Source organism: Streptomyces sp. NRRL F-4489, from assembly GCF_001509485.1.
Taxonomy (GTDB): domain Bacteria; phylum Actinomycetota; class Actinomycetes; order Streptomycetales; family Streptomycetaceae; genus Streptomyces.
Genome location: NZ_LLZI01000024.1, coordinates 1 through 54,993, shown reverse-complemented (window position 1 = coordinate 54,993; position 54,993 = coordinate 1). Strand labels below are relative to the sequence as shown.

General features: G+C 73.7%; 52 protein-coding genes and 1 riboswitch (1 of these 53 only partly in view). Of the genes, 29 read left to right on the top strand and 23 right to left on the bottom strand.

What is annotated here, in order from left to right:
• Positions 1-308: the 5' portion of a fluoride efflux transporter FluC gene (locus tag ADL22_RS04120; RefSeq protein ID WP_066973925.1), read on the bottom strand. 130 nt of this gene lie to the left of the window's left edge; the window shows 308 of its 438 coding nt (coding positions 1-308); it begins with the start codon at positions 306-308; its stop codon lies off the left edge, out of view.
• A gap of 209 nt (positions 309-517) precedes the next feature.
• Here ADL22_RS04120 and ADL22_RS04115 point away from each other — a divergent pair, with 209 nt between their 5' ends.
• Positions 518-1,258, top strand: coding sequence for a FadR/GntR family transcriptional regulator (locus ADL22_RS04115; protein ID WP_066973923.1), 741 nt, complete (start codon positions 518-520; stop codon positions 1,256-1,258).
• Positions 1,255-2,526 carry a CynX/NimT family MFS transporter gene (locus ADL22_RS04110; protein WP_066973921.1) on the top strand — a complete coding sequence of 424 codons (1,272 nt, stop codon included), beginning with the start codon at positions 1,255-1,257 and terminating at the stop codon, positions 2,524-2,526. Before ADL22_RS04115 ends, ADL22_RS04110 begins: the two co-directional genes overlap by 4 nt.
• A gap of 64 nt (positions 2,527-2,590) precedes the next feature.
• Here ADL22_RS04110 and ADL22_RS04105 read toward each other — a convergent pair whose 3' ends face one another.
• Positions 2,591-3,676, bottom strand: a complete 1,086-nt coding sequence (locus tag ADL22_RS04105) for a magnesium and cobalt transport protein CorA (RefSeq protein WP_066973919.1) — start codon at positions 3,674-3,676, stop codon at positions 2,591-2,593.
• 145 nt (positions 3,677-3,821) lie between these two features.
• On the opposite strand from ADL22_RS04105, the gene ADL22_RS04100 reads away from it, so the two are divergent.
• The 4 genes from ADL22_RS04100 (at position 3,822) to ADL22_RS04085 (ending at position 8,911) form a co-directional block, all read left to right on the top strand.
• Positions 3,822-4,832 (top strand): helix-turn-helix transcriptional regulator, encoded by a 1,011-nt coding sequence (locus tag ADL22_RS04100; RefSeq protein WP_066973917.1) that lies wholly within the window; start codon positions 3,822-3,824, stop codon positions 4,830-4,832.
• 89 nt (positions 4,833-4,921) lie between these two features.
• Complete coding sequence (locus ADL22_RS04095) at positions 4,922-7,207, top strand: heavy metal translocating P-type ATPase (protein WP_066973914.1); 2,286 nt, start codon at positions 4,922-4,924, stop codon at positions 7,205-7,207.
• Positions 7,208-7,358: 151 nt separating this feature from the next.
• Complete coding sequence (locus ADL22_RS04090) at positions 7,359-8,297, top strand: beta-ketoacyl-ACP synthase III (protein WP_066973912.1); 939 nt, start codon at positions 7,359-7,361, stop codon at positions 8,295-8,297.
• Between the two features lie 203 nt (positions 8,298-8,500).
• On the top strand, positions 8,501-8,911 hold the full coding sequence (locus tag ADL22_RS04085; RefSeq protein WP_066973909.1) for a VOC family protein: 411 nt from the start codon (positions 8,501-8,503) through the stop codon (positions 8,909-8,911).
• A gap of 90 nt (positions 8,912-9,001) precedes the next feature.
• Here ADL22_RS04085 and ADL22_RS04080 read toward each other — a convergent pair whose 3' ends face one another.
• The 3 genes from ADL22_RS04080 to ADL22_RS04070 form a co-directional block, all read right to left on the bottom strand.
• A complete protein-coding gene (locus ADL22_RS04080) occupies positions 9,002-9,235 on the bottom strand; it encodes a hypothetical protein (protein ID WP_066973907.1) in 234 nt (77 codons plus the stop codon).
• A gap of 175 nt (positions 9,236-9,410) precedes the next feature.
• Positions 9,411-10,328: a glutaminase gene (locus tag ADL22_RS04075; RefSeq protein ID WP_066973905.1), complete on the bottom strand. Its 918-nt coding sequence runs from the start codon at positions 10,326-10,328 to the stop codon at positions 9,411-9,413.
• A 10-nt stretch (positions 10,329-10,338) separates the two neighbouring features.
• Positions 10,339-11,121, bottom strand: coding sequence for a helix-turn-helix domain-containing protein (locus ADL22_RS04070; RefSeq protein ID WP_066973903.1), 783 nt, complete (start codon positions 11,119-11,121; stop codon positions 10,339-10,341).
• Positions 11,122-11,363: 242 nt separating this feature from the next.
• Between ADL22_RS04070 and ADL22_RS04065 the strand changes: the two genes are divergently transcribed.
• Both ADL22_RS04065 and ADL22_RS04060 read left to right on the top strand, forming a co-directional pair.
• Positions 11,364-11,597: a hypothetical protein gene (locus ADL22_RS04065; RefSeq protein ID WP_066973901.1), complete on the top strand. Its 234-nt coding sequence runs from the start codon at positions 11,364-11,366 to the stop codon at positions 11,595-11,597.
• Positions 11,598-11,663: 66 nt separating this feature from the next.
• On the top strand, positions 11,664-12,581 hold the full coding sequence (locus ADL22_RS04060) for a 1-aminocyclopropane-1-carboxylate deaminase/D-cysteine desulfhydrase (RefSeq protein WP_420711533.1): 918 nt from the start codon (positions 11,664-11,666) through the stop codon (positions 12,579-12,581).
• A gap of 19 nt (positions 12,582-12,600) precedes the next feature.
• Here ADL22_RS04060 and ADL22_RS04055 read toward each other — a convergent pair whose 3' ends face one another.
• Entirely contained in the window at positions 12,601-14,193 is a 1,593-nt protein-coding gene (locus ADL22_RS04055; protein WP_420711534.1) for a Na+/H+ antiporter, read from the bottom strand.
• Between the two features lie 179 nt (positions 14,194-14,372).
• Between ADL22_RS04055 and ADL22_RS04050 the strand changes: the two genes are divergently transcribed.
• From ADL22_RS04050 to ADL22_RS04035, 4 genes are all read left to right on the top strand, one after another.
• A complete protein-coding gene (locus ADL22_RS04050) occupies positions 14,373-14,633 on the top strand; it encodes a UBP-type zinc finger domain-containing protein (RefSeq protein WP_066973897.1) in 261 nt (86 codons plus the stop codon).
• A 57-nt stretch (positions 14,634-14,690) separates the two neighbouring features.
• Positions 14,691-15,179 (top strand): GNAT family N-acetyltransferase, encoded by a 489-nt coding sequence (locus ADL22_RS04045; protein WP_066973896.1) that lies wholly within the window; start codon positions 14,691-14,693, stop codon positions 15,177-15,179.
• A 303-nt stretch (positions 15,180-15,482) separates the two neighbouring features.
• The gene (locus ADL22_RS04040; protein ID WP_066973894.1) at positions 15,483-15,896 is read left to right on the top strand and encodes an anti-sigma regulatory factor; all 414 of its coding nucleotides are present in this window, start codon (positions 15,483-15,485) and stop codon (positions 15,894-15,896) included.
• A 43-nt stretch (positions 15,897-15,939) separates the two neighbouring features.
• Positions 15,940-16,899 (top strand): RNA polymerase sigma factor SigF, encoded by a 960-nt coding sequence (locus ADL22_RS04035; RefSeq protein ID WP_066973892.1) that lies wholly within the window; start codon positions 15,940-15,942, stop codon positions 16,897-16,899.
• A gap of 462 nt (positions 16,900-17,361) precedes the next feature.
• On the opposite strand, the gene ADL22_RS04030 is transcribed toward ADL22_RS04035, so the two are convergent.
• Positions 17,362-17,823 carry a hypothetical protein gene (locus ADL22_RS04030; RefSeq protein WP_066973890.1) on the bottom strand — a complete coding sequence of 154 codons (462 nt, stop codon included), beginning with the start codon at positions 17,821-17,823 and terminating at the stop codon, positions 17,362-17,364.
• A 95-nt stretch (positions 17,824-17,918) separates the two neighbouring features.
• Here ADL22_RS04030 and ADL22_RS04025 point away from each other — a divergent pair, with 95 nt between their 5' ends.
• Both ADL22_RS04025 and ADL22_RS04020 read left to right on the top strand, forming a co-directional pair.
• Positions 17,919-18,902: a diacylglycerol/lipid kinase family protein gene (locus ADL22_RS04025; RefSeq protein WP_066973888.1), complete on the top strand. Its 984-nt coding sequence runs from the start codon at positions 17,919-17,921 to the stop codon at positions 18,900-18,902.
• Between the two features lie 320 nt (positions 18,903-19,222).
• Positions 19,223-19,480 (top strand): WhiB family transcriptional regulator, encoded by a 258-nt coding sequence (locus ADL22_RS04020; protein WP_003983230.1) that lies wholly within the window; start codon positions 19,223-19,225, stop codon positions 19,478-19,480.
• Between the two features lie 188 nt (positions 19,481-19,668).
• Here ADL22_RS04020 and ADL22_RS04015 read toward each other — a convergent pair whose 3' ends face one another.
• Complete coding sequence (locus ADL22_RS04015) at positions 19,669-21,141, bottom strand: sensor histidine kinase (protein ID WP_066973886.1); 1,473 nt, start codon at positions 21,139-21,141, stop codon at positions 19,669-19,671.
• Positions 21,142-21,506: 365 nt separating this feature from the next.
• The gene (locus ADL22_RS04010; RefSeq protein ID WP_066973885.1) at positions 21,507-22,160 is read right to left on the bottom strand and encodes a TetR/AcrR family transcriptional regulator; all 654 of its coding nucleotides are present in this window, start codon (positions 22,158-22,160) and stop codon (positions 21,507-21,509) included.
• A 140-nt stretch (positions 22,161-22,300) separates the two neighbouring features.
• Here ADL22_RS04010 and ADL22_RS04005 point away from each other — a divergent pair, with 140 nt between their 5' ends.
• Together ADL22_RS04005 and nagB are read left to right on the top strand one after the other, a co-directional pair.
• Positions 22,301-23,074: an SDR family oxidoreductase gene (locus ADL22_RS04005; protein WP_066973882.1), complete on the top strand. Its 774-nt coding sequence runs from the start codon at positions 22,301-22,303 to the stop codon at positions 23,072-23,074.
• Positions 23,075-23,330: 256 nt separating this feature from the next.
• Positions 23,331-24,113: a glucosamine-6-phosphate deaminase gene (gene nagB / locus ADL22_RS04000; RefSeq protein WP_066973881.1), complete on the top strand. Its 783-nt coding sequence runs from the start codon at positions 23,331-23,333 to the stop codon at positions 24,111-24,113.
• A 159-nt stretch (positions 24,114-24,272) separates the two neighbouring features.
• On the opposite strand, the gene ADL22_RS03995 is transcribed toward nagB, so the two are convergent.
• The 4 genes from ADL22_RS03995 to ADL22_RS03980 all read right to left on the bottom strand — a co-directional run bounded on the left by ADL22_RS03995 (position 24,273) and on the right by ADL22_RS03980 (position 29,026).
• Positions 24,273-25,799: a glycoside hydrolase family 3 protein gene (locus tag ADL22_RS03995; protein WP_066973879.1), complete on the bottom strand. Its 1,527-nt coding sequence runs from the start codon at positions 25,797-25,799 to the stop codon at positions 24,273-24,275.
• Between the two features lie 3 nt (positions 25,800-25,802).
• Positions 25,803-26,633, bottom strand: coding sequence for a carbohydrate ABC transporter permease (locus tag ADL22_RS03990; protein WP_066973877.1), 831 nt, complete (start codon positions 26,631-26,633; stop codon positions 25,803-25,805).
• Positions 26,630-27,604, bottom strand: coding sequence for a carbohydrate ABC transporter permease (locus ADL22_RS03985; protein ID WP_066973875.1), 975 nt, complete (start codon positions 27,602-27,604; stop codon positions 26,630-26,632). Before ADL22_RS03985 ends, ADL22_RS03990 begins: the two co-directional genes overlap by 4 nt.
• Before the next feature lie 156 nt (positions 27,605-27,760).
• On the bottom strand, positions 27,761-29,026 hold the full coding sequence (locus ADL22_RS03980) for an extracellular solute-binding protein (RefSeq protein WP_066973873.1): 1,266 nt from the start codon (positions 29,024-29,026) through the stop codon (positions 27,761-27,763).
• A gap of 241 nt (positions 29,027-29,267) precedes the next feature.
• Between ADL22_RS03980 and ADL22_RS03975 the strand changes: the two genes are divergently transcribed.
• The 6 genes from ADL22_RS03975 to ADL22_RS03950 all read left to right on the top strand — a co-directional run bounded on the left by ADL22_RS03975 (position 29,268) and on the right by ADL22_RS03950 (position 38,191).
• On the top strand, positions 29,268-30,029 hold the full coding sequence (locus ADL22_RS03975) for a GntR family transcriptional regulator (protein WP_066973871.1): 762 nt from the start codon (positions 29,268-29,270) through the stop codon (positions 30,027-30,029).
• A 194-nt stretch (positions 30,030-30,223) separates the two neighbouring features.
• Positions 30,224-30,481, top strand: coding sequence for a DUF3311 domain-containing protein (locus ADL22_RS03970; protein ID WP_066973869.1), 258 nt, complete (start codon positions 30,224-30,226; stop codon positions 30,479-30,481).
• Entirely contained in the window at positions 30,481-32,145 is a 1,665-nt protein-coding gene (gene mctP / locus ADL22_RS03965) for a monocarboxylate uptake permease MctP (RefSeq protein WP_066973867.1), read from the top strand. The genes ADL22_RS03970 and mctP overlap by 1 nt, the downstream gene beginning before the upstream one ends.
• Before the next feature lie 263 nt (positions 32,146-32,408).
• Positions 32,409-32,572, top strand: a riboswitch (cobalamin riboswitch).
• A 157-nt stretch (positions 32,573-32,729) separates the two neighbouring features.
• Positions 32,730-35,144, top strand: coding sequence for a ribonucleoside-diphosphate reductase subunit alpha (locus ADL22_RS03960; protein WP_066973865.1), 2,415 nt, complete (start codon positions 32,730-32,732; stop codon positions 35,142-35,144).
• Positions 35,144-36,163: a ribonucleotide-diphosphate reductase subunit beta gene (locus ADL22_RS03955; RefSeq protein WP_066973863.1), complete on the top strand. Its 1,020-nt coding sequence runs from the start codon at positions 35,144-35,146 to the stop codon at positions 36,161-36,163. The genes ADL22_RS03960 and ADL22_RS03955 overlap by 1 nt, the downstream gene beginning before the upstream one ends.
• Positions 36,164-36,307: 144 nt before the next feature.
• The gene (locus tag ADL22_RS03950; protein WP_066973861.1) at positions 36,308-38,191 is read left to right on the top strand and encodes a transglycosylase domain-containing protein; all 1,884 of its coding nucleotides are present in this window, start codon (positions 36,308-36,310) and stop codon (positions 38,189-38,191) included.
• Between the two features lie 24 nt (positions 38,192-38,215).
• Here the strand turns inward: ADL22_RS03950 and def are convergent, their stop codons facing one another.
• The 8 genes from def to ADL22_RS03910 form a co-directional block, all read right to left on the bottom strand.
• On the bottom strand, positions 38,216-38,845 hold the full coding sequence (gene def / locus ADL22_RS03945) for a peptide deformylase (RefSeq protein WP_066973859.1): 630 nt from the start codon (positions 38,843-38,845) through the stop codon (positions 38,216-38,218).
• A 69-nt stretch (positions 38,846-38,914) separates the two neighbouring features.
• Positions 38,915-39,913 carry a tetratricopeptide repeat protein gene (locus tag ADL22_RS03940; RefSeq protein ID WP_066973857.1) on the bottom strand — a complete coding sequence of 333 codons (999 nt, stop codon included), beginning with the start codon at positions 39,911-39,913 and terminating at the stop codon, positions 38,915-38,917.
• Between the two features lie 376 nt (positions 39,914-40,289).
• Entirely contained in the window at positions 40,290-41,528 is a 1,239-nt protein-coding gene (locus ADL22_RS03935; RefSeq protein WP_066973855.1) for an HD-GYP domain-containing protein, read from the bottom strand.
• Positions 41,525-43,063: an HD-GYP domain-containing protein gene (locus ADL22_RS03930; protein WP_066973852.1), complete on the bottom strand. Its 1,539-nt coding sequence runs from the start codon at positions 43,061-43,063 to the stop codon at positions 41,525-41,527. Before ADL22_RS03930 ends, ADL22_RS03935 begins: the two co-directional genes overlap by 4 nt.
• Before the next feature lie 246 nt (positions 43,064-43,309).
• Positions 43,310-43,708: a mycothiol system anti-sigma-R factor gene (rsrA, locus tag ADL22_RS03925; RefSeq protein ID WP_066973851.1), complete on the bottom strand. Its 399-nt coding sequence runs from the start codon at positions 43,706-43,708 to the stop codon at positions 43,310-43,312.
• The gene (locus tag ADL22_RS03920) at positions 43,705-44,406 is read right to left on the bottom strand and encodes a sigma-70 family RNA polymerase sigma factor (protein WP_066973849.1); all 702 of its coding nucleotides are present in this window, start codon (positions 44,404-44,406) and stop codon (positions 43,705-43,707) included. The genes rsrA and ADL22_RS03920 overlap by 4 nt, the downstream gene beginning before the upstream one ends.
• Before the next feature lie 374 nt (positions 44,407-44,780).
• Complete coding sequence (locus ADL22_RS03915) at positions 44,781-45,428, bottom strand: alpha/beta family hydrolase (protein WP_066973847.1); 648 nt, start codon at positions 45,426-45,428, stop codon at positions 44,781-44,783.
• 78 nt (positions 45,429-45,506) lie between these two features.
• A complete protein-coding gene (locus tag ADL22_RS03910; RefSeq protein ID WP_066973845.1) occupies positions 45,507-46,337 on the bottom strand; it encodes an SOS response-associated peptidase in 831 nt (276 codons plus the stop codon).
• A gap of 35 nt (positions 46,338-46,372) precedes the next feature.
• Here ADL22_RS03910 and ADL22_RS03905 point away from each other — a divergent pair, with 35 nt between their 5' ends.
• From ADL22_RS03905 to ADL22_RS03890, 4 genes are all read left to right on the top strand, one after another.
• Positions 46,373-47,086, top strand: a complete 714-nt coding sequence (locus tag ADL22_RS03905) for a M50 family metallopeptidase (RefSeq protein WP_066973843.1) — start codon at positions 46,373-46,375, stop codon at positions 47,084-47,086.
• A gap of 236 nt (positions 47,087-47,322) precedes the next feature.
• On the top strand, positions 47,323-48,675 hold the full coding sequence (aroA, locus tag ADL22_RS03900; protein WP_066973841.1) for a 3-phosphoshikimate 1-carboxyvinyltransferase: 1,353 nt from the start codon (positions 47,323-47,325) through the stop codon (positions 48,673-48,675).
• Positions 48,676-48,690: 15 nt separating this feature from the next.
• Positions 48,691-49,698: a ribosome small subunit-dependent GTPase A gene (rsgA, locus tag ADL22_RS03895; RefSeq protein WP_066973839.1), complete on the top strand. Its 1,008-nt coding sequence runs from the start codon at positions 48,691-48,693 to the stop codon at positions 49,696-49,698.
• Positions 49,699-49,834: 136 nt separating this feature from the next.
• Positions 49,835-50,158: a DMT family transporter gene (locus ADL22_RS03890; RefSeq protein ID WP_066973837.1), complete on the top strand. Its 324-nt coding sequence runs from the start codon at positions 49,835-49,837 to the stop codon at positions 50,156-50,158.
• Here ADL22_RS03890 and ADL22_RS03885 read toward each other — a convergent pair.
• Positions 50,112-50,828, bottom strand: coding sequence for a TetR/AcrR family transcriptional regulator (locus tag ADL22_RS03885; protein ID WP_066973834.1), 717 nt, complete (start codon positions 50,826-50,828; stop codon positions 50,112-50,114). The genes ADL22_RS03890 and ADL22_RS03885 overlap by 47 nt on opposite strands.
• Positions 50,829-51,014: 186 nt before the next feature.
• Here ADL22_RS03885 and hisN point away from each other — a divergent pair, with 186 nt between their 5' ends.
• On the top strand, positions 51,015-51,818 hold the full coding sequence (gene hisN / locus ADL22_RS03880) for a histidinol-phosphatase (RefSeq protein ID WP_066973832.1): 804 nt from the start codon (positions 51,015-51,017) through the stop codon (positions 51,816-51,818).
• Positions 51,819-52,055: 237 nt separating this feature from the next.
• Positions 52,056-52,463, top strand: a complete 408-nt coding sequence (locus ADL22_RS03875; RefSeq protein ID WP_066973830.1) for a cyclic nucleotide-binding/CBS domain-containing protein — start codon at positions 52,056-52,058, stop codon at positions 52,461-52,463.
• Between the two features lie 173 nt (positions 52,464-52,636).
• Here ADL22_RS03875 and ADL22_RS03870 read toward each other — a convergent pair whose 3' ends face one another.
• Positions 52,637-54,100: a catalase gene (locus ADL22_RS03870; protein ID WP_066973828.1), complete on the bottom strand. Its 1,464-nt coding sequence runs from the start codon at positions 54,098-54,100 to the stop codon at positions 52,637-52,639.
• A gap of 160 nt (positions 54,101-54,260) precedes the next feature.
• Between ADL22_RS03870 and ADL22_RS03865 the strand changes: the two genes are divergently transcribed.
• Positions 54,261-54,680 (top strand): Fur family transcriptional regulator, encoded by a 420-nt coding sequence (locus tag ADL22_RS03865; RefSeq protein ID WP_066973826.1) that lies wholly within the window; start codon positions 54,261-54,263, stop codon positions 54,678-54,680.
• Positions 54,681-54,993: the final 313 nt, after the last annotated feature.

The following is a 54,993-nucleotide window of genomic DNA, read 5'->3' as shown; positions in this document are numbered from 1 at the left end:
AGGTGGGTGAGGTCCACGGTGTACGTGGAGAAGGTGGTGAAGCCGCCGAGGATGCCGGTGCCCAGGAACGGGCGGAGCAGCCGGTGGGCCGTCCACGCCTCGGTGATCAGCACCATCAGCACGCCCATCAGGGCGCAGCCGGCCGCGTTGACCAGCAGCGTGGTCCAGGGGAAAGCGCCGGGGGCGGTGGGCCAGAGCAGGCCGGCGCCGTAGCGGGCCGCGGCGCCGATCCCGCCGCCGGCGGCCACCGCGCCGATCACCGGCCACTCGCCCTGCCAGGGCAGCGGCCGGCGGGCTCGCTCGTCCATGGGTCCGCGGTCCCCCTGTCGGTCAGCTGATGTCGGCGGGTCCGGCCGTACGGGACGGGGGCCGCGCCGCCCTCAGGCTAAGCCTGGCCGCTTGACACCGCTAAACATGGGATGTTCCCATCACCGGTGGAATGGTGTCCGTATCCGATCGGTCGGCGGACATCGGGGGGACGGTTTCCACGGGACACGTACGAGAGGACGGCGCGCCGATGCCGCTGCGCAGCACCGCCCGCACCAGCCTGGTCGAGCTGGTCATCGAGCAGATGGAGCGGCTGATCGCCGACGGCGAGTGGCCGGTCGGCGAGAAGATCCCGGCCGAGCCGGTGCTCGTCGAGCAGCTCGACGTCGGCCGGAACACCGTCCGGGAGGCGGTCCGCGCCCTGGTGCACACCGGGATGCTGGAGCCGCGGCAGGGCGACGGGACGTACGTCCGGGCCCGCAGCGGCTTCGGCGCCGCGGTCCAGCGGCGGCTGCGCCGGGCCGCCAACCTGGAGACGTACGAGGTCCGCGCCTGCCTGGAGCGCGATGCCGCGCGGTACGCGGCGCTGCGCCGGACGGACGAGGACGTGGCGGCGCTGCGGGAGGCGCTGGCGGCGCGCGGGCGGGCCTGGGAGTCCGGCGACACCGCCCGGTTCGTGGAGGCGGACATGCGCTTCCACCGGGCGGTCGCCGAGGCGGCCCACAACAGCCTGTTGGCCGAGCTGTACGAGCAGGTCAGCGGGGCGCTGCGGGAGGCGCTGGACGCCGTGGTCGGCGCGCCGGCGCTGCCGGACGCGGTCCGCCACCAGTTCGACGCGCACACCGCGATCGTGGACGCCATCGAGGCGCGCGACCCGGAGGCCGCCGAGCGGGCGTCGCTGGCGCACCTGGAGGAGGCCGCGGCCGTCCTGCGCGAACCGACCCGCCAGAGCACACCGCACGAGAGCGCACAGGAGGAACACCGGCGATGACCAACGGACCGGCAACGGGCATACCGGAGGCACCGGCGCGGCCGGCGGACGGCGCCCGACAGGCACCCGCGCCCGCACCCGCCCCCGCCACCGGCCGCCGCGCCCTCTGGCTCGGCCTCGGCGTGATCCTGCTGGCGCTGAACCTCCGCCCGGCCCTGGTCGCGGTCTCCCCGCTGGCCGGCACCATCCAGGCCGACAGCGGGATGTCGGCGGCCGCGACCAGCCTGCTGACCGCGCTGCCGCTGCTCTGCTTCGGGCTGCTGGCGCCGGTCGCGCCGCGGCTGGGCCGGCGGTTCGGGATGGAGCGGTCACTGCTCGGCACGATGGTGCTGATCTGCGCGGGCACCGCGCTGCGGCTGCTGGACTCGGTGGTGGCGCTGTTCGCCGGGACGGTGGTGATCGGCGCCGGGATCGCGGTGGCCAACGTCCTGCTGCCCGGCCTGATCAAGCGGGACTTCCCGGCGCGGGCGGGCCTGATGACCGGCCTCTACTCGATGTCGCTGTTCGGCGGCGCGGCGCTGGCGGCCGGGATCACCGTCCCGGTGCGGCAGGCCGCCGGGCTCTCCTGGCAGGCCACACTGGCCTGCTGGGGCGCGCTCGCGCTGCTGGCGCTGGTGGTCTGGCTGCCGCAGCTGCGGGCCCGTACGCGGGTCCCGGCGGGGGCCGCGCGGGAGGCCGCGCACCCGGTCCGCGGACTGTGGCGCTCGCCGCTGGCCTGGCAGGTCACCGGCTACATGGGCCTGCAGTCGCTGAGCTACTACGCGGCCGCCGCCTGGCTGCCGACGATGCTGGAGAACGCCGGGATGCGCGCGGGCGACGCCGGCTGGATGCTGTCGTACTCCTCGCTGCTGGGCATCGCGGGGTCGTTCCTGGCGCCGGTGATCGTCGGCCGCCGGCTGCGGGCCGGGACGCTGGCCGCGCTGGGCGCGGCGCTGTGCGCGGCGGGCTTCGCCGGGATGTGGGCGGCGCCGGTGGGCGGCGCGTACGTGTGGATGACGCTGCTGGGCCTGGGGCAGGGCGCGGCGATCAGCCTGGCGCTGCTGTTCATCGTCCAGCGCGCCCCGGACACCCGGCACACCGCGCAGCTGTCGAGCATGGCGCAGTGCTTCGGCTACATCCTGGCGGCGACCGGTCCGGCGGTGCTGGGCGCGGTGCACGACGCCTCGGGCTCCTGGACGGTGCCGCTGGCGGTGCTGCTGGTGCTGCTGGTGCCGCAGGTGGCGGTGGGCTTCGGGGCGGCCCGGCCGCGCCACGTCGCGGGGCGGTGAGCGGCCGGGGCGTGGCCCCTGGGTCCCGGGCCGGCGCCCCGGACCGGCGTCCCCCGGGGTGGCGTCAGAGCCAGCCGTTCCGTTTGAAGCCGCGGTGCATCAGCCAGCAGATGGCCACCGTCACGGCCATCACCAGCGGATAGCCGAACGGCCAGCTCTTCTCCGGCATGTACTCGAAGTTCATGCCGTAGACGCCGGTGACCATGGTGGGGACGGCGAGGATGGCGGCCCAGGCGGACATCCGGCGCATCGCCTCGTTCTGCGCGTTGGCGACCTGGGCGAGGTGGGCCTGGAGTATCGAGTTCAGGAGTTCGTCGAAGCCGTTGATCTGCTCCCGGACCCGGTCGAGGTGGTCCGCGACGTCCCGGAAGTAGGTCTTGATCCGGGGGTCGATGTACTGGAGCGAGCGGGTCGCCAGCTCCTGGAGGGGGCGGTCCAGCGGGGTCACCGCCCGCTTGAGCTCCAGGAGCTCGCGCTTGAGCTGGTAGATCCGGCCGGCGCCGCCGCTGCCGCGGAGCGAGAAGACCTCGCTCTCGACGTCGTCGATATCGGTCTGGAAGGCGGCGGCGACGTCGAGGTAGTCGTCCACGACGAGGTCGGCGATGGCGTGCAGCACGGCGGACGGGCCGAGCGCGAGCTGGTCCGGGTCGCGCTCCAGCTGCTCGCGCAGCGGGCCCAGCGAGCCGTGGCCGCCGTGCCGGACCGTGATCACGAAGTCGGCGCCGGTGAAGACCATGATCTCGCCGGTGTCGACCACCTCGCTGGTGTCGGTGAGCTGGTCGTGCTCGACGTAGCGGACGGTCTTGAAGACGGTGAACAGCGAGTCGTCGTAGTGCTCCAGCTTGGGGCGCTGGTGGGCGTGGACGGCGTCCTCGACGGCGAGCGGGTGCAGTCCGAACAGCTCGACGATGCCGGCGAACTCGACCTCGGACGGCTCGTGCAGGCCGATCCAGACGAAGCCGTCGCCGGTCTCCCGGACCTGCCGGATCGCCTCCTCGGCCGGCTGGTGGCCGTCCTGGCGCACCCCGGAGACGTAGACCGCGCAGTTCACCACGGCGGTGCCGAGCGGCGAGCGGGCCGGGTGGCTGAGATCGACCCCGCCCTGGCGCGGCTGCGGCAGCCGGACGGCTTTGCGGAGGTTGCTGATCATCGACACCCGGCCAGTATCGCGTGCGGGGGCGCGCGGCGGGTACGGCCCTTGCCGCGATTTTGCGCACTCCGCACCGGGCCGCGGGGCGCGTCCCCGGGGCATTGAGGACAGCCGCTGTCCGCCGTCCCCCGCCATCATCATCCGCATGAGTGAGACATCGGCACGTCTGCTGAATCTGCTGTCGCTGCTGCAGACCCCGCGCGAGTGGCCGGGCCGGGAGCTGGCCGAGCGGCTGGGCGTGACCGCCCGGACCATCCGCCGCGATATCGAGCGCCTGCGCGACCTGGGCTATCCGGTGCGCGCCACGATGGGCGCGGACGGCGGCTACCGGCTGGCCGCGGGCACCGCGCTGCCGCCGCTGCTGCTGGACGACGAGGAGGCGGTGGCCATCGCGGTGGGGCTGCGCTCGACCGCCGGGCAGACCGTCGCGGGCGTCGAGGAGGCGTCGGTCCGGGCGCTGGCCAAACTGGAGCAGGTGCTGCCGGCCCGGTTGCGGCGCCGGGTGGCCACCCTGGGCACGGCCACCGTCCCGATGCCGTCCGGGGGCGGCCCGACCGTCGATCCGGAGCATCTGACCGTGCTGGCCGCGGCGATCGCCAATCACGAGCGGGTCCGCTTCGGCTACCGCCCGGTCGCCGGCGAGCAGGGCCGGCGCCTGGTGGAGCCGCACCGGCTGGTCGCCGCGGGCCGCCGCTGGTACCTCGTGGCGTACGACAACGACCGCGACGACTGGCGGACCTTCCGGGTGGACCGGATGGCCGAACCGCTGGCCACCGGGGTGCGGACGCCGCCCCGGGAGCTGCCGGCCGCGGACGCCGCGGCGTACGTCCGGGAGCGGCTGCGCGGGCCGGCGGCCCTCCACCGGGCGGAGGTGACGGTGCACGGGCCGGCCGAGGAGGTGGCCGCGCGGCTGGGCGGGCCGGTGGGCGAGGTGGTGCCGCTGGACGCGGAGCGGTGCCGGTGGCACAGCGCACCCGATTCGCTGGAGTGGCTGGCGATGCGGCTGGTGCTGCTGGGCCGGGAGTTCACCGTGCACGGCCCGGACGAGCTGGCCGGGTATCTGCGGGAGCTGGGCGGGCGGGCGGTGCGGGGGGCCGGTGCGGCGGACCCGGCGCGCGCGGCGGGCCCGACCTGCGGGAATACCCCAGGGGGGTAGGGTGTTGCCGCGGGGGGCACACGGTGGACGGGACACGTACGTGCCGCCCCGCTGCCCCGCGGCCCCCGGGAAGAGGAGGAAGCAGCCCCATGACCACCGCGATCGACGGTCCCGTCGTCGAGCTGGAGATCGGCGGGATGACCTGCGCCTCGTGCGCGGCCCGGGTCGAGAAGAAGCTCAACCGCATGGACGGCGTCACCGCCACCGTGAACTACGCCACCGAGAAGGCCCAGGTGGTGCTCGCGGAGGGCAGCGGCGTGGCCACCGCCGACCTGATCGCCACGGTGGAGCGGACGGGCTACACCGCCACCGTACCGGCCCCGCCCGCCCCGGAGCCGTCCGCCGGGGAGGCCGGCGGCCCGGGGGCCGAGGGGGGCGGAGACGGGGACACCGGCCGGCTCGCCGCGCTCCGGCAGCGGCTGCTGGTCTCCCTGGCGCTCACCGTCCCGGTGGTCCTGCTGGCGATGGTCCCCGCGCTCCAGTTCACGTACTGGCAGTGGCTCTCGCTCACCCTGGCCGCCCCGGTGGTGGTTTACGGGGCGTGGCCCTTCCACCGGGCCGCGTGGACGAACCTCCGGCACGGCGCGGCCACGATGGACACCCTGGTCTCGATGGGCACCCTCGCCGCCTTCGGGTGGTCGCTGTGGGCGCTCTTCCTGGGGACGGCCGGGATGCCCGGTATGACCCACCCGTTCACGCTGACCGTGGCCCGTACGGACGGCGCCGGGAACATCTACCTGGAGGCCGCGGCCGGGGTCACCACGTTCGTCCTGGCCGGGCGGTACGCCGAGGCGCGCGCCAAGCGGAAGGCCGGCGCGGCCCTGCGCGCCCTGCTCGAACTGGGCGCCCGGGACGTCGCGGTGCTGCGCGGCGGGCGCGAGGTGCGGGTCCCGGCCGATCAGCTGCGGGTCGGCGACCGCTTCGTGGCCCGCCCCGGCGAGAAGATCGCCACCGACGGCCGGGTGGTGGAGGGCTCCTCCGCGGTGGACGCCTCGATGCTGACCGGGGAGTCGGTGCCGGTGGAGGTCGCCCCCGGGGACACGGTGACCGGCGCCACGGTCAACGCGGGCGGCCGGCTGGTCGTGGAGGCCACCCGGGTGGGCGCGGACACCCAGCTGGCCCGGATGGCGAAGCTGGTGGCGGACGCCCAGAACGGCAAGGCCGCCGCCCAGCGGCTCGCGGACAAGATCTCCGCGGTGTTCGTCCCGGTGGTCATCGTCCTGGCGCTGGCCACCCTGGGCGGCTGGCTGGCCACCGGCAACGGGGCGGTGGCCGCGTTCACCGCCGCGGTCGCCGTACTGATCATCGCCTGCCCGTGCGCGCTGGGCCTGGCCACCCCGACCGCCCTGATGGTCGGCACCGGACGCGGCGCCCAGCTCGGCATCCTCCTCAAGGGCCCGGAGGTGCTGGAGACGACCCGTACGGTCGACACCGTCGTCCTGGACAAGACCGGCACCGTCACCACCGGGGTGATGACCCTGACCGGCGTCCACCTGGCCGGCGGGGTGGCCCGGGAGCAGGCGCTGCGGCTGGCCGGCGCGCTGGAGCACGCCGCCGAGCACCCCATCGCCCGGGCCGTCGCCACCGCCGCCCAGGAGGAGGCGCCCGGCGGCACCCTGCCGGTCCCGGAGGACTTCGCGGCCGTCCCCGGGCTCGGGGTGCGCGGCACCGTGGACGGACACGCCGTCCTGGTGGGCCGCGAGCAGCTGCTCGCCGAGCGGGGGCAGCGGCTGCCGGACGGGCTGGCCGCCGCCAAGGAGGCCGCCGAGCGGGCCGGGCACACCGCGGTCGCGGTCGGCTGGGACGGGGCCGCCCGCGCCGTGCTGGTGGTCGCCGACGCGGTACGGCCCACCAGCGCCGAGGCGGTCCGCCGGCTGCGCGCGCTGGGGCTGCGCCCGGTGCTGCTGACCGGCGACCACGAGGCGGTCGCCCGGACCGTCGCCGCGGCGGCCGGGATCGACGAGGTGATCGCCGGCGTGCTGCCCGAGGAGAAGGCGGCGGTGATCGCCCGCCTCCAGGCCGAGGGCCGCACGGTCGCCATGGTCGGCGACGGCGTCAACGACGCGGCCGCCCTGGCCACCGCCGACCTCGGTCTGGCCATGGGCACCGGCACCGACGCCGCCATCGAGGCCGGCGACCTGACCCTGGTGCGGGGCGATCTGCGCGCCGCGGCGGACGCCATCCGGCTGGCCCGCGCCACCCTGGGCACGATCCGGGCCAATCTCTTCTGGGCGTTCGGCTACAACGTCGCGGCGCTGCCGCTGGCCGCCGCTGGCCTGCTCAACCCCATGATCGCCGGGGCCGCGATGGCCTGCTCGTCGGTCTTCGTGGTCGGCAACAGCCTCCGCCTGCGGCGCTTCCGGGCGCTGTCCTGAGCCCGGCCCGCCCCAAGGGCACCGGGGCGGCCCTGGGGGGAAGCCTCCAGTTCTCGCGCCCGAACATTGGCGGATCGCGCAGCCGTACGGGGCCGCGCACCGGCGACACTGTCCGGGTACCGCCCGCTCCACGTACCGCTGGGGGAACTCCATGACCGGGTCGCGCATCCTGGCCCTCGGCCATTACCAGCCCTCCCGGGTGCTCACCAACGACGACCTCGCCCGGCTCGTCGACACCGACGACGCCTGGATCCGCAGCCGCGTCGGCATCCGCACCCGCCATGTCGCGGCACCGGACGAGACGGTGGACGCGATGGCCGCGGCGGCCGCCGAGAAGGCGCTGGCCGCGGCCGGCCTGGCCGCCGGCGACATCGACCTGGTGCTGGTCGCCACCTGCACCGCCACCGGCCGCAGTCCGAACACCGCGGCCCGGGTCGCCGCCCGGCTGGGCATGGGCTCCCCCGCCACGATGGACCTCAACGTGGTCTGCGCGGGCTTCACGCACGCCCTGGCCACCGCCGACCACGCCATCCAAGCCGGGTCGGCGACCCGCGCGCTGGTCATCGGGGCGGAGAAGTTCACCGACGTGGTGGACTGGAGCGACCGCTCCACCTGCGTCCTGGTGGGCGACGGCGCCGCGGCCGCGGTGGTGGCCGCCTCGCCCGAGCCGGGCATCAGCCCGGTCCTGTGGGGCTCGGTGCCCGAGATGGGCCACGCGGTCCGCATCGAGGGCGAGCCGGCCCGCTTCGCCCAGGAGGGCCAGACGGTCTACCGCTGGGCCACCACCCAGCTGCCGGCCATCGCCCGCCAGGTCTGCGACCGGGCCGGGATCCGCCCCGAGGACCTGGCCGGCGTCGTCCTGCACCAGGCCAACCTGCGGATCATCGAGCCGGTCGCGGAGCGCCTCGGCGCGGTCAACGCGGTGATCGCCCGCGATGTCGTCGACTCCGGCAACACCTCCGCCGCCTCGGTCCCGCTGGCCTTCGCCAAGCTGGTCGAACGCCGCGACATCCCGGCCGGCGCCCCGGTGCTGCTCTTCGCCTTCGGGGGGAATCTGTCCTACGCGGGACAGGTGGTCCGCAGCCCGTGACCGGGGCGTAGCGGCCCTCGCGGGGGGCCTACGGGCCCTGCGTGGGCCGTACGCGGCCCGGGGGGGGCGGCGCCAGGCTGCCGCGTCCCGCCCGTCGGCTCGGCGGGCGGCGCCCGGCTGCCGCGCCCCGCCCACTGCCCCACCCCGCCCGGTGTCCGTTCCGTTCAAGACCGGCCCGGCCGGGCGCCCCTACGCTCCCGGCCATGAGCACTCCCCCCGTACCCGTACCCCGCCTGGACGCGATCGGGCTGGTCACCGCCGACCTGGCGGCCTCCCTGGCCTTCTACCGCCGGCTCGGCCTGGCCGTGCCGGACGGCGCCGAGGCCGCACCGCACGCCGAGGCGCCGCTCCCCGGCGGCCTGCGCCTGATGTGGGACACCCACGAGACCGCCCGCGCCCTGGACCCCGACTGGACGCCGCCGCCCCCTGGCGGCCACACCGGGCTGGCCTTCCGCTGCCCGGACCCGGCGGCCGTGGACGCCCTGTACGAGGCCCTGACCGCCGCCGGCCACAAGGGGGCGCGACCGCCCTGGGACGCCGACTGGGGCCAGCGCTACGCGGTCGTCCAGGACCCCGACGGCCAAGGGGTGGACCTCTTCGCCCCGCTCCCGTAGGACGGCCGGCGGCCCGGTGGCCCCGGTAGGACGAGGGCCGCCGGTCCGCCGGCTCCGGGCGCGCGCCCGGTCACCTCGGTGTGCGCCCGCTCAGTCCGTGTCCTGCGGGTGCTCCTCCAGATACATCACGCCGCAGGTCCGGCAGAACGGCTGCGCCTTGGCCGTGCCCCACTGACCGGCCGATTGGGTGGCGGCGGCCGGGGCGAGCGTCACACCGCACATCGCGGTGGTCGCCCCCACCCGGGTCATGTGCCACTTCTTGACCGGCGTGTCCTCGTGCGGCAGCACGCCTTCCTCGTACTCAGCGCGCATCTCGTGCTCCATGGCGGGTGCACCTCCTACCGCCACCATGCGCCGGCGCCCCCGGTGCCACAACGCCGGCCCGTTACCGCCGGCCCGGCGCCCGTCCGGGTGAACGGGCGCGCGGACGGCCGGGCGGGCGGTCGACGGGCCGGCGGGCGGACGGCCGGGCAGAGGGACCGGCGGGCCCGCGTCCGGCCTAGAAGACCGACCACCCGGTGAGCGTGGTGAACTGGTCCAGCGCCGCCATCCCCGCCACGGAGTTCCCGCGCGCGTCCAGCCCCGGGCTCCACACGCACAGCGTGCACCGGCCCGGTACCACGGCCACGATGCCGCCGCCCACCCCGCTCTTCGCCGGCAGCCCCACCCGGTAGGCGAACTCGCCCGCCGCGTCGTACGTCCCGCAGGTCAGCATCACCGCGTTGATCCGCTTGGCCTCGCGGGCCTCCAGCAGCCGGCTGCCGTCGGCGCGCAGCCCGTGCCGGGCCAGGAAGCCGCCCGCCACGGCCAGGTCCCGGCAGGACATCTCGATCGAGCACTGCCAGAAGTAGTGCTCGATGACGGACGGCACCGGGTTCTCCAGATTGCCGAACGACGCCATGAAGTGGGCCAGCGCCGCGTTCCGGTCCCCGTGGTCGGCCTCGGAACCGGCCACCACCTGGTCGAAGGCCAGGTCCGGGTTGCCGCTCTCGGTCTGCAGGAACTCCAGCAGCGCGGTGCTGGCGTCGCCGGTCATGGTCAGCAGCCGGTCGGTCACCACCAGCGCGCCGGCGTTGATGAAAGGATTCCGCGGAATGCCGTTCTCCCACTCCAGCTGCACCAGGGAGTTGAACGGCGACCCCGAGGGCTCCCGCCCCACCCGCCGCCAGATGTCCTCGTCCCCGTGGGACCCGGCCATCACCAGCGCCAGGGAGAACGCCTTCGAGATCGACTGGACGGAGAACGGAACCTCCCAGTCGCCGGTCCCGTACACCTCGCCGTTGATGTCCGCGACGGCGATGCCGAAGCGGTCCGGGGAGACCCGTTCCAGCGCCGGAATGTAATCGGCGACGTGCCCGCGCCCCACGAACGGCCTCGCATAGGCCGCTACCTCCTCAAGAACGGCCTGGTAGTCCATGGCGCACACGCTAACCCGCGCCGAGCAGCACCCCCATCGGAGCCCCCGCGAGCGACTTCACCTCGCGCGCCAGGTGGGCCTGGTCGGCGTATCCGGCGCGGGCCGCGACCTCGGCGTACGGGACGCCGGCCCGGGCCAGTTCCAGCGCCCGCACCAGCCGCAGCACCCGGGCCAGGGTCTTCGGCCCGTACCCGAACACCGCCAGGCTGTGCCGGCGCAGCTGCCGTTCGCCCATCCCAACCAGCCGGGCCACCTCCGCCACCGGGCGGCCGCGCCGGAGGCCGGCCACGATGGCCCCGGTGCGGCCGGACCGCCCCGGGAGCGCGCCCGGTCCGCCGGTCCCGGTGGCCCACGCCCCGCTCTCCCGCAGCCGGTCCCGCGCGGCCTCCTCCAGCACCGCGCCCGGGTCGCCGGCCGCCGCCCGCCCGGCCAGTTCGCGGGCCCGCCGGGCGCCCCACAGGTCCTCCAACGGCACCCGCCGGTCGCGCAGTTCGCCGGCCCGCACCCCGAAGACCGCCGGGCCCTGCCCCGGCGCGAACCGCAGCCCCGCCCAGCGCGTCCCGGCCGGCACCGCCGGGCCCGGCCGCTGCGGCCCGGTGTCCGGCCCGGCCACCAGCAGGCGCCCCTCGCTCCAGATCAGGTCGGTGCAGCCGTCGGGCAGCACCGGCCCCGCGCCGGGCACCGTGGCGGTGGTCCACAGCACCGCCCCCGGCACCCGCGACGCCCGCTCGCGATACGGCCCGGCGCCCGCCCGGCCCTCCTCCGCCCCCTGTGCGCCAACCGGCTCACCCATGTCGCGCCCCTCCCGCGCATCCCGGACCCTGGCACGGGAACCCCGCGCCCGTCCCCGCCGTTGATCCCTACGAACGGCAATCCCGCCCGCACGACGATCCCTTACGACCGACGACCCTCACGACCGACGATCCCGTACGCATCACAGCACGCGACCGACACCACGCGACCGGCCCGCCGCACACCGCGGTACCGGCACCGACACCCACCGGGTCCACCGACCCGTACGCCAGGGAGGCAGCCATGTCAGGGTTTCTCGACCGCGCCAAGGAGCAGGCCAAGCAGGGCCTGGCCCAGGGCAAGCAGAAGGTCGACGAGCTCCAGCAGCAGCGGGCCGGCAACGACCTGCTGCGCAAGCTCGGCGCCGCCTACTACGCCGAGCGCCGCGGCAGCGGCACGCCCGAGGCCACCCAGAGCGCGCTGACCGCCCTGGAAGCCCATATCACCGCGCACGGCGACGGCTTCCTGCACAGCTGACGCCCCGCCACCGCACCCCCGTCCCCACCCCGCCGCCCCGCTCCCCTCCCCTGCCCTGACGCTCCCGTGACGCTCCCCGTGACCGGCCCCGGCCCGCAGGCCCTCCGCCCCCGCCTCCCCTCGCCCCTCCAGCCCGTGGACGACGAGCCGTTCGCCCGCCGCGGCGTCCGCCTCGTCCTCAAGCGCGACGACCTCATCCACCCGGACCTGCCGGGCAACAAATGGCGCAAGCTCGCGCCGAATCTCGCGGCCGCGGCCGAGGCCGGCGACCGCACGCTGCTCACCTTCGGCGGCGCGTACTCCAACCACCTGCGCGCCACGGCCGCCGCCGGCCGGCTCCTGGGCCTCGCCACCATCGGCGTGGTCCGCGGCGAGGAGCTGGCCGGCGCCCCGCTCAACTGGTCCCTGGCCCGCTGCGCCGCCGACGGTATGCGGCTGCACTTCACCGACCGCGCCACCTACCGCCGCAAGGACGACCCGGAGGTGCTGGCCGCCCTCCGCGACCGCTTCGGCGCCTTCCGCCTCATACCGGAGGGCGGCAGCAACGCCCTCGCCGCCCAGGGCTGCGCGGAGCTGGGCCGGGAGCTGCGCGGGCGGGCCGGCACGGTCGCGGTGGCCTGCGGCACCGGCGGCACCCTGGCCGGGCTCGCAGCCGGCCTCGGCCCCGGGCAGCGCGCCCTGGGCGTCCCGGTCCTCAAGGGCGGCCGCCCGCACTTCCTCCACGACACGGTCGCCGGACTCCAGCGCGCGGCGTTCGGCGGCGTCCGCGGCGACTGGAGCCTGGCCGAGGACTTCCACTTCGGCGGCTACGCCCGCCGCACGCCCGAGCTCGACGCGTTCGCCGACGCCTTCGAGCAGCGGCACGGCCTGCCCGTCGAGCGGGTCTACGTCGCCAAGCTGCTGTTCGCGCTGACCGCGCTGGCCGAGCGGGGCGCCTTCCCGGAGGGCAGCACGGTCGCCGCCGTCATCACGGGCACTCCGTAACGGTGGCGGCTACGGGGCGCTACGGCGCGCCCTCCCGGTAGGCCGCGGCCTCCTCCAGGTCCAGCCGCCGCAGCAGCGTCCGCATCATCTCGTCATCGATCCGGCGGGCGTCCCGCAGTTCGACGAAGACCCGCCGCTCCGCCTCGATCATCTCCCGGGCCAGCCGGCGGTAGGTGTCGTCGGCGGTCTCCCCGGTCACCTCGTTCACCGCGCCCAGCCGCTCCCACACCGCGTTGCGGCGGCGCTCCAGGACCGTGCGCAGCCGGTCGGCGAGGGGCCCCGGCAGGGCGTTCCGCTCGTCCTGGAGCAGCGCGTCGAGCCGGGCCTCGGCGGCCCGCGACGCCTCGCTCTGCGCCTGCGCCTCGGCCAGCGTCTCGGCCTCCGCGTCCCGGCCGGGCAGCCGCAGCGCCCGGATCAGCGGCGGCAGCGTCAGCCCCTGGACGACGAGGGTGCCGATGACGGTGGTGAAGGTCAGGAACAGCACCAGGTCGCGGGCCGGGAAGGGCCCGCCGCCGGGCAGATGCGCCGGAACCGAGAACGCGATGGCCAGCGACACCACGCCGCGCATCCCGGCCCAGCCGACGATGACCGGCGCCCGCCAGGTGGTGTCCGGTTCCCGGGCGCGGATCCGGGCGGAGAGCAGCCGCGGCAGGTAGGTGGCGGGGAAGACCCACACGTACCGGGCCAGCACCACCGCGGCGAACACCAGGGCCGCGTACGCCAGCGCCCGCCCGGTACCGACGTCCTCCAGCCCGCGCAGCACCACCGGCAGTTGCAGCCCGATCAGCGCGAAGACGGCCGACTCCAGCACGAAGGAGACCATCTTCCACACCGCCTCCTCCTGGAGCCGGGTCTCGAAGTCCACCTGCCAGGAGCGGTGCCCCAGGTAGAGCCCGACGACCACGACGGCGAGCACCCCGGAGGCCCCGACCTGCTCGGCGGCGGCGTACGCGGTGAACGGGATGAGCAGCGAGAGGGTGTTCTCCAGGAGCGGCGACTGGCGCAGCCGGCGGCGCAGCCAGTGCAGCGGCACCATCAGGACGACGCCGATCCCGACGCCCCCGAGGGACGCCAGCGCGAACTCCGCGAGGCCGCTGCCCCAGCTCGCCGCCGTCCCCAGCGCGGCGCCCAGCGCCACCTTGTAGGCGGTGATCGCGGTGGCGTCGTTCACCAGCGATTCGCCCTGGAGGATCGTGGTGATGCGGTGCGGCAGCCCCAGCCGGCGGGCGATCGCGGTGGCCGCGACGGCGTCCGGCGGGGCGACCACGGCGCCCAGGACGAGCGCGGGGGCCAGCGGCAGGTCCGGGATGGCCAGATAGGCCGCGTAGCCGACGGCCAGCGTCGCGAAGAGCACGTAGCCGACCGAGAGCAGCGCCACCGGCCGGAGGTTGGCCCGCAGGTCCAGGTAGGAGCTGTCCAGCGCGGCGGTGTGCAGCAGCGGGGGCAGCAGCAGCGGCAGCACGATGTGCGGATCGAGCGGGTAGGCCGGGACGCCCGGGAGGTAGGCGGCGCCCAGGCCCACCGCGACCAGCAGCAGCGGCGCCGGCACCGGCGTCCGCCGCGCCAGCCCGGCCACCCCGGCACTGCCCGCCACCAGCAGCAACAGCGGCATCACATCCACGCCCGCACCGTCCCCACACCACTCCCCCGCCGGCCGTCCCGGCGATCTAACCTGGCCATCATGAGCGAGTACGGCCAACGGATCACGCACGGGCGGGCCACGCCCCTTACGCGCACCCCCGTTACAGGCGCGCCTCTTACGGGCGCCGCCGACCGGAGCGGGGCACCGGTATGACCACCTGCGCGCACGCCCCCGGTCTGCCGGACCCCGAGCCGGCGCCCCTGAGCGAGACCTGCCTGGAGTGCCAGGCCGCCGGCAGCCACCCGGTGCAGCTGCGGCTGTGCCTGGAGTGCGGCTACGTCGGCTGCTGCGACTCCTCGCCGTACCGCCACGCCACCGCCCACTACCACCGCACCGGCCACCCGGTGATGCGGTCCTTCGAGCCCGGCGCCTCCTGGCGATGGTGCTTCGTCGACGAGACCCTGCTGTGAGCCGTCCCCGCGGCACCGCCGTCCGGCCGCTTGACGCCCCCGTCTAGCCTGAGCGGCATGATCCGCGAAGCGACCCCCGACGACGTCCCCGAGATCCTCGCCATGATCGGCGAACTGGCCGCCTACGAACGCGTCCCCGAAGCCGCCCAGGCCACCGAGCCGCAGCTGAAGGAGGCGCTCTTCGGCCCCCAGCCGGCCGCCTTCGCGCTGATCGCCGAGGACGCCGGCGCACCCGTCGGCTTCGCCCTGTGGTTCCGGAACTTCTCCACCTGGACGGGCACGCACGGTGTCTATCTGGAGGACCTCTACGTCCGCCCCGAGGCGCGCGGCGGCGGTCACGGCAAGGCGCTGCTGGCGGCCCTGGCCCGGATCTGCGCGGAGCGGGGATATCAGCGTTTCGAGTGGTCCGTCCTGGACTGGAACGAACCGGCCATCGGTTTTTACCGGTCCATCGGCGCCCGGCCCATGGACGAATGGACGGTCTTCCGGCTCACTGGAGATGCGCTGCACTCGCTGGCGGAGACCGCGCCCGCCAACGGAGCGTGACCGGACGCGATTTGGCGGCGCAGACCCCTACCACCGTCCGTGCCCGAGGTTTTACACTCAGTAACAGACGCGTCGCCGGCGGGCCGGCCGTCGCCGTCCGGACGGCTGCCCTGCTCCTTCCGGGCGACACCGGCCCGCGGATCGCGGTAGCGTCACAGCCGAACCACGACCCGCGCCGGATCGTTCTCCTTGCACCTGGCGGGAGAGCCGCCCGGCACGGATACCCGAAGTACGCGAAGTACGCGAACGCAAGAGCTTCAACGCATTCCAGCTCTACCAGCTTGTGCCACCTTGGAGGTGAGGGTGTCCCAGATCGCAGGCGAGCCCGGGACTCAGGACTTCGTGGAAGTCCGTCTGCCCGCTGCGGGTGCCTACCTGTCCGTGCTGCGAACGGCCACGGCCGGTCTCGCAGCCCGCTTGGACTTCACCCTCGACGAGATCGAGGATCTGCGCATCGCGGTCGACGAGGCGTGCGCGATCCTGCTGCAGCAGGCCGTCCCCGGCTCCGTGCTCAGCTGCGTCTTCAAGCTCATCGACGACGCGCTGCTGGTGACGGTGTCGGCCCCGACGACCGACGGCCGCGCCCCGGAGCGCGACACCTTCGCCTGGACGGTGCTCTCCGCGCTGGCCGGCAAGGTCGATTCGGACGTCGCCGAGGACCGTACGGTCACCATCAGTCTGTACAAGGAGCGCGGCGCCGGTCCCGGACCGTCATGACCGAACAGGGGGCCCCGTGAAAGATCTCGAAGGCGGCGCGAGGATGGCGGCGGGCGCGGTCATCCCCGGGCAGCATGTCCGGCCGCACCCGGTGGGAGCGGACGACCACGGCGGCAGGTTGGACGCGGAGCAGGTGGAGCGGGCGGACCACATGGACCAGAGCGAGCGGCAGGACGAGCGCGCGGACGGGCGTCCGCCGGCTTCCGGCGACCGGCCCCAGGACGGGCCGGCCGCCGGGCCGGCGGCGGTGCCGGACCGCGGCGGCGCCCGGGCGATGTTCTACGAGCTGCGCAAGCTCCCGGACGGCTCCCCGGAGCGCGCCGAGCTGCGCAACACCCTCGTACGGATGCATCTGCCGCTGGTCGAGCACCTGGCCCGGCGGTTCCGCAACCGCGGTGAGCCGCTCGACGACCTCACCCAGGTCGCCACGATCGGCCTGATCAAGTCGGTGGACCGCTTCGACCCGGAGCGCGGGGTGGAGTTCTCCACGTACGCCACGCCCACCGTCGTCGGCGAGATCAAGCGGCACTTCCGGGACAAGGGCTGGGCGGTCCGCGTCCCGCGCCGCCTCCAGGAGCTGCGGCTGTCGCTGACCACCGCGACCGCCGAGCTGTCCCAGCGGCACGGCCGGGCGCCCACGGTGCACGAGCTGGCCGAGCACCTGAGCATCTCGGAGGAGGAGGTGCTGGAGGGCCTGGAGTCCGCGAACGCCTACAGCACCCTCTCCCTCGACGTCCCGGACACCGACGACGAGTCCCCGGCGGTCGCCGACACGCTCGGCGCGGAGGACGAGGCGCTGGAGGGCGTGGAGTACCGCGAATCCCTCAAGCCGCTGCTGGAGGACCTCCCGCCGCGCGAGAAGAAGATCCTGCTGCTGCGCTTCTTCGGCAACATGACCCAGTCCCAGATCGCCCAGGAGGTCGGCATCTCCCAGATGCACGTCTCCCGCCTCCTGGCCCGCACCCTGGCCCAACTCCGCGACAAACTCCTCGTCGAGGAGTGACCCCCGGACGCCCGGCGACCCCCCGCCCGGCGCTCCACCCCAGCGCGCCGCCCGTCCCAGCGGCGCGCTCTGCGGCACGCGTCCCGGCCCTGCGGCACGCTGGACGACCGGCCGCGCCCTGCCGCGTCGTCCCCGTAGCTCGCTGCCCGTCCCAGCGGGGCGCTGCCGCGTCTGTCCCCGCGCCGCCCCGGGCGCGTTGCTCGCCCCCGTAGCGCGCTGCCCGTTCCCTCGGCGTACTGCCCGTCTCTACGGTGCCCGGCGCGCCGCTCGTCCCCCCAGCGCCCCGGCGTGCACCGGTGCGCCCCGGGAGCCCCGCTCGCCGTGGAAATACCCCCTCCCCCGGCCCCGTTGTGGCCCCGCAGGGGGCGTTGCGGTCCCCTACGGGATCCGTTCGCCCCACCCCTACGGGCCCGCCGGCCCCTCACACGCCGCCCGCGCCCGGCGCGCCGCGGCCGCCCAGGCTTACGGCGCCTCGCGCGGCCCGATGCCCAGGGCCGTGGTCGCCGTCGGGTTGACCAGGAGGACGAGGACGACCACCGCCGCCACCGCCAGCGCGGCACCGGCGGCGATCAGCGCGCCGCCGCCCTTGACCAGCGTCCAGGCGACCGGCAGCGCCACGATCTGGGTGATCAGCGACGGCCCCCGGCTCCACCGGCGGCGGCGCCACAGGCCCCGCGCGGCGACCAGCGGCAGCACCGCCAGCGCCAGGATGGTCACCCCGCCCATCTCCGCCTGCTGCGGACTGTCGGGCGACCCGACCAGCCCGTTGAGCAGCATGTACGCGCCAAGGGCGGCCAGCGCCAGGCCCTCGACGGCGGTGAGTGCCGCGGCGGAGCTCAGCCGGGCGGGGCGCGGGCCGGCCGGCTCGGCCACCGCGGAGGCGCCGCCGGCTCGCTTCGGGGACTGCTTCTGCTGACTGGTCACCCCAGCAGGGTAGCGCCGGGCCCCGCCCGTCCCGGGGCCGCCCGCACCGTGGACAGGAGCGAGGGCGGTACCGGCAGGTAGGTACGCTGCTGCATATGCGCGCACTTCTCGTGGTCAATCCCGCAGCAACCACCACGAGTGCCCGTACCCGCGACGTCCTCACCCACGCGCTGGCCAGCGACCTCAAGCTGGAGGTCGCCGAGACGCGGTACCGCGGGCACGCCCGCGACCTGGCCCGGGAGGCCGCCGAGGGCGGGCAGACCGACCTGGTGGTGGCGCTCGGCGGCGACGGCACGGTCAACGAGGTCGTCAACGGCCTGCTGTCCACCGGCCCCGACCCGGAGTCCCACCCCCGGCTCGCCGTCGTCCCCGGCGGCTCCACCAACGTCTTCGCGCGCGCCCTGGGCCTGCCCAACGACGTGGTGGAGGCCACCGGCGCCCTGCTGGACGCGCTGCGCGACCGCAGCGAGCGCACGGTCGGACTGGGCCTGGCCTCCGGCACGCCGGGCAGCCCGGACGAGGGGGTGCCGCCCCGGTGGTTCACCTTCTGCGCCGGTTTCGGCTTCGACGCGGGCGTGGTCGGCCGGGTCGAGCAGCAGCGCGAGCGCGGCAAGCGCTCCACCCACGCCCTGTACGTGCGACAGGTCGTACGGCAGTTCCTGGGCGAGGCCAACCGCCGCCGGGGCACCATCACCCTCGAACGGCCGGGCGAGGAGCCGGGCACGACGGAGGTCACCGAGAACCTCGCCATGTCGATAATCTGCAACACCGCCCCGTGGTCCTATCTGGGCAACCGTCCGATCTACCCGTCCCCGGACGCGTCCTTCGACACCGCCCTGGATCTCTTCGCGCTGGACAAGTTCTCGGTGTCGGCGGTGACCCGCTACGGCTCCCAGCTCCTGGCGTCCACCCCGGAGCGCGGCCCACGGGGCAAGCACGCCCTCTCCCTCCACGACCTCACCGACTTCACCTTGCATTCACAGGTTCCGCTGCCGTTTCAGATGGACGGTGACCACCTGGGACTGCGGACGAGTGTGACGTTCACAGGCGTACGCCGTGCACTGCGTGTGATTGTGTGAGCAGTAGGGCCTAAAGTCCTTTCACTCGAACGTTTAGGCTGGCTTCCACCCCCTGGAATGACGGCTGTGAGCTAGGCGACACCAAGGAATCAAAAAAAAGTTTCCGGAAGGGGTTGTATCCGCCGCCGAGGTTTGCGAGTCTCTTCATGGCGATCGGGACGGCCGCTTTACCGGCCCCCTTGAGAGCCCGAATCCTCCTCCTCATCCCACAGGACCGCACCAGTCCTTGACTGGCTTTCGGCCCTTCCCTTGTGGAGGGATTCGTGAAAGCGTTCACATTCACAAGCAACGTTCCCGTCACACGAGGAGATGGAGCAGCCATGGACTGGCGTCACCGCGCCGTTTGCCGCGAAGAAGACCCCGAGCTCTTCTTCCCCATCGGCAACACCGGTCCCGCGCTGCTGCAGATCGAGGAAGCCAAGGCCGTCTGCCGCCGCTGCCCCGTCATGGAGCAGTGCCTGCAGTGGGCGCTCGAGTCCGGCCAGGACTCCGGCGTCTGGGGTGGTCTGAGCGAGGACGAGCGCCGCGCGATGAAGCGCCGTGCGGCTCGCAACCGGGCGCGCAACGCCAGCGCCTGAGCCAGCCTCCCCGTGGCCCCCGAGCCGCAGCGCGCAGTACCTTCGATGCCCGCCCGGAGCTGAGACCCGGTCGTGACCGCATCGCAATAGCTTTGAGCCCCGGACCGTCACCGGTCCGGGGCTTGTTGCTGTCCCGGGGCGGGCCCGGGCCGCGGACTGTCCGGGAGGGCGGGCCGCCGGCCGGGCGGTCAGTGCTTCTTCTCGGCGCGGACGGGGATGTCGAGCAGCACCTGGGTGCCGCCCTCGGGCCGGCGGACCATGTCGAACGCGCCGCCCAACTCCCCCTCCACCAGGGTCCGGACGATCTGGAGCCCGAGGTTCCCGGTGCGCTGCGGGTCGAATCCCTCGGGCAGGCCGCGGCCGTTGTCCTGGACGGTGACCAGCAGCCGGGGCTCGGTGCGGCTGCCGCCGCGGACCGCGCCGACCTCGACGGTGCCGTGCTGCGCCTCGTCGAAGGCGTGCTCCAGGGCGTTCTGGAGGACCTCGGTGAGCACCATCGACAACGGGGTGGCCACCTCCGCGTCCAGGATGCCGAAGCGGCCGGTGCGGCGGGTGGCGACCTTCCCCGGGGCGATCTCGGCGACCATGGCGAGCACCCGGTCGGCGATCTCGTCGAACTCCACCCGCTCGTCCAGGGTCTGGGAGAGCGTCTCGTGCACGATGGCGATCGAACCGACCCGGCGGACCGCCTCGTTGAGCGCCTCGCGGCCCTGTTCGGATTCCATCCGGCGGGACTGGAGGCGGAGCAGGGCGGCGACGGTCTGGAGATTGTTCTTCACCCGGTGGTGGATTTCCCGGATGGTGGCGTCCTTGGTGATCAGTTCGCGTTCGCGGCGGCGGAGTTCGGTGACATCGCGCAGCAGGACCAGCGATCCGATATGCGTTCCCTTGGGCTTGAGCGGAATGGCCCGCAATTGGATCACTCCGTCGTTGCCCTCGACCTCGAATTCCCTCGGCGCCCAGCCGCTGGCCAGTTTGACCAGGGCCTCGTCCACCGGGCCGCGGGCCGGGGCGAGTTCGGCGGTGGCCCGGCCGAGGTGGTGGCCCACCAGGTCGGCGGCGAGGCCGAGGCGGTGGTAGGCGGAGAGCGCGTTGGGGCTGGCGTATTGGACCACGCCGTCGGCGTCGAGCCGGATCAGGCCGTCGCCGGCGCGCGGCGAGGCGTCCATGTCGACCTGCTGGCCGGGGAACGGAAACGTTCCAGCAGCGATCATCTGGGCGAGGTCGGAGGCGCTCTGGAGGTAGGTGAGCTCCAGCCGGCTGGGGGTGCGCACGGTCAGCAGATTGGTGTTGCGGGCGATCACGCCGAGCACCCGGCCCTCGCGGCGGACCGGGATGGACTCGACCCGGACCGGGACCTCCTCGCGCCACTCGGGGTCGCCCTCGCGCACGATGCGGCCCTCGTCCAGGGCGGAGTCCAGCATCGGGCGGCGGCCCCGGGGAACGAGGTGGCCGACCATGTCGTCCTGGTAGGAGGTCGGGCCGGTGTTCGGGCGCATCTGGGCGACCGACACGTACCGGGTGCCGTCGAGGGTGGGGACCCACAGGACGAGGTCGGCGAAGGAGAGGTCGGAGAGCAGCTGCCACTCCGAGACCAGCAGGTGCAGCCACTCCAGGTCGGAATCGCTCAGAGCGGTGTGCTGGCGTACGAGATCGTTCATCGAGGGCACACCTGGGAGCCTACCGGCGTACGGTATGTGTTGTGCCTGCGCGGCCATGGACAGGGAAGAATGGTCTAGTCCAGAATGTGCGGTGCGGCACACCCGGGGGCCAGGCCCCCGGCGCCAGAACTTCCGCTCTCCCCGCACAGGAGGGCGGATCGAGGCCCGCGGCGCTCTCTGCCCTGACTGCGCCCGGGCCTTACAGATCGACCGGTCCCGGGACGGGGCCGTGCCCCCGACCGCACAGGGGGCACCTCCCGCCCATTGGTACGGGACCGGCCGATGTCAGCTCCGGGCTGCGGTGCCGGACAGGTTGAGGGTCCTGTCCCGGCGCCGCGGCCCGCGGGTGTTTCCGGGGCCGTTCGCTACGCGCTGCTCCGGGCTGCTGCTTCCTTCCGTGGATGGGCTTCCTTGCTCGGCCAGGCGTTCATGGCCAGGTCGGCGACCGCCTCCAGGGTCTCGCGGTCGGCGCCGTCCCGTGCGGACTGCGACATTCCGGCGAGGATCGCGCTGACGTACTCGGCCAGGGCGCGGGCGTCGGTGCCGGCGGGGAGGTCGCCGGCGGCGAGGTCGGCCCGTATGGCGCGCTCGATCTCCTGGACGTTCTTCCGGCGCTTGTGGCGGAGCGACGCCGCGACCTCGGCGGAGGCGGGCGCGGTGTTGAGCGCGGCGCTGATCACCATGCAGCCGCGCGGGCGGTCGGGGACGGTGTACTCGGCGGCGGCCTCGCGCAGGGCGCGCTCGACGCCGCGGCGGGCGGTCGGCTCCTCGGCCAGGGCGCGGGTGATGAAGCCGCCGTAGAGCCGGCCGTAGACCGCGACCGCCTCCTCGAACAGGGCCTTCTTGTCGCCGAAGGCGGCGTAGAGGCTGGGGGCGCTGATGCCCATCTCGCGGGTGAGGTCGGAGATGGACGTGGACTCGTAGCCGTGCTCCCAGAAGGAACGGATCGCCTTCTCCAGGGCCGTGTCGCGGTCGAAGGACCGGGGCCGGCCGCGCTGCTTGCTCTCCTTCGCCACCATGGAGTGAATTCTATAGCGGTCGGTAAGAAATGCGTGCTACGGTTTTTGTGTAGCGAGCGATACAGAAAGTTCGCCGAGGTCAGGCGCGCGTACGGCGCAGTCGTACGCGGCGCGCACGAGATGAAGGGGAGGGGCCCGCGATGGGGGCACTCAGCGGTAGGACGGCACTGGTGACGGGCGGCGGCCGGGGGATCGGCCGGGCGATCTCGGAGCGGCTGGGACGGGACGGCGCGCGGGTCGGCGTGCACTACTCCGGCGGCGAGGCGGCGGCGAAGGAGACCGCCGCGGCGATCGAGGCGGCGGGCGGCGAGGCGTTCCTCGTGCGGGCCACGCTGGGCGAGCCCGGGGACGCCGAGGCACTGTGGTCGGCGTTCGACGCCCACGCCGACGGCCTGGACATCCTGGTGAACAACGCCGGGATCAACAAGACACTGGACGGCACCCTACGGCCGTTCACCGAGACGACCCGCGCCGACATCGAGCATCTCTTCGCGGTCAACAGCACCGCGCCGTTCCTCATCATCCAGCAGGGGCTGTCCCGGCTGCGGGACGGCGGGCGGATCATCAACGTCTCCACCGGGCTGACCCAGACGGCGGCCAGGTCCGAGCTGCTCGCCTACGCGATGTCCAAGGGCGCGGTGGACGTCCTGACCCGCGGCCTGGCCCTGGAGCTCGGCCCGCGCGGCATCACGGTCAACGCCGTCCTGCCCGGCGCTGTCGACACCGATATGAACGCCGCCTGGCTGCGCGGTGAGGGCAATGCCGCGGCCCGCGCGGAGACCGGCGCGCGTTCCCCGCTGGGGCGGGTCGCGGAGCCGTCGGACATCGGCGATGTGGTGGCCTTCCTCGCCTCGCGGGACAGCCGGTGGGTGACGGGCCAGTGGATAGACGCCACGGGCGGCGCCCAGCTCTGACGGGCGGCGCCGGCCGGGTCCCGATGGGGCCGCTCCCCCGGCCGCGTCCCGCCGCGGCCGCCCTCCGGCTCGGCGCCCCAGCCCCCGTCTGCGGCCGCTTCCCGGTCCGGCGGCCGCCGCCGGGTGGCTACCGGGGCGCCGGGGAGAGGTGGGGAAAACGTGCCGTTTTGTTCAAGGACGCCACGGGGTCGAGGAGGCCCGGCTCTGCTAGATTGGTCTATACCACATGAGACCACTCCAGAACGGCAGGCCAAGCGTGGAAGTTGTCATCGTCCCGGACGCCGCGGCAGGCGGCGAGCTCATCGCCGAGGCCATCGCCACCCTGGTGCGCCGCAAGCCCGAGGCGCTGCTCGGCGTGGCCACCGGCTCGACCCCGTTGCCCATTTACGAGGCACTGGCGGCGAAGGTCCGGGCCGGCGAGGTGGATGCCTCGCGGGCGCGGATCTGCCAGCTCGACGAGTATGTGGGCCTGCCCGCCGGGCACCCCGAGTCGTACCGCTCGGTGGTGCTGCGCGAGGTGGTGGAGCCGCTGGGGCTCGACGAGAGCGCGTTCATGGGACCGGACGGCACGGCCAAGGACGTCCAGGCGGCGTGCGAGGCGTACGACCGGGCGCTGCGCGAGGCCGGCGGGGTGGACCTCCAGCTGCTCGGGATCGGCACGGACGGGCACATCGGCTTCAACGAGCCCTGTTCGTCGCTGGCTTCGCGCACCCGCATCAAGACCCTGACCCAGCAGACCCGGGAGGACAACGCCCGCTTCTTCGACAGCCTGGACGAGGTCCCGCACCACGTCATCACCCAGGGCATCGGCACGATCCTGGAGGCCCGCCACCTGGTGCTGCTGGCCACCGGCGAGGGCAAGGCGGACGCGGTGGCCCAGGCCGTCGAGGGCCCGGTGGCCGCGCTGGTGCCGGCCTCCGCGCTCCAGCTGCACCCGCACGCCACGGTCGTCGTGGACGAGGCGGCGGCGGGCAAGCTGAAGCTGGCCGGATACTTCCGCGCGACCTACGCCGCCAAGCCGGAGTGGCAGGGGCTCTGACCCCGCACCGCCGGCGGCCCGAGGGCCCGTACCGGCGCCGGGCCGTGATGACCGGCCGGCGCGGGTGCGGGCCCTCGGTGGTGGAAGGCCGGGGGCGGGTGGGCCGTTCGCCGGTAAGCCGTTCGCCGGTGGGCCGTTCGCGGACGGCCCGGCCGGGGGTCACGCCGGGCGGGCGGTGAGGGCTTCGGCGGCGGCCTGGGCGCAGACGCGGGCGGCGCCGTGGGTGGCGAGGTGCGGGGCGCCCCGCGGCGGGGCCTGCGGGACGCCCATCTCCACCACGGCGGTGCGGGGGCGCGCGGTGAGGAGGGCGTGCAGGGCGTCGGCCATCCAGGGGTGGCGGTGGAGGTCGCGGACGACGGCGACGACGGGGCGTTCGCCGGCGGCGGTGAGGAGAGTGTCGAGGAGGGCGGGGACGCCGGCCGCGGCCTGGTCGGCGGTGTAAGTGGCGGTGGTGGTGCCGGGGAGGAGCCGGGTGAGTTCGGCGGCGAGGCCCCAGGGGGTCTCGTCCCCGACGGCGATATTGGCGAGGGGGGTGAAAGCGGCGACGTGCACCGGGCCGGTGAGCGGTTCGTGCGGGGCGGTGGAGGTCAGGCGGAGGGCGCGGCGGGCGGCGGCCAGGCCGATGCCGGGGGCGGGCTCCGGCCCCTCCCCCGCGCCCGCGACCCGGGTCCACTGGGCCAGGGTGCGGACCCGCGCGGCCGCGTCGGCGAGGCGTTCGGCGGGGAGTTCGCCCTCCCGGACGGCGCGGACGAGTGCGTCGCGCAGGCGCAGCACGGTGTCCTCGTCGGCCAGTCCGCCGCCGACGCAGATGGCGTCGGCGCCGGCGGCGAGCGCCAGGACGCTGCCGCGTTCGATGCCGTAGGTGGCGGAGATGGCCCGCATCTCGATGCCGTCGGTGACGATCAGGCCGTCGAAGCCGAGGCCGCCCTCGCCGGCGGGGGCACGCAGCAGGCCGTTGAGGGCGGCCGGGCTGAGGGTGGCGGGGCGTTCGGTGTCCACGGCGGGCAGCAGCAGGTGGGCGCTCATCACCGCGCGGGTCCCGGCGGCGATCGCGGCGCGGAACGGCACCAGTTCGCGTTCCTGAAGGGTGGCCAGGTCGGCGGTGACACGGGGGAGGTCGTGGTGGGAGTCGACGGCGGTGTCGCCGTGGCCGGGGAAGTGCTTGGCGCAGGCGGCGACGCCGGCGGACTGGAGTCCGTCGATGTAGGCGGCGGTGTGCCGGGCGACGAGGTGCGGGTCGGCGCCGAAGGAGCGGACGCCGATGACGGGGTTGCCGGGGTTGGAGTTGACGTCGGCAGACGGGGCCCAGTTGAGGGTGATGCCGCAGTCGGCCAGCCGGCGGCCGAGTTCCCGGGCGACGTCGCGGGTCAGCGCGGTGTCGTCGACGGCGCCGAGCGCGAGGTTGCCGGGGAAGGAGGAGCCGGTGCGCACTTCGAGGCGGGTGACGTCGCCGCCCTCCTCGTCGATGGCGACCAGCAGGTCCTCCCGGGCGCCGCGCAACTGCCCGCAGAGCGCGGCGAGTTGTTCGGGCCCGCGGACGTTGCGGCCGAAGAGGGCGACGGACACCAGGCCCTCGTCCAGCCGCCGCAGCAGCCAGTCCGGTGCGGTGGTGCCGGTGAAGCCGGGCTGGAGGACGGCGAGCGCGTCCCGGGTGAGGGTGTCGGCGGAGCGGATGACGGTGGCCATGGGCTATCCCTTCACTGCGCCGGAGGTGAGACCGCCGACCGCCTTGCGTTGCAGGAACAGGAAGAGGATCAGGATGGGGAGGGCGAAGAGGGAGGCGGCGGCCATGGTGGCGCCCCAGTCGTTGCCGAACTGCGTCTGGAACTGCGACAGCCACAGCGGCAGGGTGCCGGCGCCGGGCTCCTTGTTGAGGACCAGCACGAGCGGGAATTCGTTCCAGGCGGTGATGAAGCCGAAGAGGGAGGTGGCCATCAGACCGGGGGCCAGCAGCGGCAGCACGACCCGTACGAACGCCTGGCGGCGTGAGCAGCCGTCGACCATCGCCGACTCCTCCAGCTCCTTGGGGACGGCGGCGACGTAGCCGCGCAGGGTCAGGATGGTGAAGGGGAGGACCATGAGCATGTAGAAGAAGGTGAGCGGCACGAGGCTGTTGAGCAGGTCCGCGTCCCGGACGATCAGGTAGATGGAGATCACCATGACCTCCCAGGGCGCCATCTGGGCGACCATGAAGGTCAGCAGGATGCCCTTGCGGCCCTTGAAGCGCATCCGGGCGATGGCGAAGGACCCGCACAGCCCGATCACCAGCGAAAGGCCGACGGCGAGCAGGGTCACCAGCACGGAATTCCCGGCCAGCCGCCAGAAGTTGGGAGCGCTGACGGCCGTGGCGAAGTGCTCGAAGGTGCCGTGCAGCGGGAACCACACCGGGTCCTCGCTCAAGATGTCCCGGGTCGGCTTGAAGGCCGTGGCGAACATCCAGTACACGGGGAAGACGAAGCCGAGCGCGAGGACGGCGGCGGTCGCGTTGGGCCAGATGCGGCCGGCGAGTGGGCGCTTCACAGCGCGTCCTCCTCTTGCTTGAGCGTCAGGCGCAGGTAGTACGCGGTCAGGACGAGCAGCACGGCGATGGTCAGGACGGAGATCGCGGCGCCCATGCCGAAGTGGAGGTTGCCGACGCCCTCGGTGAAGGCGTAGATCGGCAGGGTCTCGGTGAGCCGGTCGGGACCGCCCTGGTTGATGGCGAAGATCTGCGGGAACGCCTTGAAGACCCAGATGACCTCGAGGAACGTCGTGGCCAGGAAGAAGGGGCGCAGGAAGGGGAAGGTGACGGAGGTGAAGACCTGCCAGGTGCCGGCGCCGTCCATCCGGGCGGCCTCGTAGAGCTCCTTGGGGATGGTCGTGGTGGCCGCGTAGAGGTTGAGGGCCACGAAGGGCAGCGACTGCCAGACGATCAGGACGGTGATGACGAAGAAGGTGGACTGCTGGGTGCCGACCCAGTCGTAGCGGGCCATGGCGTGCCAGCCGAGGTGGTCCAGGATCCAGTTGACGACGCCGTAGCGGGAGTCGAAGAGCCACTGGAAGACGGTGGTGGCGGCGATCGACGGCATCGCCCAGGCGAGCACCAGCGCGACCGACAGCACCAGCCGCATGGCCGTGCCGAGCCGGGCCAGCAGCAGGCCGAGCAGGGTGCCGAGCACCATGATCAGGACGACGTTGACGGCGGTGAAGACGAGGGTGCGGCCGGTGACCCGCCAGAACTGCTCGCTGGCCAGCACCTCGTGGTAGTTGCCCAGGCCGCGCCAGTCGGTGAGGTGCTGGATCAGCTCCTTCATGTTGAGGTTCTGGAAGGAGAGCACCACATTGCGGACGAGGGGCCAGCCGAGGAAGACCGCGGTGGCGAGCAGGGCCGGGAGCAGCAGGAGGTAGGGCGCCGCGCGCCGGCCGCCGGGGCCGCGGCGGGCGGGTGGGGCGCCGCCCGGGCCGGTGCGCGGCCCGGTCCTCGCCGCGGCTTCGTCGAGCTGCACTGCCATGAGCGTGTGGTCCCCTCGTTCCCGTGGTGGCGCGTTACGTCCCCGTGGCGACGGCCGGGCGGCCCGCGGGTGCCGCCGGTCCCGTCCGGCCGCGGCCGCGGGGTCGTGCGAGGCGTACGGGCCGGGGGCGGCCGGCCCGTACGCGGCCGGTGGCGGCTACTCCTTGGCGAGCCGCGTGTTGATCTCGGACTCGATGTCCTTGGCGGCGTCGGCCGGGGTCTTACCGTTGAGCACCGCGGTCATGTAGTTCTTGATCGGGTTGGGCACGTTCTCCACCGCGGCCCACTGGGGGATCAGCGGGGTGGTGCCGCCGGACTTCTCGGCGGCCGGGGCGGCGGCCGCGGCGGCCGGGTTCTCCTTGGCGGCGCCGGCCAGGGCCGGGGACTTGGGCGTCCAGCCGGCCTCCTTGACCATCTGGGCGTCGTTGTCCTTGGAGAGCGCGATCCGCAGGAATTCCTTGGCGAGTTCCTGCTTCTTGCCCATTCCGGCGACCGCGAAGTTGGAGCCGCCGAGGAAGACGCCCTCGGGCTTGTCCGCGGTCTCCCCCGGAATGGTGAAGAATCCGATGTCGTCCTTGATGGCGGGGTTGGCCTTGATGGCGGTGGCGGCCTCGTAGCCCATGGCGATGAGGGCGCCGGTCTTCCCCTTGGCGAAGATCTCGGCCTGCTGCGGGGTGGCCTCGTCCTTGTTCTTGGGGGCGGTGCTGAACGCCTGGTACTGCTTGTAGATGTCCATGGCCTTGGCCACCTTGGGGTCACCGAAATTGGAGACCCATTTCCCGCCCTCCTTCTTCACCAGTTGCGCGCCGGTGCCGATGGTGAGGCCGTCGAGGAAGTACCAGTTCTGGCCGGGCAGGTAGAGCGGCTCGGCGTCGGTCTTGTCCTTGATGGTCTGGAAGTCGTGGAAGAGCTCGGCGCGGGTGGCGGGCGGCTTGGTGAGACCGGCCGCGGCCCAGATCTTCTTGTTGTACATCACCACGCGGTTGCCGGCGAACCACGGCAGGGCGTACTGCTTTCCGTCCACCAGCGCGGCCTTGTTGAAGGTGTCGCCCCAGTCGGCGCCGATCTCCTTCTTCAGATCGCTGAGGTCGGCCAGCGCGCCGGCCTTGGCATAGGCGGCGGTCTGGGTGTTGCCGATCTCGACGACATCCGGCGGGGTGTCCTCGGAGAGCGCGGTACTGAGTTTCTGCTGGATGCCGTTCCACTGCTGGACCTTGAATTCCACCGTGGCGCCGGTCTTCTTCTGGAATTGCTCGGAGACCTGCTTGGTCCATTGCGCCGGATTCGAACCGGACATCACCCAGACGGTCAGCTTCTGGCCTTTGTAGCCGTCCGCGCCCGCTTTTTCGCCGCTCGACCCACAGGCAGCGACACTCACCAGCATTCCCGCGACCGCGGTCGCCGCTATGAGCCCACGCTTCATCGCGCTCTCCCCCTCAAGGACGGGTATGGCTTTAATGGTTTAGACCAGTTCCCGCAGCTTGGCCTAGACCTTTAGGGGTGTCAAGGGTGTATAAGAGTCGCTGTCAGGTCCGTTACCGGACCGACATCTGGCGGGGCGGGACCCGCGAAGCCGCACGGCCGGCCCGTCCGTGCCACGATGTGAGCCGCTACGTACGGAGGAGCCGGTGACGGCAGCAGGACAGGCAGCGGAGAGGCGGGGCATGGAGACCGAGGCGGGCAGCGCCGAGAACGGCGGCGGGGCCACGCGCACCGCCCGGGTGCCCAAGTACTACCGGCTCAAGCGGCATCTGCTGGAGATCACCGAGACCCTGCCGCCGGGCACCCCCGTCCCGCCCGAACGCACCCTCGCCGCCGAGTTCGACACCTCCCGGACCACCGTCCGGCAGGCCCTCCAGGAGCTGGTCGTCGAGGGCCGCCTGGAGCGCATCCAGGGCAAGGGCACCTTCGTCGCCAAACCGAAGGTCTCGCAGGCGCTGCAACTGACCTCGTACACCGAGGACATGCGGGCGCAGGGCCTGGAGCCGACCTCGCAGCTGCTGGACATCGGCTACGTCACCGCCGACGACCGGCTGGCCGGACTGCTGGACATCACCCCCGGCGGCCGGGTGCTGCGCATCGAGCGGCTGCGGCTGGCCAGCGGCGAACCGATGGCCATCGAGACCACCCATCTGTCCGCCAAGCGCTTCCCGGCGCTGCGCCGCAACCTCGTCAAGTACACCTCCCTCTACACCGCGCTGGCCGAGGTGTACGCGGTGCGCCCGGCGGAGGCCGAGGAGACCATCGAGACGTCGCTGGCCACACCGCGCGAGGCCGGGCTGCTGGGCACCGACGTGGGCCTGCCGATGCTGCTGCTCTCCCGGCACTCGCTGGACGCCGAGGGGCGGCCGGTGGAGTGGGTGCGGTCGGTCTACCGCGGCGACCGCTACAAGTTCGTCGCCCGGCTCCAGCGGCCGGCGGACTGACCGCGCGCCGGACCGGACCACCGACCGGGGCACCGGGCCCGCCCACCGCGCCCCGTCCCGGCGCCCGTCCGCCCAACTCCCCCGTGGTCACCGCTCCATACCGATATGCGGACAGCTGGTGACGGCTGCCACGCCGCTGGCTTACATTTCCAGCCGATTACCCAGGAGTTCAGACAGGGACGGGAGCCACGGTCATGGCCGAGAACGCCGCATCACCGGACCGCAGACCGGTCGTCACCCCCACACGGGTGGTGGCCGGATTGTGTCTGCTCGCCCCGTTCATCGCGATGCTGTGGGTGAGTTCGTACGCCAGGATCGAACCGACGCTGATCGGGATCCCGTTCTTCTACTGGTACCAGATGGCGTGGGTGCTGATCTCGACGGCGCTGACCGCCGTCGCCTACCGGCTCGTCCGGCGTGAGCAGCGCGCCCGCAAGGGCGGTGCCCAGTGATGAACTCCCCCGCCACCACGCTCGCCGCGGGCCCCCAGGGTGTCAACGGCGTGGCGCTCACCGTCTTCATCGTCTTCTTCCTCGCCGTGACGGTCATGGGCTTCCTGGCCGCGCGCTGGCGCCGCGCCGAGCAGTCCGCCAACCTCGACGAATGGGGCCTGGGCGGGCGCAGCTTCGGCACCTGGATCACGTGGTTCCTGCTCGGCGGCGACCTGTACACCGCGTACACGTTCGTGGCCGTCCCGGCGGCGATCTACACGGCGGGCGCCTCCGGCTTCTTCGCCGTCCCGTACACCATCCTGGTCTACCCGCTGATCTTCACCTTCCTGCCCCGGCTGTGGTCGGTCTCGCACCGGCACGGCTACGTCACCACCTCCGACTTCGTGCGCGGCCGCTTCGGTTCGAAGGGCCTGTCGCTGGCCGTGGCGCTCACCGGACTGCTGGCCACGATGCCGTACATCGCGCTCCAACTGGTCGGCATCCAGGCCGTGCTGGACGTGATGGGCGTCGGCGGCGGGGAGCACGCCAACTGGTTCGTCAAGGATCTGCCGCTGCTGATCGCCTTCGCGGTGCTGGCGGCGTACACCTACTCCTCCGGGCTGCGGGCGCCGGCGCTCATCGCGTTCGTCAAGGACGGGCTGATCTACCTCGTCATCGCGGTGGCCATCATCTACATCCCCATCAAGCTGGGCGGTTTCGGCGAGATCTTCCACGCGGCCGGCAAGACGCTGGCCCAGCACGGGCCGACCGGCAAACCGCGCGGTGAACTGGCCAGCGGGCCCAACGCCCAGTGGGCGTACGCCACGCTCGCACTCGGCTCGGCGCTGGCGCTGTTCATGTACCCGCACTCGATCACCGCGACGCTCTCCTCGCGCAGCCGCAACGTGATCCGCCGCAACACCACCATCCTCCCCCTCTACTCGCTGATGCTGGGCTTCCTCGCGCTGCTCGGCTTCATGGCGATCAAGGCCGGGACGGACACCCACGGGAACGCGCAGCTGGCGATCCCGCAGCTCTTCGCGGACATGTTCCCGAGCTGGTTCGCGGGCGTGGCCTTCGCCGCGATCGGGATCGGCGCGCTGGTGCCCGCCGCGATCATGTCGATCGCCGCCGCCAACCTCTTCACCCGGAACGTCTACAAGGACTTCATCCGGCCCGCGGCCACGCCCGAGCAGGAGCACAAGGTCGCCAAGCTGGTCTCCCTCCTGGTCAAGGTCGGCGCGCTGGCCTTCGTCCTGACCATGGACAAGACCGTCGCGATCAACTTCCAGCTGCTGGGCGGCATCTGGATCATGCAGACCATGCCGGCGCTGGTCGGCGGGCTCTTCACCCGGTGGTTCCACCGCTGGGCGCTGCTGGCCGGCTGGGCGGTCGGCATGGTCTACGGCACGCTCGCCGCGTACGGGGTGGCCAGCCCGACGCAGAAGCACTTCGGCGGCTCCAGCGCGGAGATCCCCGGCATCGGCCAGATCGGCTACATCGGTCTCACCGCCTTCGTCCTGAACGTCGTGGTGACCGTCGTCCTGACCTTCGTCCTCAAGGCCCTCAAGGCCCCCGAGGGCGTCGACGAGACCACCCCCGGCGACTACACCGCCGACCTCGGCGACAAGGGCGTCACCCCGGACCTGCCCCCGGCCACGGCAGGCGCCCCCGCTGGCCACTGACGCTCCCTCATATCCCCTCCCGGGCCGCCGCGTTCCTCCCGAACGCGGCGGCCTTCGCCGTGTGATGGCCAGTACCGGCGAGCGCGGTCATGGCGGCTCCTCCTTGCTGTCGCAGCCGAGCCGGAACGCGGCAGGGAACGTGGAACCGACGATAGCGGCGACCACTGACAGTCACCCCGTGGTCACCGCGGCGCGGAGGGCCCGCGCGGCGCCGCGCCAGGAGGTCGCCCGGCCCGCGCCACAACATGTGGGGGTGCGCCCGGACAGCGGCACAAGATGTATGCTCGTGCTCGCTGTCGCCGCAGGGGAATCCGGTGCGAATCCGGAGCTGTCCCGCAACGGTGAGAGCGCCGTACGCGGCCCTTCCCCACGGTCCGTTCGTGCGCGCGCTTAAGTCCGATGACCTGCCGACGGTACGTCCGCACCGCCATCGGTGCGGCGTCGATACGTCCGGGCCCCGAGGGATGGGCCGGTGGACGCCGCGCGGCCGGCCCGCGCACCCCGGCGTACCCGGGGTGCCGCCCGCCCGCGCGCCCGTCGCGCCGCCGCCCTCCCGGCCCCCGCCGAGTGAGGGAGAGCATCAGGTGACCATCGCGCCAACGGAGCCCGTGTCAGACGCCCAGGCCGGGCGGTCCGCCACCGCGCCCGCGTCTCCCGCCGGGGACGGTCCGGGCACCGCCCTGCTGCGGACGCTGACCGAGCTGACCGCCGATCTGACCGCGACCGACCCCGGCAAGGTGGCCGCCGCCGCCCTGCGCGGCCGGCACCCCGGCTCCGACGCGGCCGAACTGCGCGCCCTGGCCACCGAGGCCGCGGCCGGCCTGATCGGCGAGGAGCCGCAGTACTCCCGGCTCGCCGCCCGCCTGCTCACCCGCGCGATCGCCGAGGAGGCGGCCGGCCAGGGCGCCACCGCGTTCTCCGCGTCGGTCGCCACCGGGCACCGGGAAGGGCTGATCGCGGACGCCACCGCCGCGTTCGTCCGCGCCCACGCCGAGCGGCTGGACGCGCTGGTCGGCGAGGCGCTGGAGGCCGGCGCCGACGACCGCTTCGGGTACTTCGGGCTGCGCACCCTGTACTCCCGCTACCTGCTGCGCCACCCCGTCACCCGGAAGGTCATCGAGACGCCCCAGCACTTCCTGCTGCGGGTGGCCTGCGGGCTGGCCGAGGACGGTTCGCGGCGGGCGCTCGCGGACGTCGCCGAGCTGTACCGGCTGACCAGCACGCTCTCCTACCTGCCGTCCTCCCCCACCCTCTTCAACTCCGGGACCCGGCACCCGCAGATGTCGTCCTGCTATCTGCTGGACTCCCCGCTGGACGAGCTGGACTCGATCTACGAGCGCTACCACCAGGTGGCCCGGCTCTCCAAGCACGCCGGCGGCATCGGCCTGCCGTACTCCCGGGTCCGCGCCCGCGGTTCGCTGATCCGCGGCACCAACGGGCACTCCAACGGCATCGTGCCCTTCCTGCGCACCCTGGACGCCTCGGTGGCGGCGGTCAACCAGGGCGGCCGCCGCAAGGGCGCGGCCTGCGTCTACCTGGAGACCTGGCACGCCGACATCGAGGAATTCCTGGAGCTGCGGGACAACACCGGCGAGGAGGCCCGCCGGACCCACAACCTCAACCTCGCGCACTGGATCCCGGACGAGTTCATGCGCCGGGTGGCGGCCGACGAGGAGTGGTCGCTCTTCTCGCCCGCCGAGGTGCCGGAGCTGGTGGACCTGTGGGGCGCGGAGTTCGACGCGGCCTACCGGGCGGCGGAGGCGGACGGCCGGGCCGTCAAGCGGATCCCGGCCCGGGTGCTGTACTCCCGGATGATGCGGACGCTGGCGCAGACCGGCAACGGCTGGATGACCTTCAAGGACGCCGCCAACCGCACCGCCAACCAGACCGCCGAACCGGGCGCGGTGGTGCACTCCTCCAACCTGTGCACCGAGATCCTGGAGGTGACCAGCGACGGCGAGACCGCGGTCTGCAACCTGGGGTCGGTGAACCTCGCCGCCCACCTGGGCGAGGACGGCGCGATGGACTGGGAGCGGCTGGACGCCACCGTCCGCACCGCCGTCACCTTCCTCGACCGCGTGGTGGACATCAACTTCTACCCGACCGAGCAGGCCGCCGCCTCCAACGCCCGCTGGCGGCCGGTCGGTCTGGGCCTGATGGGCCTCCAGGACGTCTTCTTCCGGCTGCGGCTGCCGTTCGACTCACCGCAGGCGCGGGAGCTGTCCACCCGCATCTCGGAGCGGATCATGCTCGCCGCCTACGAGGCGTCCGCCGACCTGGCCGAACGGCACGGCCCGCTGCCGGCATGGGAGGCGACCCGCACCGCGCGCGGCGTCCTGCACCCGGACCACTACCCGGACGCCGAGCCGCGCTGGGCGGACCGCTGGGCCGCGCTGCGCGCCCGTATCGCCCGGACGGGTATGCGCAACGCGCTGCTCCTGGCCATCGCTCCGACCGCCACCATCGCCTCCATCGCCGGTGTCTACGAGTGCATCGAGCCGCAGGTCTCCAATCTCTTCAAACGCGAGACGCTGTCCGGTGAGTTCCTTCAGGTCAACACCTATCTGGTGGAGGAGCTCAAGGAGTTGGGCCTGTGGGACGCGCGGACCCGGGACGCGCTGCGCGAGGCCAACGGCTCCGTCCAGGACCTGGCCTGGATCCCCGAGGACGTCCGGCACCGCTACCGCACCGCCTGGGAGATCCCCCAGCGCGCCCTGATCGACATGGCCGCGGACCGCACGCCCTACCTGGACCAGAGCCAGTCGCTCAACCTCTTCATGGCGTCGCCGACCATCGGCAAGCTCAGCTCGATGTACGCCTACGCCTGGAAGCGCGGCATCAAGACCACGTACTACCTGCGGTCGCGGCCGGCCACCCGGATCGCCCAGTCGGCCCGCGCGCAGGCCGCCGCCACCGTTCCCGCCCCGTCCCCGGTGACCGCCGCCGAGGCCGTCGCCTGCTCCCTGGAAAACCCCGAGTCCTGCGAGGCATGCCAGTAATGACGACTCCGACCGCCCCGAAGAACCTCCTCGACCCGGGCTTCGAGCTCACGCTCCGCCCGATGCGCTACCCGGACTTCTACGACCGCTACCGGGACGCGATCAAGAACACCTGGACGGTGGAGGAGGTCGATCTGCACTCCGACGTCGCCGACCTCGCCAAGCTCTCCCCCGGGGAGCAGCACCTGATCGGCCGGCTGGTGGCGTTCTTCGCCACGGGTGACTCGATCGTCGCCAACAACCTCGTACTGACGCTGTACAAGCACATCAACTCCCCGGAGGCGCGGCTGTACTTGAGCCGCCAGCTCTTCGAGGAGGCCGTGCACGTCCAGTTCTACCTGACGCTGCTGGACACCTACCTCCCCGATCCGGAGGACCGCGCCGCCGCCTTCGCCGCGGTGGAGAACATCCCCTCCATCCGGGAGAAGGCCCAGTTCTGCTTCCGGTGGATGGACCACGTCGACGAGCTCGACCGGCTGGAGACGAAGGCCGACCGCCGCCGCTTCCTGCTCAACCTCATCTGCTTCGCCGCCTGCATCGAGGGCCTGTTCTTCTACGGCGCGTTCGCCTACGTCTACTGGTTCCGCTCGCGCGGGCTGCTGCACGGGCTGGCCACCGGCACCAACTGGGTCTTCCGCGACGAGTCGATGCACATGGAGTTCGCGTTCTCCGTGGTGGACACCGTCCGCCAGGAGGAGCCGGACCTCTTCGACGACGCGCTCGGGGCGGAGGTCACCGCGATGCTGAAGGAGGCGGTGGAGGCCGAGCTGCAGTTCGCCCGGGACCTGTGCGGGGACGGCCTGCCGGGGATGAACACCGCGTCGATGCGCGAGTACCTCCAGTGCGTCGCCGACCAGCGGCTGCGCCGCCTGGGCTTCCCGGCCGTCTACGGCTCGGAGAACCCGTTCTCCTTCATGGACCTCCAGGACGTCCAGGAGCTGACCAACTTCTTCGAGCGGCGGCCCTCGGCCTACCAGGTCGCGGTGGAGGGCTCGGTCTCCTTCGACGACGACTTCTAGCCGACGGTTTCCCAAGGCCCGCGGCTCCCGGGGCATGCGACGTCCCCGGCCGTCCCGGCATCCGGCCGCCCGGTGATTGTGAGCGTTCGATCACCGGTCGGCCGGAGCGGCAACCGGAGCCTGTGCCACCACATCTACCGGGACATGGAGGCCACGAAGCGAAGCCGCCGGTACATCGACTACCCCCGCCTGGGCCGGAAGGGGGTGCGCCGCTGGCTGCCGTCGTGGCGGCTGTGGCTCGGGTCGTTCACCTTCGTCCTCGCCTGCCTGGCGGGGCTGTTCGCGTATGTCTACGCGAAGGTGGACATCCCGGACGAGAACGCGCTGGCCGGCAAGGAGGCCAGCGTCTACTACTGGGCGGACGGCAGCCAGATGGTCAGCGTCGGCGCCGTCAACCGCCAGAACATCCCGCTCACCGGCGTACCGGAGCATGTGCGGAACGCGGTGATAGCGGCCGAGAACGCCACCTTCTACAGCGATCCCGGGGTCTCCCTGACCGGCATCGCCCGCGCGGTGGTGGCCATGGTCTCCGGCGGCGACACCCAGGGCGGTTCGACCATCACCCAGCAGTACGTGAAGAACACCTATCTCTCGCCGGAGCAGACCGCCACCCGCAAGGTGAAGGAATTCATCATCGCGCTGAAGGTCAGCAACCGGAAATCCAAGGACGAGATCCTGCGGGGATATCTCAACACCAGCTGGTTCGGGCGCGGTTCGAACGGCATACAGGCGGCGGCCCACGCCTATTACGGTATCGACGCCAAGAACCTGGATCCCAGCCAGGGCGCCCTGCTGGCCGCCGTACTGAAGGGCTCCGAGCAGTACGATCCCGGGCTGAGCCCGGCCAACCACCGGCGCGCGGTGGACCGCTGGTCGTGGATCCTGGACCGGCTGGTGGCCACCGGCGCGATGGACAAGAAGGAACGGGAGAAATACCGGGAATTCCCCGAGCCGCGCCCGGTCGCCAAACCCACCAGCCAGGCCGGCCAGACCGGCTATCTCGTCGATATCGCCAACAAGTTCGTCAAAAGCGCCACCGGACTGACCGACAAGGACCTGGCCCGCGGCGGCTACCGCATCCACACCACCTTCGACAAACAGCGCACCCGGCGGCTGGAGAAAGCGGTGAACGACGTCCGGGCGAAAAACCTCGATCCGAAGAAACGCGCCGAGGACACCTTCGTGGAATTCGGCGCGGCCTCGGTCCGGCCCACCGACGGCGCGATCCTGGCGCTCTACGGCGGCGCGGACGCCACCCGGCACTTCAGCAACAACGCGGACACCACCGCCGTCCCGGCCGGCTCCGCCTTCAAGCCGTTCGTACTGGCCGCCGCCCTCCAGGACGAGGAGGAGCGCTACGGGGAGCAGCCCCACCCGGCGGACGCGCCGAACCGGTCCGACGAGCTGCGCGCCGCCCTGATACAGGGCCGCGGCGCCCCGTTCGTCCAGGCCGGGCAGCGGCTCGGGCTGGAGCGCGTACGGAAGCTGGTGCTCTCCGCCGGGCTGCGCAAGGAGAGCCTGGCCGAGCTGGAGCAGACCTTCCCGCTGGGCACCTCGGCGCCCAGCGCGGTCCGGCTGGCCAGCGCGTACACCACCTTCGCCAACGGCGGCCTCCACGCCGAGCCGTACGCGGTGGACCGGATGACCTACCAGGGGAAGCCGGTGGCCGGTTTCGAGCGGCCCGAGCCGCAGGAGGTGGTCAGCCGCGGAGTGGCGGGGCAGATGACGTCCGTGCTGGAGGGGCTGGGGTGGCGCCTGCTGGGCGCGCCGGGCAGCATACCGACCGAGCAGCCGCCGGCGGCCGCGGCCACCGAGCCCGGGGACCGGCTGAAGTCGGCGTGGTGCGTGGCCACCCCGCCGCCGTCCGGCAGCGGGACCGGCACCGAGCCGACCACCGCGATCACCCTCTTCCGGAACAAGCCGGGGGCGCCCGAGCTGCTGCCCCTGAACGGCGTCGGCGGCCCCGACACCGGGCTGGGCACCACGCTCCCGCCCCAGGTCTGGACCGCCTACCGGAACGCCCCATAGGCCGCGCTGGGCGGCCGGGGAGCCTCAGTCGTTGGGCACGACGGGGTAGCGGGGCTCCCGCTCGGCCATCTGCTGCATGACGTCCTTGCGCTCCCGCTTGGAGAGCCGGTCGATGTAGAGGTAGCCGTAGAGGTGGTCGGTCTCGTGCTGGAGGCAGCGCGCGAAGTAGCCGGTGCCCTGGACGACGATCGGCTCGCCCTTGGAGTTCTGCCCGCGGACCACGGCGTAATCGGGGCGCGGCATGGGGGCGTAGGCACCGGGGACGGACAGGCAGCCCTCGTTGGAGTCGTCCAGCACCCGGCGCTCGGCCGGCAGCTCGTCCAGGACGGGGTTGCAGACGTGGCCGACGTGCCGGACGCCCTCGTCGTCCAGGCAGTCGTAGACGAAGACCTTGAGGTCCACGCCGATCTGGTTGGCGGCCAGGCCGACGCCCTCGGCGGTGCGCTGGCTGGCGAACATGTCGTCGATCAGCCGCGCCAGCTCGTCGTCGAACTCCGTGACGTCCTTGCACTCCTTGTGGAGGACCGGATTGCCGACCACGGTGATCGGGCGGGAGGTGCCACGCTCCCGGTGGGCCGCCTCGCGCTCCTTCGCGTCCGTGACGTCGTCGAGGAACTCGACGCTCACCTGCTGGTCACTGTCCTGCTGGGCCATCTCCGCCGCACGCCTTCCTGCAAAACCCTGGGGTAACGCCTTACAGCCTACGGGGGCCCGGCCGGCCGCTCAGCAGACCTCTTCGAGATCACGCCATTCCCGGGTGTCCGGGCTGTCCGCGACCCAGCCGTCCAGCAGGCCGCGCACCAGGGCGGCGGGCGCCGCGATGCCGCACTCCCGCTCGGGTACCCACAGCGAACCGGAGCCGGCCGTGCGGTGGCCCAGCGGCCCGGGGTGGCCGGGCTCGCTGTGGTCGTGCGGATCGAGGTGCTCGCCGTCGCCCTCGTCGCTGGGCATCCGGCTCTCGGAGCACGTACGGCACAGCAGCCGCACGGACGAGGACCAGTCCTCGGCGGCGAAACCGGCGTCGGCGGCCAGCTGCTCCAGGGCGTCCCGGTCGGCCTCGGTGGCGGCCTCCAGCAGCACCACCCACGTGGGCACCGGGGACGGCGCCCACAGCTCGATCTCGTCGAAGACCGGGAAGGCGCGGGTCTGCCCGCCGGCGCCGGTGGTCGTCCGCTCACCGTGCGGGACCCCGTCGTGCAGCACCACCTCGCCCCAGCGCCGCCCGGAGGACGGCAGCGGGATGGACAGCACCTCGATACGGGCCGGGTCCAGCCGGCGGCCCCAGACCACCTCGGCCTCGCCCTCGGGCGAGAGCCGGACCGCGGCGCTCCCCAGCGCCATGCCCAGCGGCTCACCCGTGGGGGAGCCGTCCCCGGGGACCTTCAGGCCGTACGCCTGCCAGGCGCGGCGGGCCAGCGGCCAGTCCTGGAGGGCGGTGGCGGCGATGCCCACGTTCCACCAGTCGGGCGCCCCGGTCTCGCGGTCCAGGAGGGCCACCGCGCGCAGCCCGGCGGCCCTGGCCTGCTCCCAGTCGTGCCGGAACTTGTGCAGCAGCGCGAGGTTGAACCAGGACTCCGACAGCCACGGCTCCATGTCCGCCGCGCGGGTCAGCAGCGCGCCCGCGTCCTCGTAACGGCCGTCGCCGATCAGCGTGAAAGCGCGGTCGGTCGCCTGCCGCCACGAGGCGGAGGGCCGGTGCCGTACCTTGCCGAAGATCCTCACGATTCCCGCCTGCTGGTTGCTCTTGTGCCGCTCCGGAGGTGACCCGGGCGGCGCCCGGGGCCTTCTGGGGGCCCACTCGACAACCTGCCACAGATTGCCGTCGGCCTCAGCCCGGTGTGCTGCGCCCCTGCTGCGGCTCTTGCCCCGCGCCGACCCCCTGAACCCCCTGCGGGGGCCTTCCTTCGCATCCAACCATGCCCATCTCGCGGGCCGCTCATTACCCATGGGTTCCCGCCCGGTGGACGGGCGGGGAACAGTGGGCGGCAGGGGGGTACGGGGGCCTGTGGCGGGGCGTGCGGGCCGCTTCCGCGCCCCGGCGCGCGCCCGGGGGCGGTCCGGTCCGCCGGGCCGCCGCGCGGCCGGTCCACCGCGCCGCTCAGTCCACCGGGCCGCCGCGCTCCGCCGGGCCGCCGCGCGCCAGGACCCGGCCCAGCGCCTCGACGACCCGGGGCTCGTGGTCCCGGGCGGTGGCCAGCCGCAGCGCCTCCAGGGCCGCCGGCCCGCCCCCGGGGCCACCGCCCGCCACCAGGTCGTCGTAGGCGTCGGCGGTGCGGACGATACGGGCCGCGACCGGCTGCCGGCGGTACGGGTCGGCCTGCCGCTCGACGATCACCGCGACCTCCGGCGGGGCGCCGGTCCGCCGGGCCACGGCGGCGCCGAGCAGCGCGACCCGGCGCCGTTCGGCGGGCCGCAGCGGGGCCGGGGCGCCGCCGGGCGGGGGGTCGGGGAGCGCGAGCCGGCCGATGTCGTGCAGCAGCGCGGCGTGCTCCACGGCGTCCAACTCGGGCTGCCGCAGGCCCAGTTCGCGGCCCACCGCGCGGCTGAGCGCGGCCACCCGGCGGGCGTGGCCGGGCGGTGCGCAGCCGGCCAGCTCGGTGGCCCGGGCCAGCGAGGCGATGGTCTGCCGGCAGGTGGCGCGGGCCGCCGCGCACCGGCGGACGGCGTACTGGGTGAGCAGCAGCGGCAGACCGGCGACCGGGAGCGCCCACGGCCCGGCGGCCGCGACGGCCGGCGCCAGCACCACGCCGGTCGCGCCCACCGCCGTCCCGACGCCGGGCAGCGCCCGCACCTCCTCGCGCAGCAGCGGGCCGTACGGGCGGCCGGTGCGGGCCCCGGTCAGCGCGGCCGCCAGCACCGCGTCGCAGAGCGCGGTGAGCACCGGGAGCGGCAGCAGCATCAGCGGGCACACCGGCCCATCGGCGCCCCAGATGCCCAACCCGCCCAGCGCGCAGAGAGGTTGGGCGCAGGCGGCGGCGAAACCGGCGGTCAGCACCCGGCGGGCGAGCGGGTCCAGTACCGGGCCGCCGCCGCGCGCCAGGTAGGGCACGAGCCCGGCCAGGGACCCGGCCAGGACGACCGCGAGGGTCTGCGGCACCCCGTGGGCCGCCGGGCCGCCGGCCGCGCCGAGCAGCGCGTAGCCGAGCGCCCCGGCGGCCGCGAGCGGGGCGCCGTCCCGGCCGGCCGGGTCCCGGACCGCCTCGCCGACCGCGATCAGCGCCCCGAAGGCCAGCGCGGCCCGGGGGTCGGCGGCGCCGTGCCAGAGCGTGTGGCCCAGGCCCCAGCAGGCCAGGACGGCGGCCGGGCCGTGGACGAGGAGGGCGGCGCGGCGGGTCACCGGGCGGCTCCCGGGCCGGTCTCCGGCCGGCGGAACCGGCCAGGAGGGACGTTTCCGCGCCCGGCCGGCACGGGTTCCGGCGCCCGGTCGCGGGCCGGGGCCGCCGGGTCGGCCGGGGGCGCGGGCTCCGCCGCGGGCGACCGGTCCCCCGGGGCCGCCGCGGGCACCGGGTCGGCCGGGTCCGCCGCGGCCACCGGGCCGGCCGGCCAGCCGTACTTCTCCAGGGCGGCGGCCAGCGCCCGGACCATCCGGGGATCGAACTGCGTCCCCGCGCACCGGTGCAGCTCGGCGACCGCGGCGGGCACCGGGCGGGCCCGGCGGTACGAGCGGGTGGAGGTCATCGCGTCGAAGGCGTCGGCGACCGCCACCACCCGCGCGCACTCCGGAATCTGATGGCCCGTCAGGCCGTACGGATAGCCGCTGCCGTCCACCCGCTCGTGGTGGTGCAGGATCGCCGCCCGGGCCTCGCCCAGGAAGCCGATACCGCGCACGATCTCGTGACCGTACTCCGGGTGCAGCTCGATGATCCGGCGCTCCTCCGGGGTCAGCGGCCCGTCCTTGCACAGCACCCCGGTGGGCACGCCGAGCTTGCCGACGTCGTGCAGCGTCCCGGCGAACCGCAGCACCTCCACCCGCTCCCCGTCCAGGCCCAGTTCCCGGGCGATCAGCACCGACGCCCGGCCGACCCGCTCGCTGTGCCCGCGGGTGTAGCGGTCCTTGATCCCGACGGCCTGGACGAGGGCGCCCAGCGCGGCCTGGCGGGCGGCGCGCTCCCGGTGGTACTGCGCGAACGCCCAGCAGGACAGGTGGACCGGCAGCAGCACCAGCAGCGCCGCGGGCGGCCCGTACGCGCTGCGCCAGAGCACCGCCATCAGCAGCCCGGTGAGCCCGTGGACGAGGTACGGGGCGAGCGTCCGGGCCGCGGTGGCGCGCCAGGCGGCGCGCGGCGGGCGGCCCTCGGCCAGGACCAGGATGCCGCCGCCGAGCGCGCCCAGCACCGCGCCGCAGGCGCCGGCGGCGGCCAGGGCGGGCGGCAGCAGCTCCGGGAGGGCGGCGGGCGCGGCCGGGGCGAGCGCCCGGAAGACCTGGGCGGCCGTCCAGGTGGCGAGGGCGAGTTCGGCGGCGCGCCAGACGCGGCGGGCGGCGGGCCAGGGCCGCTCGGCCTGGGCCAGCAGGGCCCCGGGGACGGCGGCCAGCGCGGCCAGCGGCGGGGGCAGCAGGAAGGCGGCGGCGAGCAGGAGGGGGGCGGCCCAGCCCGGGGGGAAGCCGCCGGTTCCGGCGGGGGCGGGGGCGGTCGCGGGGTCGGTCGCGGTGGCAAGGTCCGGGCCTGCCCCGGCATCCGGGCCCGGCCCGCCCGGACCGTCCGTCAGCGGGCAGCGGCGGATCCGCGCGCACAGGCCGTACACCGCGCCGAGCACCAGGGCGCCGGTCCAGGGGGCGGTGGGGCCGAGCCCTGCCGCGGGGGCCGCGCAGAGCCCCGCGGCCAAGGCGGCGCAGCCGATGTACAGCCGTGCGGCCGCCGGAAGTTCCCGCATCGCGCCCTCCTCGCCCCTGCCCGACGCACCCGCGCGGCGGCTGGCCGCGCCCCGCGGGGATCCGGCGAGAATAGAGGCGGTGGGCGGCCCGAGGGGGCGCATCCGCGGATCGAACGGTGCGGACCCCCGGCCCCTCACTCTCCAGGGCGATACGAGCGCGCAGGCGTTCGGGCGCGAGCCTCCGACCCGTGCGCGGGGGCGCGCGTCCGGCGCGTGAACGCGCTACTCGGGGGGCCTCGGCGGGCGTTACTCCGCGGGCGCGGCCGCGCTGCCGGCCGTACCGGCCTCGGGGGCCGGGACGGCACCGCCCCGGGCCTCCGCCTGCGCCGCCAGGCGCTGGGCCTGCTCGTGCCGGGCCTGGTCCAGGACGCTGACCTCGGGCACGGTCTCCCCGGCCCGGATCAGCTCGATCCGGCCCATGACCTTGGACCGCAGATCGGCCGGCACGTCGTCATGGCCGCAGCAGCGCTTGACGAGCTTCTTCACGGCCTGCTCCAGGCCGTACTTCTCCAGGCACGGCGAGCACTCGTCGAGATGGACCTGGAATTCCGCGCACTCCCCCGCCGGCATCTCCCGGTCGAGGTATTCGTAAAGGTGGTCAAGGACCTCTGAGCAGTCCTTCTCGTGCGGCTCTCCGCAGCTCATGATCCCGAGCCTTTCCGGTCGTGCGGCTCCGGCGTCCGCGCGGACTGCCCCTCGGCAGCCGCCCCCGCCGGGACCAGCCCGCGCTCACGGGCGTAATCCTCCAGCATGCCGCGCAGTTGGCGCCGGCCGCGGTGGAGACGGGACATCACCGTGCCGATGGGTGTCCCCATGATGTCCGCGATCTCCTTGTACGCAAACCCCTCGACGTCCGCCAGATAGACGGCGATCCGGAATTCCTCGGGGATCGCCTGGAGCGCGGCCTTCACGTCCGAGTCCGGGAGGTGGTCCAGCGCCTGCGACTCGGCGGAGCGCAGACCCGTCGACATATGGGACTCGGCGCGGGCGAGCTGCCAGTCCTCGATCTCGTCGGCGGCGCTGCGCTGCGGCTCCCGCTGCTTCTTGCGGTAGGAGTTGATGAAGGTGTTGGTCAGGATGCGGTACAGCCACGCCTTGAGGTTGGTGCCCTCCCGGAACTGGTGGAAGGACGCGTACGCCTTGGCGTAGGTCTCCTGGACCAGGTCCTCCGCGTCGGCCGGATTGCGCGTCATGCGCAGGGCGGCGGAGTACATCTGGTCGAGGAAGCCGAGGGCGTCCCGCTCGAAGCGCGCGTTGCGCTCGGCGCCGCTCTCCGGCCGGTCCGCGGACTGCTCCGCGGCCGGGCCGTCGGTCCCTGCGTCGGTTCCGGTGACCGGACCCACCTCCTCCAACACCGTGGCGGATCCCGCTGCGGCGTGCGCCGCGGGTCCTCTCGATTCGGAGAATAGACGACGATCCGGTGCCACCGCCGCTCCAGCGAGAGCGGGCTGCGCCGCCTGCGCCTGCGGCCACTGCAGGTCGGCGGCCGGTCGGGCCGGGCAAGCGATTCCCATGCGGCGGTCTCCCATTCCTCGTGCGCGCTGGAGGCAACTCCACTGCTTACGCCTGCCACAACAGTGCCGCCCGCACGATCATTCCCCGCCCGGCCGGGGATTTTTTCCGCACCGCCCGCCGCCCGCGCCCGGGTCCGGCCGCCCCGGTGGACCCGCCCCGGTGGACGCCGCCCCGGTGCCACGGCGTCCCGCCGCGCACCCGGTCAGCCGAACAGCTCGTCCAGCCAGGCCAGCACCGCGCCGGTGAGCTGCGCCATCGAGTCCGCCTCACTCACCCCCGCCGACTTCGGCACCGCGAACCCGTGGTCGCCGTGGGCCACCTCGGCGATCCGCGTCCCGGCCGGGAACTCCGCGGGCCGCCCGAACGGGTCCCGTCCGCCCTGCACCACCAGGACCGGCACCCCGGCGCCGGCCAGTTCACCGGCCCGGGACTTCTCCGGCTTCCCCGGGGGATGCAGCGGGAAGCTCAACGCCAGTACGGCGTGGGCGCCCAGCTCGCGCGCTGTACGGCAGGCCACCCGGGCGCCGGCGCTGCGCCCGGCCGCGACCACCGGCAGGCCGGGCTTCGCCAGCGCCGGCCACAGCGCGGTCCATCCGGTGTCCAGGGTCTTCGGCGCGGGCGCCACCTTCTTGCCGGCCACCCGCCACGGCTGCTCGACCAGCGCCACGGTGTAGCCCCGGGGCGGCAGCGCGGCCGCCAGCGCCTGGAGGTCGCGGGCCTCGATGCCGCCGCCGGCGCCGTGGCCCACCGCGACCACCGCCCGGGCCGGCCCGGCGTCGCGGTACCAGGAGATCCGGGCGTCGCCCGCCGGCGTCGCGACCGTCTCGCTCTCGTTCGCCCTCGTGCTCATACGCCCATCCTGCCCGCGCGGCACCCGAGAGGGCGCGGCCGCCCCGCCGGGCACATCAGGCGTGCCCCGCCCGGCCGGTCAGAACAGCGTCCCGGCCTCCGGCGCGGCCAGTTCGGTGACCAGCTCCGGCCCGTTGTTGCGGACGTTGCTGACCTCCGTGGACACCGGGTAGGCGCGCATCGTCCCGGGCGGCGGCGGGGCCAGCAGCTCCCGGACGTCGGCGGGGTCGGTGCGGGCCGGGTCGAGCCAGGCGTCCCAGCGGTCCGGGGGCAGCACCAGCGGCATCCGGGGGTGGATCTCGGCGAGCGACCGCGGGCCCTCGCCGCCGTCCGCCCCGGCCAGCGGGGTGGTCTCGGCCTCCGTGGTGACGACCGTGCACGTCACCCACCAGGCCAGCGGGTGGTCGCCGGGCAGCGTGGGGTCGCGCCAGAACTCGTAGAGCCCGGCCATCGCCATCACCGAACCGTCCGCCGGCGTCACGAAGTACGGCTGCTTGCGGGGCCGCTTCCGCTTGCCCTGCTCCTCCAGCTGCCGCTCGGCGGCGCCGGTGACCCACTCGAAGTAGCCGTCGCCGGGGAGCAGGCAGCGGCGGGCCGCGAACGCCTGCCGGAACGAGGGCTTCTCGTGCACCGTCTCGGCCCGCGCGTTGATCATCCGCGCGGCGCCCTCGGGCGTCTTGGCCCACGACGGGACCAGGCCCCACTTGAGGGTCCGCAGCTGGCGCACCGGCCCCGGGGGGAAGGCGGCGGCGGCCTCGCCCTTGAGGGGACGTTCCAGTACCGCGTGGACGTTGTCCGTCGGGGCGATGTTCCAGCTGGGCGCCAGGGTCTCCGTCGGCTCCCACTGCTGGACGCCGAAGATCCCCACCAGGTCCTCGGGCTTCCGGCTCGCTGCATACCTACCGCACATACATGCCACACTGCCATGCCACACGAAGGGGAGACATGGACACCCACCACCTCACCGACGTCTGGGACCGGGTCTTCTCGGCCCAGCCCGGCCCCGCGCTCTGGCTGGTGATCGCCACCGGCGTGCTCGCGCTGGGTGCCGTCGTCCCGCGCACCGCCTGGCGGCTGTCCCGGAACGCCGTCACCATCGCGCACGAGGGCGGCCACGGGCTGCTGGCGCTGCTCACCGGCCGCCGCCTGGACGGCATCCGGCTGCACTCGGACACCTCGGGTCTGACCGTTTCACGCGGCAAACCGCACGGAATCGGCATGATCCTGACCGCCGCGGCCGGCTATCTCGCCCCCTCGCTGCTGGGTCTGGCGGGCGCCGCGCTGCTGGCCGCCGGGCACATCACGGCGCTGCTGTGGGGGGCCACCGCGCTGCTGCTGGCGATGCTGGTGATGATCCGCAACGCGTACGGCGTGCTCACGGTGGTGCTGGCGGGCGGCACGTTCCTGCTGGTGTCCTGGCTGACCGCGCCGGCGGTGCAGGCGGTGTTCGGGTACGCGGTGGTGTGGTTCCTGCTGCTGGGCGGGGTGCGGCCGCCGTTCGAACTGCACGGGAAGCGGCGGCGCGGCGGCGCGGTGGATTCCGACCCCGACCAGCTGGCCCGGCTCACCCACGTCCCGGCCGCCGTCTGGCTCGGCTTCTTCCACGTGGTGACGGTGTGCTCCCTGATGGGCGGCGGGCGCTGGCTGCTCGGTATATGACGAGCGCCGCGCCGGGACGCGCCCGGTGCAGCGCCCCCGGTCGAACGTCCCCGGTGGAACGCGCCGCGGATACCCCACCAGCGGCTTTCGGTAACCCACATTCCGTATGTCGGTGTCGCCCCTGTTGCCCCGGAGAGGCCCGCTGCCTGCGGTTGCACCGCGAAAGCCGTGTTTCGCGCAGGTTGCGACGGTTTTGATCAAGATCGGTACCCTTGTCCAGCCATTAAAGTAAGGGCATGACCGAGAGCCCCGCCCTCCCCGCCCTGTGGCCCGCCCCCGTTGCCCCCGGGGCGGTGGATGCCACCGTCACCGTGCCCGGCTCGAAATCGGTCACGAACCGCGGCCTCGTCCTGGCCGCCCTCTCCTCCGAGCCCGGCTGGCTGCGCCGCCCGCTGCGCTCCCGCGACACCCTGCTGATGGCCGAGGCGCTGCGCGCCATGGGCGTAGGCATCGAGGAGACCGCCTCCTCCAGCTCCTCGGACGCCTCCGGCGGCGAGGCGTGGCGGATCATCCCGGCCGGTCTGCACGGCCCGGCCACCGTCGACGTCGGCAACGCCGGCACCGTCATGCGCTTCCTGCCGCCGGTCGCCGCGCTCGCCGACGGCCCCATCCGCTTCGACGGCGACCCCCGCTCGTACGAGCGCCCGCTCGGCGGCGTCATCGAGGCGCTGCGCGCCCTGGGCGCCCGGATCGACGACGACAACCGCGGCGCGCTGCCGATGACGGTGTTCGGCGGCGGCGCCCTCGAAGGCGGCGCGGTGGAGATCGACGCCTCCTCGTCCTCGCAGTTCGTCAGCGCCCTGCTGCTGTCCGCGCCGCGCTTCAACCAAGGCGTCGAGGTCCGGCACGTCGGCGCGGCGCTGCCCTCGATGCCGCACATCCGGATGACCGTCGACATGCTGCGCAGCGTCGGCGCCCAGGTGGACACCCCCGAGGCGGGCGGTGAGCCGAACGTCTGGCGGGTCACCCCCGGCGCGCTGCTCGGCCGCGACCTCGTCGTCGAGCCGGACCTCTCCAACGCCCAGCCGTTCCTGGCGGCCGCGCTGGTCACCGGCGGTACGGTCACCATCCCGGACTGGCCCGAGCACACCACCCAGCCCGGCGACGCGCTGCGCGAGATCTTCACCGCCATGGGCGGCTCGTGCGAGCTGACGGACCTGGGCCTGACGTTCACCGGCAGCGGCCGGATCCACGGCATCGACGTCGATCTGGGCGAGGTCGGCGAGCTGACCCCGGGCATCGCCGCGGTCGCCGCGCTCGCCGACTCCCCCTCCACCCTGCGCGGTGTGGCCCACCTCCGGCTGCACGAGACCGACCGGCTGGCCGCGCTCACCAAGGAGATCAACGAGCTCGGCGGCGATGTCACCGAGACCGCCGACGGCCTGCACATCCGCCCGCGCCCGCTGCACGGCGGCGTCTTCCGCACCTACGACGACCACCGGCTGGCCACCGCCGCCGCGGTCATCGGCCTGGCCGTCGAGGGCGTCGAGGTGGAGAACGTCGCCACCACCGCCAAGACCCTGCCGGACTTCCCGGCCCTGTGGACGCAGATGCTCGATCCGGCGGCGGCCCCCGCCCGGAGAGTCTGAGGGACCGCGAGCACCATGCGCCGCTACGGCAAGAACCCCGATGAGGACGACGTCCGGGTCCGCCCCAACCGCAAGGGCAACCGCCCCCGGACGAACATCCGCCCCAAGCACGAGGACGCCCGCGAGGGCCTGGTCCTGACCGTCGACCGCGGCCGGCTGACCTGCCTGATCGACGGCCGCACGGTCACCGCCATGAAGGCCCGCGAACTGGGCCGCAAGAGCGCGGTGGTCGGCGACCGGGTCGCGGTGGTGGGCGATCTGACCGGGGCCAAGGACACACTGGCCCGGATAGTCCGGGTGGAGCCGCGCAGCTCCACGCTGCGCCGCACCGCCGACGACGACGATCCGTACGAGCGGGTGGTGGTCGCCAACGCCGACCAGCTGGCGATCGTCACCGCGCTCGCCGACCCCGAGCCCCGGCCCCGGCTGATCGACCGCTGCCTGGTCGCCGCCTACGACGCCGGGCTGGACCCGCTGCTCGTGCTGACCAAGTCCGACCTCGCGCCGCCGGACGCGCTGCTGGAGTCCTACGGCGCGCTCGGCGTCCCGTACGTGGTCACCAACCGCGAGGAGCTGGCCGACGGCGGCGCCGCCGAGCGGGTCAGGGAGCAGCTGACCGGCCGGATGACGGCGTTCGTCGGGCACTCCGGGGTGGGCAAGACGACGCTGGTCAACGCCCTGGTGCCGGAGCGCCGCCGGGCCACCGGGCACGTCAACGCGGTCACCGGCCGCGGCCGGCACACCACCACCTCGGCGCTGGCGCTGCCGCTGCCGGGCGACACCGGGTGGGTCATCGACACCCCGGGCGTGCGGTCCTTCGGGCTGGCGCACGTCGATCCGTCCCGGGTCATCCACGCCTTCCCGGACCTCGTACCGGGCACCGAGGGCTGTCCGCGGGCGTGCAGCCACGACGAGCCGGACTGCGCGCTGGACGCGTGGGTGGCCGAGGGGCACGCCGATCCGGCCCGGCTGTATTCGCTGCGCCGGCTGCTGGCCACCCGGGAGCGACGCGAGGGCGACTGATCCCGGCAATCCGCGGCCGCCCGTACGGCATCCGGGCATAATCACGTGCACACCAGGACCGGTCAGGCCCGGACCGGGCCGGTCGGAAGCGGTCATCCGGCGGAAGCGGTCACCGAGCTGACGGAGGCGATGCGATATGGCGTGGCTGCTGGTCGTGGTGGCGGGGCTGCTGGAGACCGGCTTCGCGGTCTGCCTCAAGCTCTCGCACGGCTTCACCCGGCTCTACCCCACCATCGCCTTCGCGGTCTTCGCCCTCGGCAGCTTCGGTCTGCTGACCCTGGCGCTGCGCAAGCTCGACGTCGGCCCGGCGTACGCGGTGTGGACGGGGATCGGCGCGGCCGGCACCGCGATCTACGGCATGGTCTTCCTCGGCGACCTGGTCTCCACCCTGAAGATCGTCTCGATCACCCTCGTCATCGTCGGGGTGGTCGGGCTGCAGCTGTCCGGCTCGGCGCACTGACCGCGCCGGGCTCCCCGGGGCCGCCGGCCGCGAGCCCGGCGAACGCGCCCCGGACCAGCCGCGCCACCGCCTCCGCCTCCGCCTCGGCGTCCCGGCGCGGCCCCCGCTGCCGGGGCACCGCCCCCGGGCCGCGGCCGGGCGCGCGGTCCGGTACGGGATCCGGGAGCGCCGGGGCGACCACCCACGAGAGCGTCAGCCGCACGGCGGCCTCGCAGGCGGCGGCCAGGGCCGGCAGCTCCTCCCGGGGCCGGCCGGGGGCCAGCGCCGCCACGGCCCGTTCGCGGAAGCGGCCGACGAGTTCGGCGGGGGCCGTCCGCCCGGTCGGCAGCCGGTCCGGCCTGCAGCCCGTCAGCGCGGCCCTGACCAGCGGGTTCGTCCGCGCGGTACGGACCGTCCAGGCGGCCGCGGCGGCCATCCGCGCGGCCGCGTCACCGTCCGCCGCGCCCGGGGCGCCGGCGCCCAGCGCCCGCTCCACCCCGGCCAGATACGCCTCGGTCTCCCGGCGGACCAGGGCGCGGGCCAGGCCGTCCTTGCCGCCGAACTCGTTGTAGAGGGTCTGCCGGGACACGCCGGCCGCGGCGGCCACCTCCACCATGCGGACGGCCGTCCAGGGCCGGGTCAGCACCGCCGTGTACGCGGCGTCCAGCAGCGCCTCGCGCGCCGACGGCATCCGCCACCTCCCCGATCCGAGCCGAAAATGTGTGCCAGGTCACAGAATTGACGTGGCGTCAGAGGCTGTCAAGGGCGGACGGCGGCACCCCCGGGGCGGCCCGGCGCCGGCGGCCCGCCGCGGACCACCCGGAGGGCCCGGCCCGGCCGTGTGGATCTGGCCTGGGCCAGTGGATACTGTTCGGCCATGCCCGACTATCACGATGATCTCCGCCTCGCACAGGTCCTGGCCGACGCCGCGGACGCCGCGACCATGGAGCGGTTCAAGGCGCTCGACCTGGAGGTCGAGACCAAACCGGATATGACGCCGGTGACCGAGGCGGACAAGTCCGCCGAGGAGCTGATCCGCTCCCAGCTCCAGCGCGCCCGGCCGCGGGACGCGGTGCTCGGCGAGGAGTTCGGCAGCGAGGGCTCCGGGCCGCGCCGCTGGATCATCGACCCGATCGACGGCACCAAGAACTACGTGCGCGGGGTGCCGGTCTGGGCCACCCTGATCGCGCTGATGGAGCGCGGCGAGGGCGGCGACCGCCCGGTGGTCGGCCTGGTCTCCGCCCCGGCGCTCAACCGCCGCTGGTGGGCCGCCGAGGGCCTGGGCGCGTACACCGGCCGCAGCCTGACCACGGCGTCCCGGCTCCAGGCGTCGCGGGTGTCCCGCATCGAGGACGCGTCGTTCGCGTACTCGTCCCTGACCGGCTGGGAGGAGCGCGGCAAGCTCCCCGGCTTCCTGGACCTCTCCCGGGACTGCTGGCGCACCCGCGCCTACGGCGACTTCTGGCCGTACATGATGGTCGCCGAGGGGACGGTGGACATCTGCGCGGAGCCGGAGCTGTCGCTGTGGGACATGGCGGCCTGCGCGGTGATCGTGCAGGAGGCCGGCGGCCGCTTCACCGGGCTGGACGGGCGGCCGGGCCCGCACAGCGGCAACGCCGCGGCGTCCAACGGGCTGCTGCACGAGGACCTGCTGGCGTACCTCGGCGACAGCCGGGGCTGACGGGCGCGGCCGGGACGGTCGCCGGCGGCCCGATAGGCCCGGCCCCCGTCCCCCACTTCCGCCACTTCCGTCCCGGGCACCGGCGCTGACCTGCGCCGGAGACGGTTTTCGGACGGGTGTCCAACAAATGACCCTTGTTGCGCGACCGGGCGCATGTGAACATGAGAACCCCCCACTTTGTGAACTTGTGAAGCTCTTCGCATGCTCACATACACACCGAGGAGGTGGCTCCGCTCCATGCCCCAGCTCGTCAAAGACGCCATGAGCACGGTGGTCCTGACCATCGGGCCGGCTCACACCCTCCGCCAGGCGGCACGCCTGATGGCCGCCCGCCGCATCGGCGCGGCCGTGGTGCTCGACCAGGACACCTGCGGCATCGGCATCCTCACCGAGCGCGACATCCTCAACTCCCTGGGCGCGGGCGAGAATCCCGACCGCGAGACCGCCCAGGGCCACACCACGTCCGACGTGGTCTTCGCCGCCCCCGACTGGACGCTGGACGACGCGGCGGGCGCCATGGTGCGCGGCGGCTTCCGCCATCTGGTCGTCCTGGACGGCCGGGAACCCGTCGGCATCGTCTCCGTCCGCGACATCATGCGCTGCTGGTCGGCCGTCCCGCGGCAGCGGGCCACCGCGGCGGCGTGAGGGGCGCCCGGCACCCGGGCGCGGCGTACGCCCCGTGACGCGCGCGGGCGGGCGCACGAAGAGGCCGGAGCCCACTGGCATCCGGCCTCTTCGGCATGTACGGCAAGCGGCGGCTGGTCACCGCGGGCGGCGGGCCGCCGGCCGGAGGGACGGCGGCCTACCGCACGGGACCGTCAGCCGCGCAGGGCCTGGACCGCGGCCTCCAGCCGCTTGCCGTAGTCCGCGTCCGCCTTGCGGAAGTTCTCGATCGCGCGCTGGGCGATGTCGTCGCGGGAGACCTTGGCGATGAAGCCCGCGAGGTTGTTGATCAGGCGCTCCTTCTCGTCCTCCGACATCAGGCGGTAGAGGTTGCCGGCCTGGACGAAGTCGTTGTCCTCGGCGTGCGCCGGGGCCGCGCTCTCGGCGGTCTGGCCGGTCAGCGGGAACGGCTGCCACAGCGGCCGGCCGGTCTCGGTGGGGCCGCCGAAGCTGTTCGGCTCGTAGTTCTTCTGGCGGCCGTGGCGGCCGTCGTAGAGCGCGCCGTCGCGGCCGTGGGAGCGCGCCTCGGTGGCGTGCGGGCGGTTCACCGGCAGGTGGTCGGCGTTGATGCCGACGCGGTAGCGGTGCGCGTCGCCGTACGCGAAGAGGCGGCCCTGGAGCATCTTGTCGGGGGACGGGCCGATACCCGGCACGAAGTGGTGCGGGGAGAAGATCGACTGCTCGACCTCGGCGAAGATGTTCTCGGGGTTGCGGTTGAGCTCCAGCTTGCCGATCTCGATCGGCGGGTAGTCCGCGTGCGGCCAGACCTTGGTCAGGTCGAACGGGTTGAAGCGGTAGGTGGCCGCCTCGGCCGCGGGCATGATCTGGACCTGGACCGTCCAGGACGGGAACTCACCGCGCTCGATGGACTCGCGCAGATCCCGCTGGTGGCTGTCCGGGTCCTCGCCGGCGAGCTTGTTGGCCTCGGCCTGGGTGAGGTTCTTGATCCCCTGGTCGGTCTTGAAGTGGTACTTGACCCAGAAGACCTCGCCGGCCTCGTTGTTCCACTGGAAGGTGTGCGAGCCGAAGCCGTCCATGTGGCGGTACGAGGCGGGGATGCCGCGGTCACCGAACAGCCAGGTCACCTGGTGGGTGGACTCGGGCGACAGGCTCCAGAAGTCCCAGACGTTGTCCGCCTCCTGGGAGCCGGTGTACGGGTCGCGCTTCTGGGTGTGGATGAAGTCGGGGAACTTGATGGCGTCCTTGATGAAGAACACCGGGGTGTTGTTGCCGACGAGGTCGTAGTTGCCCTCTTCGGTGTAGAACTTCAGCGCGAAGCCGCGGGGGTCGCGCACCGCGTCGGCCGCGCCGAGGTTGCCGGCGACGGTCGAGAAGCGCAGGAAGACCTCGGTCTGCTTGCCGATCTCGGAGAGGAACTTCGCGCGGGTGTACTGCGTCACGTCCGCGGTGACGGTGAAGGTGCCGTACGCGCCGGCGCCCCGGGCGTGCACGATGCGCTCCGGGATGCGCTCGCGGTTGAAGTGGGCGAGCTTCTCGATGAGGAGCTGGTCCTGGATGAGACCGGGACCCCCGACGCCGGCCGTCTCGCTGTTCTGATTGTCCGCGACCGGGGCACCGGTCTCCGTGGTCAGCGGTCCGGTGATGCTCTCTACCGACACGTGCGCCTCCTGAATCTCTTCTACACCTGCCCTTGGCGTGCGCCGAGGCCGATCCTACATTGGACATTGTCTAAGTCAAGAAGTGACCGAAAGTCGTACCCGATCCGGCGATGGACCACCGCTGCTACCCTGGTGTCTATCTGACTGATAGGTGATTGGCATGAGTGACCTGCTCGAACGACTCCGGGGACGCGGCTGGCGGCTGACCGCGCAGCGCCGCGTCGTCGCCGAGGTCCTGGACGGGGACCACGTCCACTACACCGCCGACGAAGTCCACGCGAAGGCGTCCGAACGCCTCCCCGAGATCTCCCGCGCCACGGTCTACAACACCCTCGGCGAGCTGGTCTCGCTGGGCGAGGTGATCGAGGTGAGCACCGACGGCCGCGCCAAGCGCTACGACCCGAACGCCCACCACGACCACCAGCACCTGGTCTGCTCGCGCTGCGGCACCATCCGCGACGTCCACGTGCACGGCGATCCGCTCTCCGCGCTGCCCGAGCCCGAGCGCTACGGCTTCGAGGTCTCCGAGGTCACCGTGACGTACCGCGGCATCTGCCCCAACTGCACCGCCGCCTCCTGACCCCGGTGCGGCCCCCGTCCGGGCCGCGCACCGGCCACCCGGCCCCTCTCCCCCGGCGACCGCCCGGCCCCCTCGCAGGAGCGCCCGGCGGCGCTTCGCCCTGCCCGGCGGCCGGCGGATCCCGCCCGCGCACGCCCCTTGCCCGTTTCTGACGACCCGTCATATCGTCGGCGCAGCGCGCTTTTCGGCCACCGGACCGGCCGCGCGCCCCGGGACTCCCAGGGCGCGGCCGGACCCGGCGGCACGCCATCCGCACTCCGCGAGGAGACCCCGTGGGAGAGCCGCCCCCGTCCCCCGCCCCTCCGTCCTCCCC

What these genes read in the sequence shown, in the direction of transcription:
- ADL22_RS03950 (WP_066973861.1), top strand. Translation starts at nt 36,308, where the DNA reads ATGGAGGCCACGAAGCGAAGCCGCCGGTACATCGACTACCCCCGCCTG.
- ADL22_RS04015 (WP_066973886.1), bottom strand. Translation starts at nt 21,141, where the DNA reads ATGAACGATCTCGTACGCCAGCACACCGCTCTGAGCGATTCCGACCTG.
- ADL22_RS03910 (WP_066973845.1), bottom strand. Translation starts at nt 46,337, where the DNA reads ATGTGCGGTAGGTATGCAGCGAGCCGGAAGCCCGAGGACCTGGTGGGG.
- ADL22_RS03915 (WP_066973847.1), bottom strand. Translation starts at nt 45,428, where the DNA reads ATGAGCACGAGGGCGAACGAGAGCGAGACGGTCGCGACGCCGGCGGGC.
- ADL22_RS03930 (WP_066973852.1), bottom strand. Translation starts at nt 43,063, where the DNA reads ATGCGGGAACTTCCGGCGGCCGCACGGCTGTACATCGGCTGCGCCGCC.
- ADL22_RS03865 (WP_066973826.1), top strand. Translation starts at nt 54,261, where the DNA reads ATGAGTGACCTGCTCGAACGACTCCGGGGACGCGGCTGGCGGCTGACC.
- ADL22_RS03970 (WP_066973869.1), top strand. Translation starts at nt 30,224, where the DNA reads ATGGCCGAGAACGCCGCATCACCGGACCGCAGACCGGTCGTCACCCCC.
- ADL22_RS04065 (WP_066973901.1), top strand. Translation starts at nt 11,364, where the DNA reads ATGTCAGGGTTTCTCGACCGCGCCAAGGAGCAGGCCAAGCAGGGCCTG.
- ADL22_RS03985 (WP_066973875.1), bottom strand. Translation starts at nt 27,604, where the DNA reads ATGGCAGTGCAGCTCGACGAAGCCGCGGCGAGGACCGGGCCGCGCACC.
- ADL22_RS04020 (WP_003983230.1), top strand. Translation starts at nt 19,223, where the DNA reads ATGGACTGGCGTCACCGCGCCGTTTGCCGCGAAGAAGACCCCGAGCTC.
- ADL22_RS04085 (WP_066973909.1), top strand. Translation starts at nt 8,501, where the DNA reads ATGAGCACTCCCCCCGTACCCGTACCCCGCCTGGACGCGATCGGGCTG.
- ADL22_RS04110 (WP_066973921.1), top strand. Translation starts at nt 1,255, where the DNA reads ATGACCAACGGACCGGCAACGGGCATACCGGAGGCACCGGCGCGGCCG.
- hisN (WP_066973832.1), top strand. Translation starts at nt 51,015, where the DNA reads ATGCCCGACTATCACGATGATCTCCGCCTCGCACAGGTCCTGGCCGAC.
- ADL22_RS03955 (WP_066973863.1), top strand. Translation starts at nt 35,144, where the DNA reads ATGACGACTCCGACCGCCCCGAAGAACCTCCTCGACCCGGGCTTCGAG.
- ADL22_RS03890 (WP_066973837.1), top strand. Translation starts at nt 49,835, where the DNA reads ATGGCGTGGCTGCTGGTCGTGGTGGCGGGGCTGCTGGAGACCGGCTTC.
- ADL22_RS04025 (WP_066973888.1), top strand. Translation starts at nt 17,919, where the DNA reads ATGCGCGCACTTCTCGTGGTCAATCCCGCAGCAACCACCACGAGTGCC.
- ADL22_RS04045 (WP_066973896.1), top strand. Translation starts at nt 14,691, where the DNA reads ATGATCCGCGAAGCGACCCCCGACGACGTCCCCGAGATCCTCGCCATG.
- ADL22_RS03905 (WP_066973843.1), top strand. Translation starts at nt 46,373, where the DNA reads ATGGACACCCACCACCTCACCGACGTCTGGGACCGGGTCTTCTCGGCC.
- ADL22_RS04115 (WP_066973923.1), top strand. Translation starts at nt 518, where the DNA reads ATGCCGCTGCGCAGCACCGCCCGCACCAGCCTGGTCGAGCTGGTCATC.
- rsgA (WP_066973839.1), top strand. Translation starts at nt 48,691, where the DNA reads ATGCGCCGCTACGGCAAGAACCCCGATGAGGACGACGTCCGGGTCCGC.
- ADL22_RS04035 (WP_066973892.1), top strand. Translation starts at nt 15,940, where the DNA reads ATGGCGGCGGGCGCGGTCATCCCCGGGCAGCATGTCCGGCCGCACCCG.
- ADL22_RS04050 (WP_066973897.1), top strand. Translation starts at nt 14,373, where the DNA reads ATGACCACCTGCGCGCACGCCCCCGGTCTGCCGGACCCCGAGCCGGCG.
- ADL22_RS03875 (WP_066973830.1), top strand. Translation starts at nt 52,056, where the DNA reads ATGCCCCAGCTCGTCAAAGACGCCATGAGCACGGTGGTCCTGACCATC.
- ADL22_RS04080 (WP_066973907.1), bottom strand. Translation starts at nt 9,235, where the DNA reads ATGGAGCACGAGATGCGCGCTGAGTACGAGGAAGGCGTGCTGCCGCAC.
- aroA (WP_066973841.1), top strand. Translation starts at nt 47,323, where the DNA reads ATGACCGAGAGCCCCGCCCTCCCCGCCCTGTGGCCCGCCCCCGTTGCC.
- ADL22_RS04055 (WP_420711534.1), bottom strand. Translation starts at nt 14,193, where the DNA reads ATGCCGCTGTTGCTGCTGGTGGCGGGCAGTGCCGGGGTGGCCGGGCTG.
- ADL22_RS04090 (WP_066973912.1), top strand. Translation starts at nt 7,359, where the DNA reads ATGACCGGGTCGCGCATCCTGGCCCTCGGCCATTACCAGCCCTCCCGG.
- rsrA (WP_066973851.1), bottom strand. Translation starts at nt 43,708, where the DNA reads ATGAGCTGCGGAGAGCCGCACGAGAAGGACTGCTCAGAGGTCCTTGAC.
- ADL22_RS04095 (WP_066973914.1), top strand. Translation starts at nt 4,922, where the DNA reads ATGACCACCGCGATCGACGGTCCCGTCGTCGAGCTGGAGATCGGCGGG.
- ADL22_RS04105 (WP_066973919.1), bottom strand. Translation starts at nt 3,676, where the DNA reads ATGATCAGCAACCTCCGCAAAGCCGTCCGGCTGCCGCAGCCGCGCCAG.
- ADL22_RS04010 (WP_066973885.1), bottom strand. Translation starts at nt 22,160, where the DNA reads ATGGTGGCGAAGGAGAGCAAGCAGCGCGGCCGGCCCCGGTCCTTCGAC.
- ADL22_RS04075 (WP_066973905.1), bottom strand. Translation starts at nt 10,328, where the DNA reads ATGGACTACCAGGCCGTTCTTGAGGAGGTAGCGGCCTATGCGAGGCCG.
- def (WP_066973859.1), bottom strand. Translation starts at nt 38,845, where the DNA reads ATGGCCCAGCAGGACAGTGACCAGCAGGTGAGCGTCGAGTTCCTCGAC.
- ADL22_RS03975 (WP_066973871.1), top strand. Translation starts at nt 29,268, where the DNA reads ATGGAGACCGAGGCGGGCAGCGCCGAGAACGGCGGCGGGGCCACGCGC.
- ADL22_RS03995 (WP_066973879.1), bottom strand. Translation starts at nt 25,799, where the DNA reads ATGGCCACCGTCATCCGCTCCGCCGACACCCTCACCCGGGACGCGCTC.
- ADL22_RS03980 (WP_066973873.1), bottom strand. Translation starts at nt 29,026, where the DNA reads ATGAAGCGTGGGCTCATAGCGGCGACCGCGGTCGCGGGAATGCTGGTG.
- ADL22_RS04100 (WP_066973917.1), top strand. Translation starts at nt 3,822, where the DNA reads ATGAGTGAGACATCGGCACGTCTGCTGAATCTGCTGTCGCTGCTGCAG.
- ADL22_RS03885 (WP_066973834.1), bottom strand. Translation starts at nt 50,828, where the DNA reads ATGCCGTCGGCGCGCGAGGCGCTGCTGGACGCCGCGTACACGGCGGTG.
- ADL22_RS04070 (WP_066973903.1), bottom strand. Translation starts at nt 11,121, where the DNA reads ATGGGTGAGCCGGTTGGCGCACAGGGGGCGGAGGAGGGCCGGGCGGGC.
- ADL22_RS04005 (WP_066973882.1), top strand. Translation starts at nt 22,301, where the DNA reads ATGGGGGCACTCAGCGGTAGGACGGCACTGGTGACGGGCGGCGGCCGG.
- mctP (WP_066973867.1), top strand. Translation starts at nt 30,481, where the DNA reads ATGAACTCCCCCGCCACCACGCTCGCCGCGGGCCCCCAGGGTGTCAAC.